This window comes from Prauserella oleivorans, assembly GCF_042685745.1.
Taxonomy (GTDB): domain Bacteria; phylum Actinomycetota; class Actinomycetes; order Mycobacteriales; family Pseudonocardiaceae; genus Prauserella_A; species Prauserella_A oleivorans.
The window spans coordinates 1-57319 of sequence record NZ_JBHUNT010000001.1; the positions used below are offsets into that span (position 1 = coordinate 1).

The 57319-nt window shown below is 69.3% G+C and carries 49 protein-coding genes, 3 rRNA genes and 1 pseudogene (1 of these 53 cut by a window edge); 16 read left to right on the forward strand and 37 right to left on the reverse strand.

What is annotated here, in order from left to right; genetic code table 11:
- The 4 genes from rrf to ACFSZT_RS00020 form a co-directional block, all read right to left on the reverse strand.
- A 5S ribosomal RNA gene (gene rrf / locus ACFSZT_RS00005) occupies positions 1-105 on the reverse strand; the annotation flags it as partial.
- A 93-nt stretch (positions 106-198) separates the two neighbouring features.
- A 23S ribosomal RNA gene (locus ACFSZT_RS00010) occupies positions 199-3331 on the reverse strand.
- Between the two features lie 227 nt (positions 3332-3558).
- Positions 3559-5082: ribosomal RNA gene (locus ACFSZT_RS00015) — 16S ribosomal RNA — on the reverse strand.
- Between the two features lie 377 nt (positions 5083-5459).
- Positions 5460-5855, reverse strand: coding sequence for a MerR family transcriptional regulator (locus ACFSZT_RS00020; protein WP_377393845.1), 396 nt, complete (start codon positions 5853-5855; stop codon positions 5460-5462).
- A 92-nt stretch (positions 5856-5947) separates the two neighbouring features.
- Between ACFSZT_RS00020 and ACFSZT_RS00025 the strand changes: the two genes are divergently transcribed.
- Complete coding sequence (locus ACFSZT_RS00025) at positions 5948-6538, forward strand: TetR/AcrR family transcriptional regulator (protein WP_377393843.1); 591 nt, start codon at positions 5948-5950, stop codon at positions 6536-6538.
- A 4-nt stretch (positions 6539-6542) separates the two neighbouring features.
- Here ACFSZT_RS00025 and upp read toward each other — a convergent pair whose 3' ends face one another.
- A complete protein-coding gene (gene upp, locus ACFSZT_RS00030; RefSeq protein WP_377393841.1) occupies positions 6543-7166 on the reverse strand; it encodes a uracil phosphoribosyltransferase in 624 nt (207 codons plus the stop codon).
- Positions 7167-7245: 79 nt separating this feature from the next.
- Here upp and ACFSZT_RS00035 point away from each other — a divergent pair, with 79 nt between their 5' ends.
- From ACFSZT_RS00035 to ACFSZT_RS00050, 4 genes are all read left to right on the forward strand, one after another.
- Positions 7246-7905, forward strand: coding sequence for a DUF1707 SHOCT-like domain-containing protein (locus ACFSZT_RS00035; protein ID WP_377393839.1), 660 nt, complete (start codon positions 7246-7248; stop codon positions 7903-7905).
- Between the two features lie 67 nt (positions 7906-7972).
- Complete coding sequence (gene deoC / locus ACFSZT_RS00040; RefSeq protein ID WP_377393837.1) at positions 7973-8926, forward strand: deoxyribose-phosphate aldolase; 954 nt, start codon at positions 7973-7975, stop codon at positions 8924-8926.
- Between the two features lies 1 nt (position 8927).
- Complete coding sequence (locus ACFSZT_RS00045; protein WP_377393835.1) at positions 8928-10361, forward strand: aldehyde dehydrogenase family protein; 1434 nt, start codon at positions 8928-8930, stop codon at positions 10359-10361.
- Positions 10354-11220 carry an aldehyde dehydrogenase family protein gene (locus tag ACFSZT_RS00050; protein WP_377393833.1) on the forward strand — a complete coding sequence of 289 codons (867 nt, stop codon included), beginning with the start codon at positions 10354-10356 and terminating at the stop codon, positions 11218-11220. Before ACFSZT_RS00045 ends, ACFSZT_RS00050 begins: the two co-directional genes overlap by 8 nt.
- A 50-nt stretch (positions 11221-11270) precedes the next feature.
- Here ACFSZT_RS00050 and ACFSZT_RS00055 read toward each other — a convergent pair whose 3' ends face one another.
- Entirely contained in the window at positions 11271-12452 is a 1182-nt protein-coding gene (locus ACFSZT_RS00055) for a Cmx/CmrA family chloramphenicol efflux MFS transporter (RefSeq protein WP_377393831.1), read from the reverse strand.
- 343 nt (positions 12453-12795) lie between these two features.
- A complete protein-coding gene (locus ACFSZT_RS00060; RefSeq protein ID WP_377393829.1) occupies positions 12796-15315 on the reverse strand; it encodes a DEAD/DEAH box helicase in 2520 nt (839 codons plus the stop codon).
- Positions 15316-15456: 141 nt separating this feature from the next.
- On the opposite strand from ACFSZT_RS00060, the gene ACFSZT_RS00065 reads away from it, so the two are divergent.
- Complete coding sequence (locus ACFSZT_RS00065) at positions 15457-16716, forward strand: primosomal protein (protein WP_377393827.1); 1260 nt, start codon at positions 15457-15459, stop codon at positions 16714-16716.
- A 9-nt stretch (positions 16717-16725) separates the two neighbouring features.
- On the opposite strand, the gene ACFSZT_RS00070 is transcribed toward ACFSZT_RS00065, so the two are convergent.
- Together ACFSZT_RS00070 and ACFSZT_RS00075 are read right to left on the reverse strand one after the other, a co-directional pair.
- Positions 16726-17913 (reverse strand): MFS transporter, encoded by a 1188-nt coding sequence (locus tag ACFSZT_RS00070; protein WP_377393825.1) that lies wholly within the window; start codon positions 17911-17913, stop codon positions 16726-16728.
- An 88-nt stretch (positions 17914-18001) separates the two neighbouring features.
- Positions 18002-19093, reverse strand: coding sequence for an adenosine deaminase (locus tag ACFSZT_RS00075; RefSeq protein WP_377393823.1), 1092 nt, complete (start codon positions 19091-19093; stop codon positions 18002-18004).
- A 220-nt stretch (positions 19094-19313) separates the two neighbouring features.
- Between ACFSZT_RS00075 and ACFSZT_RS00080 the strand changes: the two genes are divergently transcribed.
- Positions 19314-20360, forward strand: a complete 1047-nt coding sequence (locus ACFSZT_RS00080; protein ID WP_377393821.1) for a PA containing protein — start codon at positions 19314-19316, stop codon at positions 20358-20360.
- A gap of 4 nt (positions 20361-20364) precedes the next feature.
- On the opposite strand, the gene ACFSZT_RS00085 is transcribed toward ACFSZT_RS00080, so the two are convergent.
- From ACFSZT_RS00085 to ACFSZT_RS00110, 6 genes are all read right to left on the reverse strand, one after another.
- Positions 20365-21669, reverse strand: coding sequence for a thymidine phosphorylase (locus ACFSZT_RS00085; RefSeq protein ID WP_377393819.1), 1305 nt, complete (start codon positions 21667-21669; stop codon positions 20365-20367).
- A gap of 61 nt (positions 21670-21730) precedes the next feature.
- Entirely contained in the window at positions 21731-22129 is a 399-nt protein-coding gene (locus ACFSZT_RS00090) for a cytidine deaminase (protein ID WP_377393817.1), read from the reverse strand.
- A complete protein-coding gene (locus ACFSZT_RS00095; protein WP_377393815.1) occupies positions 22126-23382 on the reverse strand; it encodes an ABC transporter permease in 1257 nt (418 codons plus the stop codon). Before ACFSZT_RS00095 ends, ACFSZT_RS00090 begins: the two co-directional genes overlap by 4 nt.
- Positions 23379-24497 carry an ABC transporter permease gene (locus ACFSZT_RS00100; RefSeq protein WP_377393813.1) on the reverse strand — a complete coding sequence of 373 codons (1119 nt, stop codon included), beginning with the start codon at positions 24495-24497 and terminating at the stop codon, positions 23379-23381. The genes ACFSZT_RS00095 and ACFSZT_RS00100 overlap by 4 nt, the downstream gene beginning before the upstream one ends.
- A gap of 69 nt (positions 24498-24566) precedes the next feature.
- Complete coding sequence (locus tag ACFSZT_RS00105; RefSeq protein WP_377393851.1) at positions 24567-26105, reverse strand: ABC transporter ATP-binding protein; 1539 nt, start codon at positions 26103-26105, stop codon at positions 24567-24569.
- An 84-nt stretch (positions 26106-26189) separates the two neighbouring features.
- Positions 26190-27245 carry a BMP family lipoprotein gene (locus tag ACFSZT_RS00110; RefSeq protein ID WP_377393811.1) on the reverse strand — a complete coding sequence of 352 codons (1056 nt, stop codon included), beginning with the start codon at positions 27243-27245 and terminating at the stop codon, positions 26190-26192.
- 412 nt (positions 27246-27657) lie between these two features.
- Here ACFSZT_RS00110 and sdhC point away from each other — a divergent pair, with 412 nt between their 5' ends.
- Genes sdhC through ACFSZT_RS00130 form a run of 4 tightly spaced genes read left to right on the forward strand, consistent with a single transcriptional unit; the run spans position 27658 to position 31143 of the window.
- Positions 27658-28101 carry a succinate dehydrogenase, cytochrome b556 subunit gene (sdhC, locus tag ACFSZT_RS00115; protein WP_377393809.1) on the forward strand — a complete coding sequence of 148 codons (444 nt, stop codon included), beginning with the start codon at positions 27658-27660 and terminating at the stop codon, positions 28099-28101.
- On the forward strand, positions 28101-28517 hold the full coding sequence (locus ACFSZT_RS00120; RefSeq protein WP_377393807.1) for a succinate dehydrogenase hydrophobic membrane anchor subunit: 417 nt from the start codon (positions 28101-28103) through the stop codon (positions 28515-28517). Before sdhC ends, ACFSZT_RS00120 begins: the two co-directional genes overlap by 1 nt.
- Positions 28518-28541: 24 nt before the next feature.
- Positions 28542-30329 carry a succinate dehydrogenase flavoprotein subunit gene (sdhA, locus tag ACFSZT_RS00125; protein WP_377393805.1) on the forward strand — a complete coding sequence of 596 codons (1788 nt, stop codon included), beginning with the start codon at positions 28542-28544 and terminating at the stop codon, positions 30327-30329.
- Positions 30330-30366: 37 nt separating this feature from the next.
- Positions 30367-31143, forward strand: a complete 777-nt coding sequence (locus tag ACFSZT_RS00130) for a succinate dehydrogenase iron-sulfur subunit (protein ID WP_377393803.1) — start codon at positions 30367-30369, stop codon at positions 31141-31143.
- A 255-nt stretch (positions 31144-31398) separates the two neighbouring features.
- On the opposite strand, the gene ACFSZT_RS00135 is transcribed toward ACFSZT_RS00130, so the two are convergent.
- Positions 31399-31749, reverse strand: coding sequence for a hypothetical protein (locus ACFSZT_RS00135; protein ID WP_377393801.1), 351 nt, complete (start codon positions 31747-31749; stop codon positions 31399-31401).
- A gap of 171 nt (positions 31750-31920) precedes the next feature.
- Positions 31921-32184 (reverse strand): SCO4848 family membrane protein, encoded by a 264-nt coding sequence (locus ACFSZT_RS00140; protein WP_377393799.1) that lies wholly within the window; start codon positions 32182-32184, stop codon positions 31921-31923.
- A gap of 99 nt (positions 32185-32283) precedes the next feature.
- Between ACFSZT_RS00140 and ACFSZT_RS00145 the strand changes: the two genes are divergently transcribed.
- Entirely contained in the window at positions 32284-33456 is a 1173-nt protein-coding gene (locus ACFSZT_RS00145) for a D-alanyl-D-alanine carboxypeptidase family protein (protein WP_377393849.1), read from the forward strand.
- Here the strand turns inward: ACFSZT_RS00145 and ACFSZT_RS00150 are convergent, their stop codons facing one another.
- The 14 genes and pseudogenes from ACFSZT_RS00150 to ACFSZT_RS00215 all read right to left on the reverse strand — a co-directional run bounded on the left by ACFSZT_RS00150 (position 33457) and on the right by ACFSZT_RS00215 (position 48214).
- Entirely contained in the window at positions 33457-34716 is a 1260-nt protein-coding gene (locus tag ACFSZT_RS00150; RefSeq protein ID WP_377393797.1) for an MFS transporter, read from the reverse strand.
- A 28-nt stretch (positions 34717-34744) separates the two neighbouring features.
- Complete coding sequence (gene yhjD, locus ACFSZT_RS00155) at positions 34745-35758, reverse strand: inner membrane protein YhjD (RefSeq protein ID WP_377393795.1); 1014 nt, start codon at positions 35756-35758, stop codon at positions 34745-34747.
- Positions 35759-35767: 9 nt separating this feature from the next.
- The gene (locus ACFSZT_RS00160; RefSeq protein ID WP_377393793.1) at positions 35768-36529 is read right to left on the reverse strand and encodes a L,D-transpeptidase family protein; all 762 of its coding nucleotides are present in this window, start codon (positions 36527-36529) and stop codon (positions 35768-35770) included.
- A 2-nt stretch (positions 36530-36531) separates the two neighbouring features.
- A complete protein-coding gene (locus ACFSZT_RS00165) occupies positions 36532-39084 on the reverse strand; it encodes a bifunctional FO biosynthesis protein CofGH (protein ID WP_377393791.1) in 2553 nt (850 codons plus the stop codon).
- A 55-nt stretch (positions 39085-39139) separates the two neighbouring features.
- A complete protein-coding gene (locus ACFSZT_RS00170) occupies positions 39140-39457 on the reverse strand; it encodes a hypothetical protein (protein ID WP_377478127.1) in 318 nt (105 codons plus the stop codon).
- A gap of 734 nt (positions 39458-40191) precedes the next feature.
- Positions 40192-40989 carry an exodeoxyribonuclease III gene (locus tag ACFSZT_RS00175; protein WP_377393787.1) on the reverse strand — a complete coding sequence of 266 codons (798 nt, stop codon included), beginning with the start codon at positions 40987-40989 and terminating at the stop codon, positions 40192-40194.
- Between the two features lie 63 nt (positions 40990-41052).
- Positions 41053-41373, reverse strand: a complete 321-nt coding sequence (locus ACFSZT_RS00180; protein ID WP_377393785.1) for an SH3 domain-containing protein — start codon at positions 41371-41373, stop codon at positions 41053-41055.
- 110 nt (positions 41374-41483) lie between these two features.
- A complete protein-coding gene (locus ACFSZT_RS00185) occupies positions 41484-42614 on the reverse strand; it encodes a vWA domain-containing protein (protein ID WP_377393783.1) in 1131 nt (376 codons plus the stop codon).
- The gene (locus tag ACFSZT_RS00190) at positions 42614-43507 is read right to left on the reverse strand and encodes an AAA family ATPase (RefSeq protein WP_377393781.1); all 894 of its coding nucleotides are present in this window, start codon (positions 43505-43507) and stop codon (positions 42614-42616) included. Before ACFSZT_RS00190 ends, ACFSZT_RS00185 begins: the two co-directional genes overlap by 1 nt.
- Positions 43500-44213 carry an XdhC family protein gene (locus ACFSZT_RS00195; RefSeq protein WP_377478129.1) on the reverse strand — a complete coding sequence of 238 codons (714 nt, stop codon included), beginning with the start codon at positions 44211-44213 and terminating at the stop codon, positions 43500-43502. Before ACFSZT_RS00195 ends, ACFSZT_RS00190 begins: the two co-directional genes overlap by 8 nt.
- Before the next feature lie 40 nt (positions 44214-44253).
- Positions 44254-44400, reverse strand: a pseudogene (locus ACFSZT_RS00200) (XdhC family protein); the annotation flags it as partial.
- Positions 44397-46775, reverse strand: coding sequence for an aerobic carbon-monoxide dehydrogenase large subunit (locus ACFSZT_RS00205; RefSeq protein WP_377393777.1), 2379 nt, complete (start codon positions 46773-46775; stop codon positions 44397-44399). The gene ACFSZT_RS00205 and the pseudogene ACFSZT_RS00200, both read right to left, overlap by 4 nt.
- Positions 46772-47293 (reverse strand): (2Fe-2S)-binding protein, encoded by a 522-nt coding sequence (locus ACFSZT_RS00210; RefSeq protein ID WP_377393775.1) that lies wholly within the window; start codon positions 47291-47293, stop codon positions 46772-46774. The genes ACFSZT_RS00205 and ACFSZT_RS00210 overlap by 4 nt, the downstream gene beginning before the upstream one ends.
- Before the next feature lie 3 nt (positions 47294-47296).
- A complete protein-coding gene (locus tag ACFSZT_RS00215; RefSeq protein WP_377393773.1) occupies positions 47297-48214 on the reverse strand; it encodes an FAD binding domain-containing protein in 918 nt (305 codons plus the stop codon).
- Positions 48215-48317: 103 nt separating this feature from the next.
- Between ACFSZT_RS00215 and ACFSZT_RS00220 the strand changes: the two genes are divergently transcribed.
- Positions 48318-49256: a LysR family transcriptional regulator gene (locus tag ACFSZT_RS00220; RefSeq protein ID WP_377393771.1), complete on the forward strand. Its 939-nt coding sequence runs from the start codon at positions 48318-48320 to the stop codon at positions 49254-49256.
- Here the strand turns inward: ACFSZT_RS00220 and ACFSZT_RS00225 are convergent.
- From ACFSZT_RS00225 to ACFSZT_RS00235, 3 genes are all read right to left on the reverse strand, one after another.
- Positions 49251-49775 (reverse strand): hypothetical protein, encoded by a 525-nt coding sequence (locus ACFSZT_RS00225; protein WP_377393769.1) that lies wholly within the window; start codon positions 49773-49775, stop codon positions 49251-49253. The genes ACFSZT_RS00220 and ACFSZT_RS00225 overlap by 6 nt on opposite strands.
- Before the next feature lie 53 nt (positions 49776-49828).
- Positions 49829-50302 (reverse strand): hypothetical protein, encoded by a 474-nt coding sequence (locus tag ACFSZT_RS00230; protein ID WP_377393767.1) that lies wholly within the window; start codon positions 50300-50302, stop codon positions 49829-49831.
- Between the two features lie 81 nt (positions 50303-50383).
- Positions 50384-51607 (reverse strand): NADP-dependent isocitrate dehydrogenase, encoded by a 1224-nt coding sequence (locus ACFSZT_RS00235; protein WP_377393765.1) that lies wholly within the window; start codon positions 51605-51607, stop codon positions 50384-50386.
- Between the two features lie 231 nt (positions 51608-51838).
- On the opposite strand from ACFSZT_RS00235, the gene ACFSZT_RS00240 reads away from it, so the two are divergent.
- Entirely contained in the window at positions 51839-52681 is an 843-nt protein-coding gene (locus ACFSZT_RS00240) for an LLM class F420-dependent oxidoreductase (protein WP_377393763.1), read from the forward strand.
- A 22-nt stretch (positions 52682-52703) separates the two neighbouring features.
- Here the strand turns inward: ACFSZT_RS00240 and asnB are convergent, their stop codons facing one another.
- On the reverse strand, positions 52704-54224 hold the full coding sequence (gene asnB / locus ACFSZT_RS00245) for an asparagine synthase (glutamine-hydrolyzing) (protein ID WP_377393761.1): 1521 nt from the start codon (positions 54222-54224) through the stop codon (positions 52704-52706).
- Between the two features lie 122 nt (positions 54225-54346).
- Between asnB and ACFSZT_RS00250 the strand changes: the two genes are divergently transcribed.
- Together ACFSZT_RS00250 and ACFSZT_RS00255 are read left to right on the forward strand one after the other, a co-directional pair.
- Positions 54347-54535, forward strand: a complete 189-nt coding sequence (locus ACFSZT_RS00250; protein WP_377393759.1) for a DUF1918 domain-containing protein — start codon at positions 54347-54349, stop codon at positions 54533-54535.
- Positions 54536-55199: 664 nt separating this feature from the next.
- Positions 55200-56450, forward strand: a complete 1251-nt coding sequence (locus ACFSZT_RS00255) for an MFS transporter (protein ID WP_377393757.1) — start codon at positions 55200-55202, stop codon at positions 56448-56450.
- A 219-nt stretch (positions 56451-56669) separates the two neighbouring features.
- Here the strand turns inward: ACFSZT_RS00255 and ACFSZT_RS00260 are convergent, their stop codons facing one another.
- On the reverse strand, positions 56670-56966 hold the full coding sequence (locus ACFSZT_RS00260) for a DUF3017 domain-containing protein (protein ID WP_377393755.1): 297 nt from the start codon (positions 56964-56966) through the stop codon (positions 56670-56672).
- Positions 56967-56968: 2 nt separating this feature from the next.
- Positions 56969-57319, reverse strand: the end of a protein-coding gene (locus ACFSZT_RS00265; protein ID WP_377393753.1) for a bifunctional methylenetetrahydrofolate dehydrogenase/methenyltetrahydrofolate cyclohydrolase. It continues 504 nt past the right edge of the window; the window shows 351 of its 855 coding nt (coding positions 505-855); its start codon lies beyond the right edge, outside the window — the gene reads right to left on this strand; the stop codon is at positions 56969-56971.

The following is a 57319-nucleotide window of genomic DNA, read 5'->3' on the forward strand; positions in this document are numbered from 1 at the left end:
CCTACTCTCCCACACCCCTTCGGGTGCAGTACCATCGGCGCTGGTGGGCTTAGCTTCCGGGTTCGGAATGGGACCGGGCGTGTCCCCACCGCTATCACCACCGAAACACTACGAAACAACACACCGACTGTTGTTGCTGCCCCTAGGCGGGGCTCGGTGTGGTGTTTCAGAATCGTAGAGTGGGTGCGCAGCATCTTCGTGGGCAAGTCCTCGGCCGATTAGTACCAGTCCACTCAAAAACACGTTACCGTGCGTCCATGTCTGGCCTATCAACCCAGTGGTCTACTGGGGGCCTTAACCCACAACAAGGGGTGGGAGACCTCATCTTGGAACAGGCTTCCCGCTTAGATGCCTTCAGCGGTTATCCCTTCCGAACGTAGCCAACCAGCCATGCCCCTGGCGGAACAACTGGCATACCAGAGGTTCGTCCGTCCCGGTCCTCTCGTACTAGGGACAGCCTTCCTCAAGTCTCCTACGCGCGCGGCGGATAGGGACCGAACTGTCTCACGACGTTCTAAACCCAGCTCGCGTGCCGCTTTAATGGGCGAACAGCCCAACCCTTGGGACCTACTCCGGCCCCAGGATGCGACGAGCCGACATCGAGGTGCCAAACCATGCCGTCGATATGGACTCTTGGGCAAGATCAGCCTGTTATCCCCGGGGTACCTTTTATCCGTTGAGCGACACCCCTTCCACCAGGAGGTGCCGGATCACTAGTCCCTGCTTTCGCACCTGCTCGACCCGTCAGTCTCACAGTCAAGCTCCCTTGTGCACTTACACTCAACACCTGATTGCCAACCAGGCTGAGGGAACCTTTGGGCGCCTCCGTTACCCTTTAGGAGGCAACCGCCCCAGTTAAACTACCCACCAGGCACTGTCCCTGAACCGGATCACGGTCCGAAGTTAGATTCCCAGCACGACCAGAGTGGTATTTCAACAACGACTCCACAACCACTGGCGTGGCCGCTTCACAGTCTCCCACCTATCCTACACAAGCCGAACCGAAAACCAATACCAAGCTGTAGTAAAGGTCCCGGGGTCTTTCCGTCCTGCCGCGCGAAACGAGCATCTTTACTCGTAGTGCAATTTCGCCGGGCCTGTGGTTGAGACAGCCGGAAAGTCGTTACGCCATTCGTGCAGGTCGGAACTTACCCGACAAGGAATTTCGCTACCTTAGGATGGTTATAGTTACCACCGCCGTTTACTGGCGCTTAAATTCTCAGCTTCACCCCCCGAAAGGGGTTAACCGGTCCTCTTAACGTTCCAGCACCGGGCAGGCGTCAGTCCATATACCTCGACTTGCGTCTTCGCATGGACCTGTGTTTTTAGTAAACAGTCGCTTTCCGCTGGTCTCTGCGGCCAACCCACCCTAGCCCGCGCAGGGCTTCAGGTGCTTTGGCCCCCCTTCTCCCGAAGTTACGGGGGCAATTTGCCGAGTTCCTTAACCACAGTTCACCCGATCGCCTTGGTATTCTCTACCTGACCACCTGTGTCGGTTTGGGGTACGGGCCACGCGCGCACTCGCTAGAGGCTTTTCTCGGCAGCAGAGGATCACCCTACTTCGCCACAACGGCTATGCATCACGCCTCACCCTCGACCTCAAAGGTCAGTCCGACGGATTTACCTATCGAACGGGCCACACGCTTACACCAGTATCACCACTGACTGGCGGGGCTACCTTCCTGCGTCACCCCATCGCTTGACTACTACAGGATCAGGTCCCACGCTCCACCACACCACAACCCCCGAAAGGGCCGTCAGTGTGGCTTCGGGTGGTTAGTCTCCCCTGCCTCGCCAGGGACGCACACACGCGGGTACGGGAATATCAACCCGTTGTCCATCGACTACGCCTGACGGCCTCGCCTTAGGTCCCGACTTACCCTGGGCGGAACAACCTGGCCCAGGAACCCTTGGTCATCCGGCGGCAGAGATTCTCACTCTGCATTCGCTACTCATGCCTGCATTCTCACTCCCACACCCTCCACGACTGAGTCACCTCGCCGCTTCCCTGGATGCAGGACGCTCCCCTACCCACCCACACCACTAGACACCAGAGACAAAACCCTGGAGCCGATGTTATGTGTGGACGACACAGCTTCGGCGGTGTGCTTAAGCCCCGCTACATTGTCGGCGCAGAACCACTTGACCAGTGAGCTATTACGCACTCTTTCAAGGATGGCTGCTTCTAAGCCAACCTCCTGGTTGTCTCAGCGACTCCACATCCTTTCCCACTGAGCACACACTTAGGGGCCTTAGCTGGTGTTCTGGGCTGTTTCCCTCTCGACGACGAAGCTTATCCCCCGCCGTCTCACTGCCGCGCTCTCACATCACAGTATTCGGAGTTTGGTTGACTTCGGTAACCCGGTAAGGCCCCTAGGCCATCCAGTAGCTCTACCCCCATGATGAAACACGCGACGCTGCACCTAAATGCATTTCGGGGAGAACCAGCTATCACGGAGTTTGATTGGCCTTTCACCCCTACCCACAACTCATCCCCCAGGTTTTCAACCCTGGTGGGTTCGGGCCTCCACACCGTCTTACCGGCGCTTCACCCTGGCCATGGGTAGATCACCCCGCTTCGGGTCTCGACCACGCAACTACACGCCCTCTTCAGACTCGCTTTCGCTACGGCTACCCCCCACGGGTTAACCTCGCCACGCAGCACGAACTCGCAGGCTCATTCTTCAAAAGGCACGCCATCACCCAAAGGCTCTGACGGCTTGCAGGCACACGGTTTCAGGTACTCTTTCACTCCCCTCCCGGGGTACTTTTCATCTTTCCCTCACGGTACTCGTCCGCTATCGGTCACCAGGAAGTATTTAGGCTTACCGGGTGGTCCCGGCAGATTCACAGCAAATTCCACGAGCTCGCTGCTACTCGAGAACACCACCAAGACACACCACCACAGCTTTCGCGTACGGGACTCTCACCCACTCCGGCCAGCCATCCCAGACTGTTCCGCTAACCATGGCGCGCATCCGAGAGAGTGTCAGCTCCCTCCAGGCAGGTCTCACAACCCCGCACACACAACACCTGACAGCTTGACATGCGCACGGTTTAGCCTCCTCCGCTTTCGCTCGCCACTACTCACGGAATCACAATTGTTTTCTCTTCCTACGGGTACTGAGATGTTTCACTTCCCCGCGTTCCCTCCACACGCCCTATACATTCAGGCGCGGGTGACACCCCATCACGGGTGCCGGGTTACCCCATTCGGACACCCTCGGATCACAGCTCGGTTGACAGCTCCCCGAGGCTTATCGCAGCCTCCCACGTCCTTCATCGGCCCCTGGTGCCCAGACATCCACCATGTGCCCTACACAACTTGACCACAAAGATGCTCGCACCCACTCTACAATTCTCAAACACCACACCGAAACAACACCACGTGCTGCCTCAGGACCCAACAGTGTGTTCACAGCTCTCAACGCAGTCTTGTCGGTCCACAAATTCCTCGAGCAACCGGACAACACCACACACGGGCATTCCATCCGGCCACCCCCACACCAACACCAGACCACAACCCAGCGCCGGCATGAGACGTGAAAAGCTCCTTAGAAAGGAGGTGATCCAGCCGCACCTTCCGGTACGGCTACCTTGTTACGACTTCGTCCCAATCGCCAGTCCCACCTTCGACCACTCCCTCCCACAAGGGGTTGGGCCGTGGGCTTCGGGTGTTACCGACTTTCGTGACGTGACGGGCGGTGTGTACAAGGCCCGGGAACGTATTCACCGCAGCGTTGCTGATCTGCGATTACTAGCGACTCCGACTTCACGTAGTCGAGTTGCAGACTACGATCCGAACTGAGACCAGCTTTAAGGGATTCGCTCCACCTCACGGTATCGCAGCCCTCTGTACCGGCCATTGTAGCATGTGTGAAGCCCTGGACATAAGGGGCATGATGACTTGACGTCATCCCCACCTTCCTCCGAGTTGACCCCGGCAGTCTCCCACGAGTCCCCGGCATTACCCGCTGGCAACATAGGACAAGGGTTGCGCTCGTTGCGGGACTTAACCCAACATCTCACGACACGAGCTGACGACAGCCATGCACCACCTGTACACCAGCCACAAGGGAACACCCATCTCTGGATGCGTCCAGTGCATGTCAAGCCCAGGTAAGGTTCTTCGCGTTGCATCGAATTAATCCACATGCTCCGCCGCTTGTGCGGGCCCCCGTCAATTCCTTTGAGTTTTAGCCTTGCGGCCGTACTCCCCAGGCGGGGCGCTTAATGCGTTAGCTACGGCACGGGATACGTGGACAGCACCCCACACCTAGCGCCCAACGTTTACAGCGTGGACTACCAGGGTATCTAATCCTGTTCGCTCCCCACGCTTTCGCTCCTCAGCGTCAGTATCGGCCCAGAGACCCGCCTTCGCCACCGGTGTTCCTCCTGATATCTGCGCATTCCACCGCTACACCAGGAATTCCAGTCTCCCCTACCGAACTCAAGTGATGCCCGTATCGACCGCAAGCCCCAAGTTAAGCCTGAGGTTTTCACGGCCGACGTGACACACCGCCTACGAGCTCTTTACGCCCAATAATTCCGGACAACGCTCGCACCCTACGTATTACCGCGGCTGCTGGCACGTAGTTAGCCGGTGCTTCTTCTCCAGGTACCGTCACTTACGCTTCGTCCCTGGCGAAAGAGGTTTACAACCCGAAGGCCGTCATCCCTCACGCGGCGTCGCTGCATCAGGCTTCCGCCCATTGTGCAATATTCCCCACTGCTGCCTCCCGTAGGAGTCTGGGCCGTGTCTCAGTCCCAGTGTGGCCGGTCGCCCTCTCAGGCCGGCTACCCGTCACCGCCTTGGTAGGCCATCACCCCACCAACAAGCTGATAGGCCGCGGGCTCAACCTGTACCGCCAAAACTTTCCACCACACCACATGCGTGACATGGTCCTATCCGGTATTAGACCCAGTTTCCCAGGCTTATCCCAGAGTACAGGGCAGATTACCCACGTGTTACTCACCCGTTCGCCACTCATCCACCCAGCAAGCTGAGCTTCAGCGTTCGACTTGCATGTGTTAAGCACGCCGCCAGCGTTCGTCCTGAGCCAGGATCAAACTCTCCAACAATGCATCAAAGAGAAAACCCAGCTACAAAAATAGCCTCAAAGAAACCCAAAACAGGGTCACACAAACAACAAGACTACAAGCTCACAAACACACTGTTGAGTTCTCAAACAACACGCAACTGTTGTCTCCGTCGCCCGACCAGGGCGCTAACCATCCTAACACCAATCTCTCGACTCGAGTCAGGGGGCAGCACTCTGGCCCAGGGGATTTCTCCCCCGCCTGGTTTCCCTTGCCTCGGTTCCCCTTTCGGTTTCCCGCGGCCCGGTCTCCCTGGCGACGAAGAAAAGATTACACACCCTTGATCACCCCCTGAACAGGGGGGTCCCCTTAACCTGAAACCCCAGGTCAGTCGCGGTTTTCGGGGCGAGGCGCGGGGATCAGGCTCCGAGCCGGCCTGCGCCCTGGCGGTACCCGGTTCCCGACACCTCGTCGTGGGCGCCGATCTCGTGGTCGAGGACCTCCAGACAGTCCCGCAGCTCCGCGATCCGCCGGGTGACGACACCGCGTTGTTCCACGAGCATCGCCTTCCGCCGCGGCGCGCTCGCCGGGCCGCGCCCGCGCAGGCGTGCGTACTCGCGCATGCGCCGGATCGGCATGCCGGCGGTACGCAGCCTGGTGAGGAAGCGGAGCCACGCGAGATCGGCGTCCGAATAGACACGTCTACCCGCCTGGTCCCGCGCGGGCGGGTCGAGCAACCGGATGCGCTCGTAGTACCGCAGGGTGTCGACGGACAGCCCGGTGCGGCGGGCGACTTGCGCTATCGAATAGCTCATGAGCCGAACGTAGGACGTGGAGCGCGCTCCAGGTCAACGGCGAGAACGGCCGTGCTCGGGTTTTGTAACGACGTCCCGCTAGGGTGCCCGCCATGCCACGGCCGAAGACCCACGACGAGACCCTGCGCCTGCGGCTGCTCCACCGCGCGGGCGAGCTCCTTGCGACCGAGGGGGTGCGGGCGCTGAGCCTGCGCAGGCTGGCCGCCGACGTGGGGACGTCGACCACGGCGGTGTACTCGCTGTTCGGCGGCAAGTCCGACCTCGTCAACGCCCTTTACGGCGAGGGGTTCCGACGCTTCGCGGCGCGGCTGCGGGCGGTGCGGCGCACGGGTGAGGTGGTTGCCGACATCGTCGGGCTCTGCCTGGCCTACCGCGAGGCGGCGCTGGAGGACCCGCACCGCTACTCGGCGATGTTCGCGGCAGCCGTGCCCGGGTTCGAACCGGACGACGACACCCGCAAGCAGGCCATGAGCGCGCTCGAACCGCTGTGGGACGTCGTGGCCGACGGCATCTCGCGCGGGGTGCTGGTGGACGTGCCGGCCGACGTGATCGCCGTCAGCTGCTGGGGCTGCGCGCACGGCCTGGTGTCGCTCGAACTGAATCCGACCGTGCCGCAGGGCGTTGACTTCTGCCGGACCTTCGAGCCGTCGGTGCGGGCGACCGCGTCCGGCTGGCTCCGGTGACCGCTCAGACGGCTCCGTACTGGCGGTCGCCCGCGTCACCGAGCCCCGGCACGATGAACCCGGAGTCGTTGAGCCGCTCGTCGACGCTCGCGGTGACCACGCGCACGGGCAGCCCGGCGTCCTCGAGGTGCTTCAGCCCTTCCGGCGCGGCGAGCGCGCACACGGCGGTCACGTCGGTGGCGCCCCGGCCCGTGAGCAGGCGGATCGTGTACTCCATCGAACCGCCGGTGGCGAGCATCGGGTCGAGCACGAACACGGGACGGTCGGCCAGCGACGGCGGCAGCGACTCCATGTAAGGAGTGGGCCGCAGCGTCTCCTCGTCGCGGGCGAGTCCGACGAAGCCCATCTGGGCGTCCGGGATGAGCTTGTGGGCCTGGTCGGCCATCCCGAGACCGGCCCGCAGCACCGGCACCAACAGCGGCGGCTCGGCCAGCCGATAGCCGTCGGTGCGGGCGACGGGCGTGTGGATCCGTTCGGTCACCAGCGGCGCCCCGCGCATGGCCTCGTAGACCAGCATGACGGTCAGCTCGTGCAACGCCGCCCGGAACGCCGCACTGTCGGTGCGGGCGTCCCGCATGGTGGAGAGCCGGGCTCGCGCGAGCGGGTGATCGACGACGAGGACGTCCATGGTCGGACACCCTAACGACTCGGTCTCCCGGCCGGTCGAAGGTGAGGAAAAAGGGAGGCCCTCTCGCTAGGGTGGATGCGTGACGGAACAGCCTGGGGTGCCCGATCCGAAGCAGCTGCGAGCGTCCGACGCCGACCGCGAGCGGGTGGCACAGCTGCTGCACAGCGCCATGGGCGAAGGCCGGATCACGATGTCCGAGCTCGAGGAGCGGCTGAGCACCGTCTACGCCGCCAAGACCCTCGGTGAGCTCGACCCGGTGGTCGCCGACCTGCCCGGCACCCTCACCCTGCCGACGGCCCAGCACCTGCCCGTCCAGCAGCCGCAGCCGAACCTGCCCGAGACCCGGATCGGCGGCACGCCCGGGTCGGCGACGTCGGTCGCGATCATGTCGGGCGTGACGCGCAAGGGCCGCTGGGTGGTGCCCAGGCAGCACAACAGCGTCGCGTTCTGGGGCGGGGTCGAGCTCGACCTGCGGGACGCGCGGTTCGCCGAGAAGCACTGCACGATCACCGCGGTGGCCATCATGGGCGGGATCGACATCACCGTGCCGGACGACATCCACGTCGAGGTGACCGGCATCGGCGTGATGGGGGCGTTCGAGACCAAGACCAAGAAGAGCGCCGCCGATGAGGACGCCGTGCCGCCGGGCGCGCCGGTGCTGCGGGTGAACGGACTCGCCTTCTGGGGCGGCGTCGAGGTGCGCCGGGTCCCGCGCACCACGAAGAAGCAGATCGAGTAGCACCTGCCCGCCGCGGGACGTGCCGCGACGCGGCCACCGGCCGGCACCGCCCGGCTACGCTCACCCCATGGCAACAGCTACCTTGCCGGCCGAGCTCTCCGACGCCACCCGCGACGAGACGAGCCTGCGCCGGTTCCTCCACGGCCTGCCGGGGGTGGATCAGGTCGGCGTCGAACAACGGGCGGCGAGCCTGGGCACCCGCAGCATCAAGAAGGCCTCGAAACTGTGGGCGATCGACACCGCGATCTCCATGGTCGACCTGACGACGCTCGAGGGCGCCGACACGCACGGGAAGGTGCGGGCGCTGGCCGCCAAGGCCCGCCGCCCCGACCCGGAACGCCCCGACACCCCACAGGTCGCGGCCGTGTGCGTCTACCCGGATCTCGCCGCCACCGCGGTCGAGGCGTTGGCGGGCACGGGCGTCGGCGTGGCCAGCGTGGCGACGGCGTTCCCGTCCGGCCGGTCGAGCCGGGAGGTCAAGCTGGCCGACGTACAGCTCGCGGTGAACGCTGGCGCCACCGAGGTCGACATGGTGATCGACCGCGGGGCGTTCCTGGAAGGCCGCTACGGGCAGGTGTTCGAGGAGATCCAGGCGGTCAAGGCGGCGTGCGGAGACGCGCACCTCAAGGTCATCCTGGAGACCGGCGAACTGGCCACCTACGACAACGTGCGGCGGGCGTCGTGGCTCGCCCTGCTGGCGGGCGGGGACTTCATCAAGACCTCGACCGGCAAGATCTCGCCCGCGGCGACGTTGCCCGTGACCCACGTGATGCTGCAGGCCGTGCGCGACTGGTACACCACCACCGGGGAGCTGCGCGGCGTCAAACCCGCGGGCGGTATCCGGACCACGAAGGACGCGATCCGCTACCTCGTCGCCGTGCACGAGGTCGCCGGGCCCGAATGGCTCACGCCCGCGTTGTTCCGGTTCGGCGCCTCCAGCCTGCTCGGCGACCTGCTGCTGCAGCGGCGCACCCAGCTCGACGGCCACTACAGCGGCCCCGACTACGTGGCGGTGGACTGACATGAGTGTGTGGGAATACGCCCCCGCGCCCGAATCGCGCGACCTCGCGAACCTCAAACCAAGCTACCGGCCGTTCATCGGCGGCGAGTTCGTCGACGGCTCCGGCGAGCCGCTGAAGACGATCAACCCGGCCACCGAGGAGGTGCTGGCGGAGGTCGGTACGGCGTCCGCCTCCGATGTGGACACCGCGGTGAAGGCCGCGCGGCGCGCCTACGAGAAGACCTGGCGCCCGATGCCCGGCTCCGAGCGGGCCAAGTACCTGTTCCGCATCGCACGGCTGATCCAGGAGCGCTCGCGGGAGCTCGCGGTGCTGGAGACGCTGGACAACGGCAAGCCGATCAAGGAGTCGCGCGACTCCGACCTGCCGACCGTGGCCGCGCACTTCTTCTATCACGCGGGCTGGGCGGACAAGCTCGACTACGCCGGCTATGGCCCTGACCCGCAGCCGCTGGGCGTCGCCGGGCAGATCATCCCGTGGAACTTCCCGCTGCTGATGCTGGCGTGGAAGATCGCGCCAGCGCTGGCGACGGGCAACACCGTGGTGCTCAAACCCGCCGAGACCACGCCGCTGACGGCGCTGGTGTTCGCCGAGATCTGCCAGCAGGCCGACCTGCCACCGGGCGTGGTGAACATCGTGCCGGGCGCCGGGGACATCGGCGCCGAGATCGTGAACCACCCGGGCGTGGACAAGATCGCGTTCACCGGCTCCACGGAGGTCGGCAAGGAGATCCAGCGCGCGGTGGCGGGCACCCGCAAGCGGCTCACGCTGGAGCTGGGCGGCAAGGCGGCGAACATCGTCTTCGACGACGCGCCGCTGGACCAGGCCGTCGAGGGCATCGTCAACGGCATCTTTTACAACCAGGGCCACGTGTGCTGCGCCGGTTCGCGGCTGCTCGCGCAGGAGTCCGTTGTGGACGAACTGCTGGAGAAGCTGCGGTACCGGGTGTCGACGCTGCGACTGGGCGACCCGCTGGACAAGAACACCGACATCGGAGCCATCAACTCCGCCGAGCAGCTCGCGAAGATCCAGGAACTCGCCGACTCCGGCGAGGCCGAGGGCGCCACCCGATGGACGAGCCCGTGCCCGCTGCCGGACCGGGGGTTCTTCTTCGCGCCGACGGTGTTCTCCGGTGTCGAGCAGTCCATGCGGATCGCGCGCGAGGAGATCTTCGGCCCGGTGCTGTCCGTGCTGACCTTCCGCACGCCTGCCGAAGCCGTGGCGAAGGCCAACAACACGCCGTACGGCCTGTCCGCGGGCATCTGGACCGAGAAGGGCTCGCGGATCCTGTGGATGGCCAACCAGCTGCGCTCGGGCGTGGTGTGGGCCAACACGTTCAACCGCTTCGATCCCGCCGCTCCGTTCGGCGGCTACCAGGAATCAGGCTTCGGACGCGAAGGCGGCCGGGCCGGTCTGGAGGCCTACCTTCATGTCTGACAGGGTCACCGTCGCCAAGACGTACAAGCTCTACATCGGAGGGAAGTTCCCGCGTTCGGAGTCCGGTCGCACGTATCCGGTGACCGACGCCAAGGGAGGGTTCCTCGCGAACGCCGCGCACGCCTCCCGCAAGGATGTCCGCGACGCCGTGGTGGCGGCGCGGAAGGCCTTCGGCGGCTGGTCCGGTGCCACGGCGTACAACCGCGGCCAGGTGCTCTACCGCGTCGCGGAGATGATGGAGGGCAGGCGCGAGCAGTTCGCCGCCGAGGTGGCCGCATCCGAGGGCATCCCCGCGCGCAAGGCGCAGTCTCTTGTGGACACCGCCGTCGACCGGTGGGTGTGGTACGCCGGGTGGACCGACAAGATCGCGACCGTGCTCGGCGCGGCCAACCCCGTGGCGGGTCCGTACTTCTCGTTCACCGTGCCCGAACCGACCGGCGTCGTGGGCGTGCTGGCGCCGCAGTCGTCGTCACTGCTCGGACTGGTGAGCGTTCTCGCGCCGGTGCTCGCGACCGGGTGCACGGCCGTGGTGGTGAGCAGCGCGGAGCGCCCGCTGCCCGCGATCACCTTGTCGGAGGTGCTGGCGACCTCCGACCTCCCCGCCGGCGTGGCGAACGTGCTGACCGGCCGGGCGGCCGAGCTCGGTCCGTGGCTGGCCTCGCACGGCGACGTCAACGCCCTCGACCCGACGGGCGCGAGCGCCGAGACGCGGGTGGACATCGAGCGCGCGGCGGCAGGCACCGTCAAGCGGGTGCTGGCCGTGCCCGACGACGAGCCCGACTGGACCCGGCGGCCCGACATCACCCGGCTGCGCCGGTATCTGGAGCCCAAGACGGTCTGGCATCCGATGGGTGTGTAGGGCCGTGCGCCGGCCGCCGATGCTTTTGGGCGGGCCGGGCGTCGGGCGAGTCAGCCGGCGACCTCGGGAGAGCGGGCAACGATCGTGCGGATCACCAGCAGCGCCATCGCCAGTGCGATCGCCGTCAGCACGACGGCGACCCACACCGGGCCCTGGTTGCCGGCCGCGGTGGTCAGGGCCGATGCACCCAGAGCGGGGCCGACGGTCGCTCCGATGTTGAGTGCCGCGGTCGCGTACGAACCACCCATGGTCGGGGCACCGGCAGCCGCGTAGAGCACCAGGGCGATCAAGGTGCTTCCCACGGCGAAGGCCAGGGCGCCCTGGCTGAACACCGGGCCGAGCAGCGCCACGGGATGCTCGGCGAGCAGCGCCAGGGCAGCCCACCCGAGCAGCAGGAGGGGCCCACCCACCGCGATGGTGGCGCCGGGCCGCTGGTCGGAGAGGCGTCCCGCGGTGGTGACGCCGATGAAAGATCCGACCCCGAAGAGCACCAGCGCCGGCGGCACCCACCATTGGCTCAGACCGGCCGTGCCGGTGACGATCGGTGCCAGGAAGGTGAAGACGGCGAACGTTCCGGCATTGACCAGGGCGGCGAGCAGCATGACCACGAGCGCCCGGGGCGAGGCGAGCTGAGCGAGTTCCGATCGCAAGGACGGCTCGGCGCCCACGTCCGGCGAGGTCCGCTCGGCTCGGCGCGGAATGCCTCGCACGATGCCGAGCGCGGCGGGAACGCACAGCAGCGCAATCGCCCAGAACGTGGCGCGCCAGCCGAGTGCGGTGCCCAGGAGTGCGCCGGCCGGCACGCCGGCAACCGTGGCGATCGTCGTGCCCGAGAGCAGGATCGCCAATGCCCGGCCCTTCTGGTCGGGCGCGACAAGGCCGGTCGCCGTGCTCAGCGCGACCGCCAGGAACCCGGCGTTGGCCAGCGCCGCGATCACTCGGGCTCCGAAGAGGACGGCGAACGTCGGGGTGATCGCTCCGGCGACGTGGGAGAAGGTGAAGACGAGCACACAGCCGACGAGGACTGGCCGCGGCGGCCACCGCCGGGATAGTGCGGCCATGGTCGGCGCACCGACGACCATCCCGACCGCGAAGGCCGAGGTCAGCATCCCGGCGGTGCCGACCGTGACGTCGAGGCCGGCGGCGATGTCCGGCACCAGGCCGGCGAGCATGAATTCCGAGGTGCCCATGGCGAAGACGGCCAGGGCGAGCAGGTAGAGCGCACGAGGCATCGAGAACTCCGAGGCGAGGGAACGAGCAACGGACGTCTCGTCACCGCGGTCAGCGCCCCGGGGATGTCTGAGCGAACGCCCGCGCGGCCGGCGACGGGCGGAGAGGTGAGGAACTCAGCGGTTCAGGGGGCTGACGGCGGGACCGAAAGCCCCCACCGTGTCCGCTTCCGGGCTCGACATGTGTTGCACCGTACCCATACCGAGCCGGCAGCGCGCAACAGGTTTGCTCGGGCAGGGTCGGCACGAGCCCGCGCCGCGACACCGGACGAGCGCCGCCGTGGCACAGCTACGGGAACAGCAGACACGGTGACCGGAACAGCAGACACGGCTCCCCGGGCGGGCGTCAGAGCTGGTTGACGTCCGTGATGCGGATGACGGCGTAGCCGGCTTCGTCGGAGGCGGCGAGGTCGACCTCGGCGCTGATGCCCCAGTCGCGGTCGCCCGCCGGGTCGTCGAAGATCTGCCGCACCCGCCACAGCTCCGGCTCCTGCTCGATGATGAGCATCGCCGGGCCGCGGGCGTCGGCGCCGGTGCGGATCTCGTCGTACTCCGCGAAGTAGCCCTCCAGCGCGTCCTCCCACGCCTCGGCGTCCCACCCGGAGGCGGCGTCGAGCTCGCCGAGCTCCTCGTAGGCCTCGCGGGCGGCCAGCTCGACCCGCCGGAACATCTCGTTGCGCACGAGCACCCGGAACGCGCGCTCGTTGCGGGTCACCGGCGGCGGTCCCTCGGGCACACCGTGCGGCCGCTCGCCGGCCTCCTCCGGATGCCGCAGCGCCTCCCACTCGTCCAGCAGACTCGAGTCGACCTGGCGCACCAGCTCGCCGAGCCACTCGATGAGATCCTGCAGCGGCTCGGTCTTGGCGTCATCGGGCACCGTGCGACGCAGGGTGTCGTAGGTGTCGGCGAGGTAGCGCAACAGCACACCCTCGGAGCGGGCGAGGCCGTAGTGGCCGATGTACTCGACGAAGTTCATCGCGCGCTCGTACATGTCGCGCACCACCGACTTCGGCGACAGCTGGTAGTCGGCCACCCACGGATGCCCCTGCCGGTAGCGCGAGTACGCCGCCTCGAGCAGATCCTCCAGCGGCTTGGGGTAGGTGACGTCCTCGAGCAGCGCCATCCGCTCGTCGTACTCGATGCCCTCGGCCTTCATCTCGGCGATGGCCTCGTTGCGCGCCTTGAACTGCTGCTGTGCGAGCACCTGCTTCGGATCGTCCACTGTGGATTCCACAATGGACACCACGTCGAGGGCGTAGGTCGGCGAGTCCGGGTCGAGGAGTTCGATGGCCGCCAGTGCCAGCGGCGACAGTGGCTGGTTGAGCGCGAAGTCGAACTGGAGGTCCACCGTGAGCCGGACAATGCGACCCTGCTCGTCGGGTTCGCCGAGCTGCTCCACCACACCGGCCGCCAGCAGGGCGCGGTAGATCGCGATCGCGCGCAGGATGTGCTTGCGCTGCGCGGGCCGGTCCTCGTGGTTGTCCTCCAGCAGGTGGCGCATGTGCTCGAAGGCGTTGCCCGGCCGCGAGATCACGTTGAGCAGCATCGAATGCGTGACCTTGAAGCTCGACGTCAGCGGCTCCGGTTCGGCCGCGACGAGCTTGTCGAACGTGCTCTCGGTCCAGTTGACGAAACCCTCGGGCGCCTTCTTGCGGACGATCTTGCGCTTCTTCTTCGGATCGTCGCCCGCCTTCTCCAGCGCCTTGGCGTTCTCGATGACGTGGTCGGGCGCCTGCACCACCACGTAGCCGTCGGTGTCGTAGCCCGCGCGTCCCGCCCGGCCGGCGATCTGGTGGAACTCGCGCGCCTTGAGGTGCCGCTGGCGGGTGCCGTCGAACTTCGTCAGCGCCGACAGCACGACCGTGCGGATGGGCACGTTGATGCCGACGCCGAGCGTGTCCGTCCCGCAGATCAGCTTCAGCAACCCGGCCTGGGCGAGCTGTTCCACCAGCCGCCGGTACTTCGGCAGCATCCCGGCGTGGTGCACCCCGATGCCGTGCCGCACCAGCCGCGACAGTGTCTTGCCGAACCCCGCGGAGAACCGGAAGTCGCCGATCGCCTCGGCGATCGCCTCCTTCTCCGCGCGGGTGGTGACGTTGATGCTCATCAGCGCCTGCGCGCGTTCCACCGCGGCGGCCTGCGAGAAGTGCACGACATACACCGGTGCCTGGCCGCCAGCGAGGAGCTCGGACACCGTCTCGTGCATCGGCGTGAGCGCGTACCGGAACGTCAGCGGCACCGGTCGTTGCGCGGAGGTGACCACGGCGGTCGGCCGTCCGGTGCGGCGCGTGAGGTCCTTCTCGAAGAACGTGACGTCACCGAGCGTGGCCGACATCAGCACGAACTGGGCGTTCGGCAGCTCGATGAGCGGCACCTGCCACGCCCAGCCGCGGTCGGGTTCGGAGTAGAAGTGGAACTCGTCGGCGACGACCTGCCCGACGATGTCCGGACCGGCCTCGGCACCGGATCGCAATGCGATGTTCGCCAGGATTTCCGCCGTGCAGCAGATGATCGGCGCGTCCGGGTTGACGCTGGAGTCGCCGGTCATCATGCCGACGTTGTCCGCGCCGAAGATGTCGACGAGCGAGAAGAACTTCTCCGACACCAGCGCCTTGATCGGCGCTGTGTAGTAGCTCTTGCGGCCGTGGGCAAGCGCGGCGAAGTGGGCGCCGACCGCGACGAGGCTCTTGCCCGAGCCGGTGGGCGTCGAGAGGATCACGTTGGCGCCCGAGACGACCTCGATCAGCGCCTCCTCCTGAGCCGGGTACAGCTCGAGTCCCCGCTGCGTGGTCCAGCTGGTGAACGCGTCGAACAGCGCGTCCGGGTCGGGGTCGGCGGGCAGGAGGTCGGTGAGCAAGTCAGTCATCGTGGCCTAGATCGTGTCATCCCGGCTCCGGGTGGTGAGGGGTGATCGCGGCGCGCGGCCGGAACCCGTAGGCTTCGCGTATCGCGTCCGCCCCGGCACCACGCCGGGACGGCATGCGCACAGGTGTTTCCGGAGGGCGGAATGGCACAGGATATCATCCCGATCGAGCTCGGGCTGCCACAAGGCGATCTGGTGACCCTGTGGGCGCCACGATGGCGAGAGGACGGCGAGGAGTGGGAAGCCTTCCTCGGTGACGAGGACGATCTCTACGCCTTCCCCGACGCGGCTCACCTGGCCGCCTACGTCCGGACCGCCGAGAGCCACGACCTCGTCGACCATCCGGCGTGGGACACGGTTCCCCAGCTCAACGTCCCCGAGCTCATCCCGGACGACGACCATTCCTACGACCTGGTCGGCGTTCCGGAGATGGTGGCCGAGGACCCGGACTCGTGGACTCTGTCCGAACTGGCCGAGATCGTCGGCATCGTGCGGTCGCTGGCGGACGTGTGCGAACTGGACGAGGTGCACGAGATCCTCGACAGCTGCGAGGGATTCTCGCTGCTGGACCAGGGTCAGCTGCCGTTCAGCGGCCGGGAGGGTGCCCGCCTCTGGAACGATCTGTCCACCACGGTCTCCGAGAAGTGGGACGTCGTCCTCGACACCATCGACGAGCTGGTGACGGTGCCCGAGGTGGACGCCGCGATGCTCGAGGAGACGGCCGAGGAGCTCGCCGCGTTCCACGAGGAGTCCGCGGAGGCGGAAGCCGGTGTGGACACCGAGGGTGAGGACCTGGACACCGTGGACGGTGACTCCGAGGACACCGACGACGGCGACGACGAGCCCGTCGGCTTCTGGGGTGAGGTCGGGATCGACCCGATCAAGATCGTGGTGCCGGGCAACGAGTACTACACGCTCCGCTGCTACCTCGACGACGAACCGATCTTCCTCGGCAGCAACGGAACCATCGAGGTGTTCGGCTCGGAGAAGGCGCTGGCCCGCAAGCTGGCCGATCCGGGCGAGCTCGCCGACACCGATCTCGCCGACGTGTCCACTTGGGACGAGGTGCTCACCAAGGCCACGGCGGGCGAGCTGGAGATCGACGTGGACCCGGACAACACCTACGTCCTCGCCGGGCTCGACGCCGACATCGCCGACGGCCTCGACGCCATCGACCCCACCCAACTCGAGCTGGCGGTGGAGCTGCTCACCGACGCGGCCGACTGGGCCGGTGACGACTCCGTGAGCGCCGCGCTGGCGACCTCGGAGAGCCTGGGCTGGCTGGTGTCGTTCGTCATCAAGCCGGACCCCAACCGGCTCGCGCCGAGCCCGCCGTTCGACGCCGAGCAGAAGGCGTGGCGCGGGCTGGTGGAGTCGTTCGAGGACCGGCTGCACGTCAACTGACACCGCGCGTCACCGGCTCTCGGCGCGCACCGGCGTGAGCCAGATGGCCAGCACCGGAAACACGGCGACGAGGCAGAACGCCAGGGCGTAACGCGTGTCGCCGATGACCAGGCCCAGCAGCGGCGGAGTCAGCACGGCGGCGATGTTCTGGGTGGTGTTCTGCACGCCCATGGCGCGGCCCGCCCACGCGATGCCGGCGATTTCGGCCGAGGCCGTGAAGCCGAGCCCGTTGTCGCTGACGGTGATGATGGCGGCGAGGGTCAGCGCGAGCACGGCGAGCCAGCTCCACGTCGCGTCTCCGGCCGCGAGCAGCATCATCACCGCCGCGCTCGCGACCGCCAGCATCCGCATCGGCCGGAGCCTGCTGCCCACGCGATCCGACCAGTAGCCGGAGACCAGCCTGCCCACCGCGCCCAGTCCCTGCACCACGGCGAGGAACCAGCCCGCCGCCAGCGGACTCCAGCCCTGCACGGCGACGAGGTAGACCGGCGCGAACGCCGAGACCGCGAACTGCGGCACCACCAGCAGGGCACTCGCCCCGTGCAGCCGCCACAGCACTGGCCCGCGGTACGGCGAGGCCGGTTTGGGGCCCGCCGGGTCGCGTGGCGGCCGGGGCGGGTCGACGACCAGCCAGGCGACGAGCACTGCGACGGCGAGCGCGAAGCCGGCCGGGAACAGCATGGCCGGCCGGAAGCCCGCGTGCTCGGCCAACGGAGGCAGCGCGAGCGCGGCGATCCCGACCCCGAGTGGTTGTGCGGTCTGCCGGATGCCCATGGCCATACCGCGTTCGCGAGCAGCGAACCAGCCCATCACGACGCGCCCGCTCGCCGCGTTCACCGAGGCCGTACAGGCTCCGGCGGCCACGAACAGTGCGAACAGCACGGCGAGTGAGTGGGCGCCGAGGCCGGCGACGAGCAGGAGCACGCCCGACAGGCCGAGCCCGAGGGCCATGATGAGCCGCTCGCCGTACCGGTCGGCCGCCGCTCCCCAGGCGATGAGCGTCAGCAGCAGACCGATACTCGGCGCAGCCACCACGGCCCCGGCTTCACCCAAAGTGAGTCCTTCGGCCGCGCGCATCGACGGCACAAGGAACGGGATGCCGTAGAGGAACGAACAGCTCGCCGTCTGCGCACTCAAGCCCAGCGCGAGGATCAGCCACCGCCGCCGTCCGATCGTGCCCTGCTCCACCTGAGCCATGCGCTTCCCACTATCTGAGAGCCACCTCTTAGATAGTGGACTTTACTTCGCAAGGCTAAGGACCGCAACCGCACCGGGAAGGGCAGCCTCAGACCAGCTCGGCGTACCCCGGCTTGATCACGTTATTGATCACGTCCAGCCGTTGATCGAAATCCAGGAACGCCGATTTCATCGCGTTGATCGTGAACCACTGGATGTCGGCCCAGCCGTAGCCGAACGCGTCCACCAGAGCCGCGAACTCCGATGACAGCGAGCAACCACTCATCAACCGGTTGTCGGTATTCACCGTCACGCGGAACCGCAGCTTGGCGAGCAGGCCGATGGGGTGCTCCGCGATCGACGCCGCCGCGCCCGTCTGCACGTTGGACGACGGGCAGATCTCCAGCGGGATCCGGCGGTCGCGCACATACGAGGCGAGCCGGCCGAGTTGCACCTCGCCGTCCGCCGACGTTTTCACGTCGTCGACAATGCGCACACCGTGGCCGAGCCTTTCCGCGCCACAATGCTGAATCGCCTCCCAGATGGAAGCGAGCCCGAATGCCTCTCCGGCATGAATCGTGAAATGCCCGTTGTTGCCACGCATGTATTCGAACGCGTCGAGATTGCGGGTCGGCGGATATCCCGCTTCCGGCCCGGCGATGTCGAATCCCGCGACCCCGGCGTCGCGATACCGCACGGCGAGTTCGGCGATCTCGAGCGCCCGCGCGTGCTGGCGCATCGCGCACAGCAACTGGCGCGCCTGGATCCGCTGCCCTCTCGCCGCCGCCCGGCGCTCACCGTCCGTGATGCCGTCCTGGACAGCCCTGATCACCCCATCGAGTGACAGGCCGCGGGCCACGAACAACTCCGGCGCGTACCGCAGTTCCGCGTAGACGACGCCGTCGTCGGCCAGGTCCTCGACGGCCTCGGCCGCGACCCGGGCCAGCGCCTCCTCGGTCTGCATGACCCCGCACGTGTGGGCGAACGTCTCCAGGTACTTCTCCAGCGAACCGGAATCGGCCGCCTCCAGGAACCAGCGGCCGAGCTCGTCGACGTCGGTGGTGGGCAGGCCGTCGTAGCCGGTGCTCTCGGCGAGTTCGACGACGGTGCGCGGGCGGAGGCCGCCATCGAGGTGGTCGTGGAGCAGCACCTTCGGAGCCCTGCGCAGTTCTTCCCTGGTCGGGACACTTGTGGTGACCATGAGACGACGGTACCCGGGCAAGCACCCGGCGCGGCTCGTCTCGCGCGACCCGTCTTCCGAGCGCCACCGGCAACCTGCCGTTTGTTGACCATTTCGTTATTTCAACGCGCTCGGTCGCCGGTCGCCGCCAATTTCACGGGGGCGATACCTCCCGCAATTGACCGGTGGATAGGCTGCCGATCACGTCCCATCCTTTTCCCCGCCGATGAAGGACACCGCAGTGACGACTGACAACCACCTTGCAGCCCCGTCCTTCGACCGGATGCGCAACATGCTGGTGCGCGCGGCCGAGGTCCGAGAGAGCGAACAGCAGCAGATCTTCGACGCGCTCGACGACATCTATGCCCGGCTGGCGCCGGTCGACTCGCTCGGCGCGGTGCGCAAGCGGCTGTCCGAGCTGCCCGACCGCACCGAGGTCAGCGTCCTCGCCGAGCGGCTCGACGAGACCATGACGCGGCTCGAGGCGCAGGACAACGCGCTGGCCGAGCTGGCGCGGGCGGTCGAGGCCGTGGTCGACAAGCTGGCCAAGCCGTTCGCTCAGCTGGACGGCAGGCTCGACGGGGTCGCCGCCCGGTTCGAAGGCGTCGCGGGCCGCATGGACGGCCTGGAGGACAAGCTCGAGAACATCCACCGCAGGCTCGACGAGCTCGGTGGCCACCTCGACAAGCAGGACGACCGGCTCGAGGCCATGCCTGCCGCGGTGAACGCGCCGGTGCGCGAGCGGATCGACGCCCTGGAGACCAACCTCAAGGAGCGCGTCGAGCGGCTCGAGACCGACACCAAGGAGCGCATCGGCAACACCACCGAGACGCTGCGCTCGGCGCTGTCCGAGACCGCCGCGACGGTGGACCCGGCCGAGCGCCTCGACAAGCTCGGCGAGCGGCTGGAGCAGGTCACCGGACGCCTCGACGACCTGGCCACCCGGCTGGACAAGGTGGAGGGCGACCTCGTCGGCAGGCTCGGCGATCTCGACGGCTCGCTGCGCTCGGGGCTGTCGAAGGTCGAGGGCACGCTGTCGAACCAGCCCGACAACGAGTACTTCAGCTCGGTGGTGCGCAAGAGCAACGAGGAGTCCGAGCGGCGCATCGGCGGCCAGCTCGACGAGGCCATGGCCACCTTCGCCGAGCTGATGCTGGGTGGCGGGCCCGCTCCGCAGACGGTCGCGGTGGCCCCGCCCGCACCGCGGCAGCCGCGCCGCCGCAACGGCCGCGCCCAGAAGGGCCCGGAGTCCAAGGCCAAGTCGAACTCCTCCGAATCGGAGGAGTGAGCCGCTAGGCCCGCACCCGCTCCAGCACGATGCCCTCGCCACCGGCGGGGGCATCGTCGTTTCCGGGGTCAGCGACCGCATAGGAGCCCGCGAGGGCGTCGAGCGCGTACGGAACGGCGTCCGGCGTGTCGGTGTGCAGTTCCAGCAACGGCGCACCGCGCTCCACCCGCTCGCCGGGCTTGGCCAGACACCGCACGCCCGCGGCCGCCTGAACCGGGTCCTCCTTGCGTGCCCGGCCCGCGCCGAGCCGCCACGCCGCCACGCCGACCGCGTAGGCGTCCAGGCGCGTGAGCACGCCGCTCTCCGGCGCGGGCACCACGTGGACGTGTGCCGGCCGGGGCAACGGTGCGTCCGGATCGCCGTCCTGGGCCCGGATCATCCGGCACCACGTCTCGTACGCCGCGCCGGACGCGAGCACCGGTTCCGGGTCGATGTCGGCCCGGCCCGCGATCGCGAGCATCTCGCGCGCCAGGGCCAGGGTCAGCTCGACGACGTCGGGCGGACCACCGCCGCGCAACACGTCGACGGCCTCGGCCACCTCGATCGCGTTGCCGACCGCCGAGCCCAGCGGTGTGCTCATGTCGGTGAGCAGCGCCGTGGTCGCCACGCCGTGCGCCGAGCCGATGCCCACCAGGGCACGCGCCAGCTCGCGCGCCTGGTCGAGGGACTTCATGAAGGCACCGGAGCCGACCTTGACGTCGAGCACCAGCCCGCCCGCGCCCTCGGCGATCTTCTTGCTCATGATCGAGCTGGCGATGAGCGGCACCGACTCGACGGTGGCCGTGACGTCCCGCAGCGCGTAGAGCTTGCGGTCGGCCGGAGCCAGCGTCGGCGTCGCCGCGCAGACCACGGCGCCGACGTCCTCGAGCTGCCTGCCGATCTCCTCCGGCGACAACTGCGCACGCCAGCCGGGGATCGACTCGAGCTTGTCGAGCGTGCCGCCGGTGTGGCCGAGGCCGCGGCCGGACATCTGCGGCACGGCCACCCCGCACGTCGCGACGAGCGGGGCCAGCGGCAAGGTGATCTTGTCGCCGACACCGCCCGTCGAGTGCTTGTCCACGGTCGGCCGGGAGACGTGCAGCGAGAGCCGCTCCCCCGAGTCGATCATGGCGCCGGTCCAGCGCGCCGTCTCGCCGGCGTCCATGCCACGCAGGTACACCGCCATGGCCAGCGCGGCCATCTGTTCCTCGGCGACGACGCCGCGGGTATAGGCGTCGACGACCCACTCGATCTGCTCGGCGGTGAGCCGCAGGCCGTCCCGTTTGGCCCGGATGACGTCGACCGCCGCGAACGGTTCGCGGGCACTCATGCCTCGGCTCCTTCCCGCACGGCTCCTCCGCCGCCGGCCGCCCCGGGACGCTCGCGGGTCGTCATGCCGGCAGGTCGGCCGGGCCGAACGCGTCCGGCAGCACCCGCGACATCGGCAGGATGCCGCTCGGAGTGTCCAGCAGGCAGTCGGCGCCGCCGAGCTCGAACAGGATCTGCCTGCACCGGCCGCACGGCATCAGCAGCTCCCCCGATCCCCCGCGGCAGGCGACCGCGACCAGCCGCCCGCCGCCGGAGAGCCGGAGCTGGCCCGCCATCGTGCACTCGGCACACAGACCCAGCCCGTACGAGGCGTTCTCGACGTTGCACCCGGTCACCAGCCGCCCGTCGTCGACGAGCCCGGCCACGCCGACGTGCAGCCCGGAGTACGGCGCGTACGCCAGCGCGGCCGCACGCACCGCCTCCTGCCGCAACCGCTCCCAGTCCGGTTCGGACGGACTCATCCGCCCTCTCCTCGCCGGTACGTGCGGCCGACCCACTTGGGCGCCCGCAGCCGTTGCGCCGCCAGCGAGAGCACGAGCAGCGTCACCACGTACGGAGCCGCGCTCACGAGCTCGGGCGGCACGCGGTCGGTGAACACGAACCACAGGATGAACGCGATACCGAGCACCGTCGCCACGCCCGCCACCACGTAGTTCTTCGCCCGCAGCTGAACCACCGCCAGCACGAGCAGCGCGATGCCGAGCAGCACGAGCAGCGCGTGCACGGCGCCCTCCCCGCGCAGCTGCATGGCGTCGGTGTAGCCGAACAGCCCGGCACCCGCCGCGACGCCGCCGGGCCGCCAGTTGCCGAAGATCATCGACGCGAGGCCGATGTAGCCACGGCCACCGGTCTGGCCGTCCCGGAACTGCGCCGAGGCGATCGCGAGGATCGCACCACCGAGGCCGGCGAGCGCGCCCGAGGCGGTGATCGCCGCGTATTTGTACTTGTAGACGTTCACGCCGAGCGACTCCGCGGCCTGCGGTGCCTCACCGCACGACCGCAACCGCAGGCCGAACGGTGTGCGCCACAACAGGTAGGCCGTCAGCAGGAACAGCACCACGGCCACCAGCGTCAGCAACGACACGTCGGTGGTCAGCCCGCGCAGGAGACCGGCCAGATCGGACACGAAGAACCAGCCCTGCTCCTCGAGGTCGCCGAGGACCGAGGACAACCCCGGCACGGTCACGTGCGGGACGTCCTCGATCGGCGGCGACTGCTTCTGCCCACCGCCCGGTGCGTCGGTGAAGTACAGCTTCGCCAGGAACAGCGTCAGGCCCGGAGCCGCGAGGCTGATCGCCACACCGGAGATGATGTGGTCGACGCCGAAGGTCACGGTCGCGACGGCGTGGATCAACCCGCCGAGTGCGCCGAGCAGCACGCCCGCCAGCGCACCGGCCCACGGACCCCATTGGTAGCCCGCGAAACCGGCACCGAACGTGCCCAGCACCATCATGCCCTCGAGGCCGATGTTGATGACGCCCGCGCGTTCCGACCACAGGCCGGCCAGGCCGGCCAGCGCGATCGGCACCGCCGCGGTGAGCGCGGCGGCCACCGTGCCGCTGGAGGTCAGGTTGCCCGCACCGGTGGTGACGCGCACGAGGGACACCACGGCCAGCGCCACCAGCGCCAGGACCAGATAGATACTCGGCGACATGCGCCTGCGTGGCCGCACGACGGTCGGCTCGGCGCCGACGCTCAATCCGCTCGCGGTCATGCCTGCACCTCCTCGGGAACCTTGGTGGTGCCGAGCGCACGGCCGACGTCACGCTGTTCGAGCTTGAGCTTGTACCGGCGCACGAGCTCGTAGGCGATCACGACCGACAGCACGATCACGCCCTGCATGATGACCACGATCTCCTTCGGCACGCCCGACAGATCGAGCACGTTCGACGTCTGGTCGAGCGCACCCCACAGGAAGGCCGCGAAGGCCATGCCCACCGGGTGGTTCCGGCCGAGCAGCGCGATCGCGATGCCGGTGAAGCCCAGCCCTGCCGGGAAGTCCAGCGAGTAGGAGTGCGAGGCGCCGAGCAGCTGCGGCATGCCGACCAGCCCCGCGATGCCGCCGGAGAGCAGCATGCTCGCCAACACCATCTTCTTCACGTTGACACCGCTGGCCACGGCCGCCGACTCGGACTCACCGGTGGCCTTGAGGTCGAAGCCGAACCGCGTGCGGTTGAGCATGAACCAGTAGGCGATACCCACCGCCAACGCCAGAAAGATCAGCCCGAACACGTCCGAAGAGGACCCCTCGTACGGGATGCCCGGCACCTGGCCGTCCTCGGTGATCGGCGCCGTGCCGATGTTGTTGCTGCCCGCCACCGTCACCGCGAGCCGGTCGGGGTTGAGCAGGAACGCCACCAGTGCCGTCGCGACGGAGTTGAGCATGATCGTCGAAATGACCTCGCTCACGCCACGCGTGACCTTGAGGAACCCGGCGATGCCCGCCCAGACCGCGCCGACCACCATCGCGGCGAGGATGGTCATCGCGATGCGCAGCACCGACGGCAGAGAGTCCATGAAGGACGCTCCGGCGAGCGCGGCGGCCAGCATCGCGGCGAGCCGGTACTGGCCGTCGACGCCGATGTTGAACAGGCGCATCTTGAAGCCGATCGCCACGGCGACGGCGGACAGGTAGTACGTCGTGGCGCTGTTGAGCGAGTTCGCCATGGTGCGCGGACGCTCCAGCGACCCGAGCATGTCCTCGGCCACCTCGAACGGCGGATGGCCGGTGATCGACAGGATGATGCCGCACACGATCAGCGCGAACACCAGCGCGCCGACCGGGGCCGCGAGGCCCAGCGACACCGAACGCCAGGAAATCCGTCCCATCACGCCCCCTCGGTCCCGGTCGCGCAGCGCCGCGCCCGGCCTGCCCGCGCCGTCGACTGCGCGCGCGTCTCACTCATCGGATCCTCCTGTCCCGGCACCGGTCATCGCCGAGCCGAGCTCCTCGGGCGTGACCGTCTTCGGGTCGTACGAGGCGACGAGATTGCCCCGCAGGATCACGGACAGGTTGTCGGACATGCCGATCAGCTCGTCGAGATCGGCGGAGATCAGCAGCACGGCGAGGTGCTCGGCCCGGGCCTTGCGGATCTGCTCCCAGATCGCGGCCTGCGCGCCGACGTCGACGCCGCGCGTGGGGTGCGAGGCGATGAGCAGCACGGGATCGCCGCTCATCTCCCTGCCCACGATGAGCTTCTGCTGGTTGCCGCCCGAGAGCGCCGCCGCGGCCACGTCGATGCTCGGCGTGCGGACGTCGTACTCGGCGACGATCCGCTCGGTGTCGGCCCGCGCTCCCGCGCGGTTGAGCAGCAGCCCACGCACACTCGGCGCCTTCGTCTGGTGGCCGAGGATCCGGTTCTCCCACAGCGGCGCCTCGAGCAGCACGCCCTGCCGGTGCCGGTCCTCGGGGATGTAGCCGATGCCGGCGTCCCGGCGCTTGCGGGTGGAGAGCCGGGTGATGTCCTTGCCCTTGAGCGCGATCGACCCGGCGTGCAGCGGCCGGATGCCCATCAGCGCCTCGACCAGCTCGGCCTGCCCGTTGCCCTCGACACCGGCGATGCCGAGGACCTCGCCGGCGTGGATGGTGAACGACACGTCGTCCAGCACGGTGCGGCCGTCCGGCGAGGTGACCGTCAGCCCGGACACCTCGAGCACGCGCTCCTCGGTGACGGTGGACTCGCGCAGCTCCGGCACCGGCAACGCGCTGCCCACCATCAGTTCCGCGAGCTGCCGCGCCGTGACGTCGCCGGGGCTCACGCTGGCGACCGTGGTGCCGCGGCGCATGACGGTGATGTCGTCGGCGACCGAGAGCACCTCGTCCAGTTTGTGCGAGATGAACAGCAGGGTGAGGCCCTCGGACTTGAGCTCGCGCAGGTTGCCGAACAGTTCGTCGACCTCCTGCGGCACGAGCACCGCCGTGGGCTCGTCCAGGATGAGGATCTTCGCGCCGCGGTAGAGCACCTTGAGGATCTCGACCCGCTGCCGCTCGCCCACGCCGAGCTCGTCGACGAGCCGGTCGGGCTCGACGCCGAGGCCGTAGCGCTCGGAGATGTCCTTGATCCGGGCGCGGGCGGTCTTGAAGTCGAGACCACCACCGGATCTCGGTTCGTCGCCCAGCACGACGTTCTCCAGCACCGTGAGGTTGTCGGCCAGCATGAAGTGCTGGTGAACCATGCCGATGCCCATGGCGATGGCATCGGCGGGAGTGTGAAGGTCCGCGGGCTTGCCGTCGATGGAGATCGTCCCCTCGTCGGGACGCTGCATCCCGTAGAGGATCTTCATCAGGGTCGACTTCCCCGCGCCGTTCTCCCCGACCAGGGCGTGCACGGTGCCGGTGCGCACGTCCAGGTTCACGTCGGAGTTGGCGACGACGCCCGGGAAGCGTTTGGTGATTCCCCTCAGTTGGACGGCGAGCGCTGATTCGCTGTTGCTGATGGTGCACGCTCCTTGCCAGGTGCCGAGGAAACACCGACGGGCCCGGAGGGTCTCCCCGGGCCCGTCGGGCTCAGCACGCTCCGATCACTTCTTCGCCGAGACCTTGATCTCGCCGGAGACGATCCTCTGCTTGAACTGCTCGAGCTGCGGCTTGATGTCGTCGATCTTGCCGCCGCTGGTGGAGTACTCGACGCCACCGACCTCGAGGTCGTAGACCTTGTTGCCGGCCTTGAAGTTGCCGTCGTTGACGGACTTGACGAAGTCGTAGACCGCCAGGTCGACACTCTTGACCATCGACGTGATGATGACGTCGCGCACATCGGCCAGCGAGGGCTGCTTGTACTGGTCCGAGTCGACGCCGATGCCCATCGCGCCCTTCTCCTTGGCCGCCCGGAACACACCGCTGCCCGAGCCGCCCGCCGCCGCGTAGATCACGTCGGCGCCGGAGTCGAACATGCCGTTCGCGGCGGTCTCGCCCTTGGCCGGGTCGTTGAACCCGGAGAAGTCCGGCGGCTGGGTCAGGTACTTGACCTGCACCGTCGCGTCCGGCTTCACGGCCTTGACGCCCTGGGTGTAGCCGGCTTCGAACTTCTGGATCAGCGGGGTGTTCACACCGCCGACGAACCCGACGTTGCCGGTCTTGCTCTTCAGCGCCGCGGCCGCGCCCACCAGGAACGAGCCCTGCTCCTCGGCGAAGGTCAGGTTGGCGATGTTGTCGCCGGTGTCGGTGCCGGGCGTGTAGTCGTCGACGATCGCGAACTTCACCTCCGGGTAGTCCTTCGCGACCTTGCCGAGCGGACCCGCGTAGGCGAACCCGACCGCGATGATCGGGTTGTACCCGGCCTCGGCGAGCTGGCGGAGACGGTCCTCCTTCTGGGCGTCGGTTTCGCCCTGGGCGGCCTCGAGCTCGGTCACCTCGATGCCGAACTCCTGCTTGGCCCGGTCCAGACCACGAGCGGCGGAGTCGTTGAACGACTGGTCGCCGCGGCCGCCGATGTCGTAGGCCAGCCCGATCTTGAGCTCGCCCGAGCCGCCACCCTGGGCGCCGGCGTCGCCGCCGTCCGACCCGCCACAGCCGGTCAGTGCCAGTACGCCGGCCATGGCGATTGCCGCCAGCGTTCCACCACGCTTTCGACGCACGGTGTATCTCCTTCCCCGCTGTTCCAGCGGACGAACTGAGAACGGCCCGGCTCTCCTGCCGGACCGGACTGGCGAACGGTACCGCTCTGTGAAATTCGCGGCACCTGCGTGGCACCGTGCGTAACCTAAATGTTTACTCCGTCCGTAGCTGCGCGATCGATTGCGCACGCTCGGTGACCAAATGTTTGGCCGCGACGGCTCCGGTGAAACTCCCGGTGAGACCTGGACCACGCTCCAGTGCGCTGCAGGTGTGTGCTCAGTGTTTGGTCCATCACAGGTAACAACCCGAGGCACCACCCCGGTGCCGGGGCAGGTCTAGCATTCCCGCGTATCCACGCTCGACTACCTTGACCTCGGCAAAGTCGCGGTACGCCGGGCTTAGTCCATCAGTGACGTTGGAGGCCGTACACCGATGTCCACCACTGCGAGCACCGCCACCGAGGCGGGAGCGAGTGATCGGGCGGGCGCCTCACGCCGGAGCGGAACGTTCTACCGCGGAGACCCCGGCATGTGGTCGTGGGTGCTGCACCGCATCACCGGCGTGCTCACCTTTTTCTTCCTGTTCGTCCACGTTCTCGACACCGCACTCGTCCGCGTTTCGCCGAACGCCTACGACGAGGTCATCGAGACCTACAAGAACCCGATCGTCAACCTCCTCGAGGTCGGCCTCGTCGGGGCCGTGCTGTTCCACGCGCTCAACGGCATCAGAATCGTCCTCGTCGACTTCTGGGCCAAGGGACCGAAGTACCAGCGCCCGATGCTGTGGGCGATCCTCGGCATCTGGATCGTCGTCATGATCCCCGGCACGTACTTCATGCTCGAGCGCACCGTGAGCGACCTGTTCGGAGGCAACTGATGGCTGAGACGCTCACTCTGGACAAGCCTCGCTCCCCGCGCCGGCCCGCCGCGCGCCGGAACAACTTCGAGCTCTACAGCTGGGCCTTCATGCGCATCTCGGGCCTGCTGCTCGTGGTGCTCGTGCTCGGCCACCTGTTCATCATGAACATCCTCGACGGCGGCGTGCACCGCATCAACTTCGCCTTCGTCGCAGGCCGCTGGTCCTCGCCGTTCTGGCAGTTCTGGGACCTCATGATGCTGTGGCTGGCCCAGCTGCACGGCGGCAACGGGCTGCGCACGATCATCGACGACTACGCGCGCAAGGACTCCACGCGCTTCTGGCTGAAGATGCTCCTCTACGTCGCGATGGCCGTCATCCTCGTGCTCGGCACGCTGGTGATCTTCACCTTCGATCCCGACATCCCGGCCAGCTGACCCCCCACCACAGGGAGACTTCCCATGCAGTTTCACAAGTACGACGTGGTGATCGTCGGAGCTGGTGGCGCCGGCATGCGCGCGGCGATCGAGGCCGGCCAGCGCGCACGCACGGCTGTGCTCACCAAGCTCTACCCGACGCGCTCCCACACCGGCGCGGCACAGGGCGGCATGTGCGCCGCGCTGTCCAACGTCGAAGAGGACAACTGGGAGTGGCACACCTTCGACACCGTCAAGGGTGGCGACTACCTCACCGACCAGGACGCCGCGGAGATCATGGCCAAGGAGGCCATCGACGCGGTGCTCGACCTCGAGAAGATGGGGCTCCCGTTCAACCGGACCCCCGAGGGCAAGATCGACCAGCGGCGCTTCGGCGGTCACACGCGTGACCACGGCAAGGCCGCGGTGCGCCGGGCCTGCTACGCGGCCGACCGCACCGGTCACATGATCCTGCAGACGCTGTACCAGAACTGCGTCAAGCACGGCATCGAGTTCTTCAACGAGTTCTACGTCCTGGACATCACGCTCACCGACACCGCCGACGGGCCCGTGGCCTCCGGTGCCATCGCCTACGAGCTGGCCACCGGCGAGATCCACGTGTTCCAGGCGAAGTCGATCGTGTTCGCCACCGGCGGCTTCGGCAAGGTCTTCAAGACCACGTCCAACGCGCACACCCTGACCGGCGACGGCATGGGCATCTACGCGCGCAAGGGCCTGCCGCTGGAGGACATGGAGTTCTACCAGTTCCACCCGACCGGCCTCGCCGGCCTCGGCATCCTGCTCACCGAGGGTGCTCGCGGTGAGGGTGCGATCCTGCGCAACGCCTCGGGCGAGCGGTTCATGGAGCGCTACGCCCCGACGATCAAGGACCTCGCGCCGCGCGACATCGTCGCCCGCTCGATGGTGCTCGAGGTGCTCGAGGGCCGCGGCGCCGGCCCGAACAAGGACTACGTGCTCCTGGACTGCACGCACCTCGGCGAGGAGGTCCTCGAGACCAAACTGCCGGACATCACCGAGTTCGCGCGCACCTACCTCGGCGTGGACCCGGTGAAGGAGCCGGTGCCGGTGTACCCGACCGCGCACTACGCCATGGGCGGCATCCCCACCAACGTGCACGGCGAGGCGCTGCGGGACAACGAGAACATCATCCCGGGCCTCTACGCCGCCGGCGAGTGCGCGTGCGTGTCGGTGCACGGCGCGAACCGCCTGGGCACCAACTCGCTGCTGGACATCAACGTGTTCGGCCGGCGGGCGGGCATCGCCGCGGCGGAGTACGCCAACAGCCGCGACTACGTCGAGCTCCCCGAGAACCCGGCCGCGATGGTCGAGGGCATGGTGAACCACCTGCGGACCGCCACCGGCGGTGAGCGCGTGGCGGACATCCGCACCGAGCTGCAGGCCACGATGGACACCAACGCGGCCGTGTACCGCACCGAGGACACCCTGAAGCAGGCGCTCACCGACGTGCAGGCGCTCAAGGAGCGCTACGGCCGGATCTCGGTGATGGACAAGGGCAAGCGGTACAACACCGACCTGCTCGAGGCCATCGAGCTGGGCTTCCTGCTCGACCTCGCCGAGTTCCTCGTCAACGCGGCGCTGGCGCGCAAGGAGTCCCGCGGCGGGCACGCCCGCGAGGACTACCCGAACCGCGACGACGTCAACTTCATGCGGCACTCGATGTCGTACAAGATCCTGCCGGACAAGCCGGACCCGGACGCGCCCCTCGGCCTCACCGGGTTCATGGCGGACATCCGGCTGGACTACAAGCCGGTGACCTTCACCCGGTACGAGCCGATGGAGCGGAAGTACTGATGCCTTCCGACGTAATCCCTCCCGCGGAGGAAGCGAAATGACCGCTGTAGCCGAACCCAAGCACGACACCTCGCAGATCCCCGCGCCGGAAGGCTCCGTCACCATCACGGTGAAGATTCTCCGGTTCAACCCCGAGGTGGACTCGGAGCCGCACTGGGAGTCCTACGACGTCCCAGCGCTGCCGACCGACCGCGTGCTGAACCTGCTGTTCAACATCAAGAACTACGTCGACGGCACGCTGGCGTTCCGGCGCTCGTGCGCGCACGGCATCTGCGGCTCGGACGCGATGCAGATCAACGGCATCAACCGGCTGGCCTGCAAGGTGTTGGTGAAGGACCTGCTGAACAAGAAGGGCAAGCAGACCACCGTCACCGTCGCGCCGATCAAGGGCCTGCCCACGATGAAGGACCTCTATGTCGACATGGAGCCCTTCTTCGAGGCCTACCGGGCCGTGAAGCCGTACCTGATCGCCTACGGCAACGAGCCAACGCGTGAGCGGATCCAGTCGCAGGCCGACCGGGAGCGCTTCGACGACACCACCAAGTGCATCCTGTGCGCGGCGTGCACGTCGTCCTGCCCGGTGTACTGGGCCGACGGGTCGTACTTCGGCCCGGCGGCGATCGTCAACGCCCACCGGTTCATCTTCGACTCCCGCGACGAGGGTTCGGAGGAGCGGCTGGACATCCTCAACGACGCCGAGGGCGTGTGGCGCTGCCGCACGACGTTCAACTGCACCGACGCCTGCCCCCGTGGCATCCAGGTGACGAAGGCGATCCAGGAGGTCAAGCGGGCGCTGCTGTTCAAGCGCACCTGACCTTCCGGCGACCTCGAAGGCCACCGGCCCGACGCGCGCGGACCGGTGGCCTTCGTCGTGTCTGTGGTCTGCGTAGCCGTGTCGGCCATCCGCGTAGCCGTGTCGGCCATCCGCGTAGCCGTGTCGGCCATCCGCGTAGCCGTGTCGGCCATCCGCGTAGCCGTGTCGGCCATCCGCGTAGCCGTGTCGGCCATCCGCGTAGCCGTGTCGGCCGTCCGCGTAGGCCGGTGCACGTGTGCGGAGTGCTGACCCCGGTCAGAAATCCGCACACGCCTCCCGGGCGGCGGCCATCGCCTCGGAGAACTCCGTGCTCTCGGTGTCGAAGCTCGCCTGAGCGATCCGCAAGGGTTTGCCCAGGGTCTCGGCGATCGAGCTGTAGCGAGGGTCGAGTTCGCCAGCAGCAGCGGCGAGCTCGGCCGCCGCACCCCACCGGCGGTAGGAGGCGTAGTTGTTGCCTTCCAGGTCGATGGTCGGCGTGCGGGCGACCACCTCGCACGCGGCTGCCACGTCGGCCTCGGCGCCCTCCGGACCGCCCCCGACGGTGAGGGCCCACACCAGGCCGACCCCGCCCCCGCCCAGCACGAGCCCCGCCGCCAGGGCCGCCACGACGGACCGGCGGCGCGGAGGCCTGACCAGTGGCGCAGGGACGCCCGGGCCCGGCGGCGGGTACGCGCCGGACGGCACAGACGGGGCGGATGGCACAGGAGTGCCCGCGGGCGACGCGGGTCGATACGGGTCGGTCACATCCTCTTCGACGCACCACGACCCACGACGTTCCTAGGACTGGCCGGGCTTGGCCGATTCGTGATCGCGGCGGCGGCCGGCGAGCAGCCCGAGCAGCCCGAGGACGCCGATGATCGTGCCCAGCACCAGCGACACGATGGCCAGCACGAGATGCACGATGAAGTACGAGGTCGGTGAGCCGTCGGCGGTCCACGCGTCGTCGCTGTCCCAGAGATTGCCGACGAAGGTCGTCCAGATGATCCACGACCACACGCCGAAGGCCAGCAGGAAGAGGGAAATACCGCGAGACATTCGCATACTTGGCAGTATCACCCCGGCTCAGCGGGCTAATCTGCACGGGTGCGCCGCACCGTTCCGCTCCGCGTTCTCCTCATCACACTGCTCACCGGCCTGCTCATGGTCACCGGGCAGCCCGCGCTCGCGCAGCGGACGACGGAACCACCCGCGCCACCGTGCCCGAACCGGGTGCTGCCCCCGCCGCCGGTCGACACGTCGGAGGAGCCGCCGCCCGGCCGGCCGTCACCCGCGCCGTTGCCGGTCGCGGACGAGCCGGCGGGCGGCGACCGCATGGCCGAGTGCGGCCTGGTGCTGCCCGAGGGCGCGCCCCCGCCGCCGCGTCCGCTCACGGCGGCGGCCTGGCTGGTGCAGGATCTCGACACCGGCGCGGTCCTCGCGGCCCGCGACCCGCACGGCAGGCACCGCCCCGCCTCGCTCATCAAGACGTTGCTGGCTCTGGTGGTGATCGACGAACTGGAGCCGGACCAGATAGTGGTGCCCACGCCCGAGGACGCCCACCAGGAGTGCACCTGCGTCGGCATCGTCTCCGGTTCCGAGTACACAGTGGACGAGCTACTGCACGCCCTGCTGATGCGCTCGGGCAACGACGTGGCCCACGCCCTCGCCACGGCGCTCGGCGGGGTGCCGACGGCGGTCCGCAAGATGAACGCGCTCGCCGCCAGCCTCGGCGCGACGGACACCCGCGCGGCAACACCATCCGGTTTGGACGGTCCGGGGATGACCACGTCGGCCTACGACATGAGCCTGCTGTTCCGCCACGCTATGAAGCAGCCCGACTACGCCGCGGCCGTCCGCACGCCGGTGATGCGGTTCCCCGGCGGCACCGGGCAGCCCGACTACCCCGTCTACAACGACAACCGGCTCCTGCAGGACTACGCCGGCTTCCTCGGCGGGAAGACCGGCTTCACCGACGACGCCCGGCACACCTATGCCGGGGCGGCCGAGCGTGACGGCATGCGCATCGGCGTCGTGCTATTGCGGGCCGAGCAGCGGCCGGTCCGCGTCTCCGAGCAGGCCGCGCGCCTGCTCGACTACGGCTTCGCGCTGGCCGCGTCGGGAACCGAGCCGGTCGGTGAGGTGGTGATCGGGCCGCGGAGCGACTCCGTCGACGCAACCACCACCGGCGGCAGCGATGACGCGGAGGCCACGGGCTCCACGCCTGCCGACCCGTTCGGCGCCACCGGCTGGATCATCACGGTGGTGGTGACGGTGCTCGTCGCGCTGGGCCTGATCGTCGCGCACCGGCGCGGGTTCCTGCAGCGGCCGGAGTAGTCAGCCGCCGCGAGCCTCTCCGGGCACGTCGGTGGTCACGTCCTGGGCGGTGTCGCCGACGTCGCGGGGAGGCAGCGTCTCCCGCGCGAACAGCCACAGCACGAACGCCAGCGCCGACACCCCGCCCGTGACGGCGAACGCGCCCGCGAAGGACCACTGTTCGGCGATGGCACCGGCCGCGAGCGGACCGACCACGGCGCCGACGTCGGCGGCCATCTGGAAGCCCGCCAGCACCGAGCCGCCGCGCGCCTTGGCGCCCAGCACGTCCGCCACAGCGGCGTTCTGCGCCGGGTTCATCGCGCCGGAGCCGACACCCGCGACGAGCGAGGCGGCGAGAAACACCCATTCGTTGTCGGTGAGCCCGAGGAACACCATGCCCACCGCGAGCAGCGCCGATCCGGCCACGGCGGGCAGCTTGCGTCCGTGCTCGTCGGCGAACCGGCCGGCGCCGAGCATCACGGCCGCGTTGGCGGCGGCGAACACCGCCAGCGCGATGCCGGTGAAGGACTCGCCCTTGGCCAGCACGGCCGTGACGAACAGCGGCATGAGCGACATCCGCACGCCCAGCACCACCCAGCCGTTGGCCAGGTTGGACAGCAGCGCCGCGCGGTAGGTCGGATGCCGCAGTGCCTCGCGGAACGTCATCGTCGGCTCGGTGTCGTCGGCCTGCCGGGCCGCAAGCTCGGAGTGCCGCAGCTGCCACCACACGAACAGCGTCGTCAGCACCAGCGCGAGCCCGTAGGCCAGGAACGGGGCTCGCAGCGAGACGGCCACCAGCGCACTGCCGAACACGGGCCCGGCGATGCCGCCGAGCAGGAAGCTCGTGCCCCACAGTCCGGACGCGCGGCCACGCAGGTGCACCGGCGAGATCCGGATGAGCAGGCCGATCGCGGACACGGTGAACATCGTCGAGCCGACCCCGCCGGCCGAGCGAAACAGCAGCAGCTGCCAGTACTCCGTGGCGAACGCGCAGGCGATGGTGCTGACGGCGACGATCGACACGCCCCACAGGTAGATCGGCCGCTCGCCGAACCGGGTCACCAGCCGGCCGCTCGCCGGGGCGAACGCCAACCGCACCAGTGCGAAGGCGCTCACCACGAACGACGCGGCCGTGAGCCCGACGTCGAAGCTCGCGGCGAAGTTCGGCAGCGCGGGCCCGATCAGCCCGTACCCGATGGCGATGAGGAAGCTGGCCCCCACCAGGACGTAGACCTCACGCGGCAGCTTGCCTCTGTCCGCCTCCGTCACCGTGTCGCTCACACTCACCCCTCCCAGGGGCGAGCTTAGTTCAGCGGCGTTTGCGCCCGAGCCAGGCGAGCAGCGCCCCGGCACCGAACGCGCCCGCGGCCACGCCCGCGCCCGGCCCGCGCTGCACGGTGACGTTCGGCCTGATCACGGCGGGTGGCGGCGGCTCGACGGTGCGCACGACGTTCTCCCGCGCCGTGGCCGTCCACGCGGTCACGAACAGCAGGAACCGCGACACGAGGTTGGCGAACACGAGCAGACCGATGATGGGACCGAACAGCGCCCCGCTCGGCGAACTGGTGACGCTCGCGAGGTAGTACGACCCGACGACCTTGAGCAGTTCGAACCCGAGCGCGGCGAGCACCGCCCCCTTCACCGCGCTGCGGGCGGTCACCTTCTCGCGCGGCAGCTGGGAGATGACCCAGATGAACACGAGCACGTTCGCCAGCAGCGACAGCACCACGGTGGCCATGCGCAGCCCGAACTGCGCCCAGCCCTGGTCCTCCAGGCCGACCAGCTCGAGTAGGAAACCGCCCGCGGCGCCGCCGATGGCGGTGAGCCCGAACGAGACACCCAGCGCGAGACCGAGACCGAGCAGCGCGAGCAGATCCTTGATCTTCGTGGACAGGAACGGCAGCTGTTTCTTCTCCTGGCCCCACTGCGCGGTGAGGGCGTCGCGGAGGTTGCTCATCCAGCCGAGCCCGGAGTAGGCCGCCAGCAGCAGCCCGAGCACGCCGATGCCCGCCCTCGACCTGATGGCCGCGTTGACGATCTCGGTGAGGAATCCACGGATGCCCTCCGGGGCGGAGGTGACGATGCCGTCGCGAATGCGCTCGAGTGCGGCGGCGTCGTTGCTGAGCACGAACCCCGCCACCGAGAAGCCGACCATGAGCAAGGGGAACAGCGACAGCACCGAGAAGTAGGTGATCGCGGCGGCGTAGTGGTTGCCGTACCGCTCGGTGAAGGCCTCGTTGGATCTGAACACGTGGTCCAGCCAGGGATGCCTGCGACGCAGTCGCGGCAGCAGTTTCTCCTGGTCCGCCTTCTGTTCTGCCACGCGCAGACGCTAACCGCGAGTGACGGACCTCGCAAACCGAGTGTGATCGCGATACACCACCACGAGGGTGCCGGGTCGCAGCCGGTCGAACAGCTCGTCCACGGACGGGTCGGTCATCCGCACGCACCCGTTGCTCGCCGGGTACGGCAGGACCGGCTCGCCGCCGTGGAAGGCGATGCCGTCGTAGGTGAAGTAGCTGGGCCGGTACAGCGGGCCGAGCGGCGCGTACCGCATGCCGTCGATCTGGCGCAGGATGTGGAACCGCCCGACCGGTGTCGCCTTCTCCGGCTCCGCGCCGGTGGACACGTCGTAGATCCTGCCGACCTCGCCGTCCACGACGGTGTAGGCGACCTGACGGGTCAGATCGACCTCCATGTGGAAGCCGGGCGAGCGGTCCCGAACAGCCGGCGTCACCGGATCGTCCAACGCGCCGGCGGTCGCGCGGCCAACCCGGCCGGTGGGCCGCAGCCCGTGCATCTTCTGGAACGCGACGACGGCGTGCCTGCCCTCGTCGTCCCACGTTCCGGTGACCTCCCGGATCTGGTATCCGAGGGCGCGCAGCCGGTGCTGCACTTCCCCGGTGCCAGGCAGGGGTGGTTCGAGTCGCGTGGTGGCGGCCCGTTCCAGCGATGCCTCGCCGACCGTCCGGGTGGCGCTCTCCGCCTCGACCTCCGGAGTGGACGGCGAGATCGCGACCCCGGCGAGCACAGCGGCCACGACGAGGCCCGATCCCAGGACCAGGCCCCGTCGCATCCCCCAGTGTGCCGCCATCGCTACTCGGCGAGCACCGGAGCCGGACGCAGCGTGCGACCGTACGTGGTGGTCCGCTGCCGCGACGGGCGTCCGGCGAGCTGCGCCAGATGATCGAGCTCCGCAATCGTGCGCGACGACCCGTGCTCAGAGCCTGCCATCCGCGAGATCGTCTCCTCCATGAGCGTTCCGCCGATATCGTTGGCGCCGCCATTCAGCACGCGGGCGGTGCCCTCGTCGCCGAGCTTCACCCAAGAACATTGCACGTTGTCGATGGCACCGTGCAAGGCCAATCGCGCGAAAGCATGCACCGCGCGGTTGTCCCGGACGGTCGGGCCGGGCCTCGCGACGCCCGCCAGATAGATCGGCGCGTTGTGGTGGACGAACGGCAGCGCGACGAACTCGGTGAACCCGCCGGTCTCCCGAGCGATCCCGGCCAGCACCCGGAAGTGCCCCAGCCAGTGCCCGGGATGGTCGACGTGGCCGTACATCATCGTGCTCGACGACGGGATGCCCAGCCGGTGTGCGGTGGTCACGACGTCGATCCACGTCCGCGCGGGCAGCTTGCCCTTGGTGAGTACCCAGCGGACGTCGTCGTCGAGGATCTCGGCGGCCGTGCCGGGAATCGAGCCGAGGCCGGCGTCGCGCAGTTCGGTGAGCCACTCCTCCACGCTGACACCCGCCTTCGACGCGGCCGACACGATCTCCATGGGCGAGAACGCGTGGACGTGCATGTCGGGCACCGCGGCCTTGATGGCGCGCACGATGTCGGCGTAGTAGCTGACGGGCAGCTTCGGGTCGATGCCGCCCTGCATGCACACCTCGGTCGCGCCCGCCTCGGCCGCCTCGACGGCCCGGGCCGCGACCTCCTCGGTGGACAGCCGGAACGCGTCCGCGTCGCGTTCCCGCTGCGCGAAGGCGCAGAACCGGCATCCGACGTAGCAGACGTTGGAGAAGTTGATGTTGCGGTTGACGACGTAGGTGATGTCGTCACCGACCACGTCGGCCCGCAGCTCGTCGGCCAGTCGCGTCATGGTCTCCAGCGCCTCGCCGTCGGCGGTCAGCAACGCCATCGCGGCGTCGGTGTTGGCCTCGTCCAGCAGCGCGGAGGGGTTTTCGGCGGCCAACCGCAGGCCCTCGCGCACGTCGGTGTCGAGCCGCTCGATCGGGGCCTGCCCTCCGTACGCGCGCTCGCGCAGCACGTCCCAGTCGCCGTAGACACTGTCGAAGTCACCGCGGCGGTCGGAGGTCCGGCCCTCGGTGTCGATGGCGGAGTTCAGGTCGGCACGACCGAAGGTGTCGAGGCCGCCGTCGGGCTCCTGCCAGCCGCGTCCCGTGACCGCCGCCCGCTCGTCGGCGAGACCGTCCTCTGTGGCCAGTGCCGACACGTGCGCGTGGAGCCGCACATCGATCCACTTCTCCGCGCTCCGCACGTACTTCGGGTAGACGGTGAGCCGTTCACGCAGGGTGAACCCGTTCTCGGCGGTCCAGCGGGCGAGCTCGTCGATCGCGGGCCACGGGCGTTCGGGGTTGACGTGGTCCGGCGTCACCGGGGACACGCCACCCCAGTCGTCGATGCCCGCGCGCAGCAGCAACGCGTGCTCCTCGCCCACGAGATTCGGCGGCGCCTGCACGCTCACCCCCGGCGGCATCAGCAGCCGGGCCACGGCCACGGTCGCGGCGAGGTCGGCGAGGTCGGCGTCCGGTGTGGACCGCATCGCGGTGTCCGGTTTGGACCGGAAGTTCTGGACGATGACCTCTTGGACATTGCGGTACTGCCGGGCGCGGGCGCGGATGGCGTGCAGCGACTCGGCGCGCTCGGTGAGCGTCTCACCGATGCCGACCAGGATTCCCGTCGTGAACGGGACTCCCACGCGGCCGGCGTCGTCGAGGACGCGCAGCCGGACGGCGGGCTCCTTGTCGGGGCTGCCGTAGTGCGGCCCGCCCTTCTCCGACCACAGCCGCTCCGCCGTAGTCTCCAGCATCATGCCCATGCTCGGCGCGACGGGCTTGAGCCGCTGCAGCTCCTCCCAGCTCAGGACGCCGGGGTTGAGGTGTGGCAGAAGCCCGGTCTCCTCCAGCACGGCGATGGCACAGGAGCGCACGTAGTCCACTGTGGAGTCGTAACCGCGTTCGTCGAGCCACTGCCGCGCCTGCGGCCACCGGTCCTCGGGCCGGTCGCCGAGCGTGAACAGCGCTTCCTTGCACCCGGCGGCCGCACCGGCACGGGCGATCTCGAGCACCTCGTCACGTTCGAGGTAGAGCGAGTGCAGCTTGCCGGGCACACTGACGAACGTGCAGTAGTGGCAACGGTCGCGGCACAGGCGGGTGAGCGGGATGAAAACCTTGCGGCTGTAGGTCACGATGCCCGGGCGGCCCTGGTCGGCGAGATGGGCGTCGCGGACCCTGCTCGCCGCGGCCAGCAGCCGGTCGAGGTCCTCGCCGCGGGCGTGCAGCAACACCGCGGATTCGGTGACGTCGAGTGGCACCCCGTCGGCGGCACGCTTGAGTGCCCGGCGCAGAGCGGAAGGCGAAGGTGTCGGTTCGGCCGGCGCGATCGAGACAGGATCAACCATATCCCGAGACTAGGCGCGTGCCGTCGTGCCCGCTAACGGCCGGAACTGTGACAGATCACTCCGCCAGCGTGGAGACCGGGACGCTCTCGGCGGCGACCTCGACCCGCGAATCGGCCTGCGTGGCCACCGCCTCGGCGCGGGCCTTGCGCCGCTGCCGCAGGACACCCGCCGTCATGCCGAGCACACCCAGCACGATGGCGATGAGGCCGACCGGGCCCAGCAGTCCGAAGGTCATCGCGTTCGGTTCGGGTTGCGCGGCGAACGCGGTACCCGCGCCGACGGTGATCATGCTCACCGGCACGCTCACGGCAACAGCCACCGCTCGCAACGCACGCGCCGCCGGATGAGCCGGCTCCTGGACAGAGTTGTCCACCGGGGTGCCTCCCGAATCGAGACCGTTCCTCGCAGCACTCACCCGGAAGGATGAGTACCGTCGCGAAGAGGCTACAGACAGTGTCAATGCCGGCAGCCTCCGTCACGACCCGGCAGAGACTAGCGACCCTGCCGGGCTAACCCGTGCATGGGGTCCGGGTTGCCGGTGTCCTCCCAGCTCACCGGGGCTGTCCGCGTGGCGGCTCCCGGCCGGCCGCAACGGTCACCGGAGCGCGACCGGACCGGTGCGAGGAGTGACCGAAATACCGGGGCCGCGTACGTGCGGGGTGGGAGGCCGACGATGCCGCCGAGATGCGCGCTCGATCGGCATCGGCTGCCGCCTCGTCGAAGCAGACGGCGCAGTCACCTCCACCAGGGCAGGCACACGGTCGCCGAGCACTGCCACACGAGCGCGTCGTCGGCTGCCGCCTGGCCGCGGACGAGGATGGTTGCGGAAGGCCACGATCCGACGAAAATCAGGCACCTGCGCGGAACCGCCACCCCGCCCGGGCGTACCTACCCGAAGCGGACGACCTTGGCCCGGCCCCGAGCTCGGCACCGGCGGCGTAGGCGATCGCCCAGCGGCTGCCTTCCGGATCGGCGAAGCAGGCCGACCTGCCGCCCCACACACAGCCGCTCCTGCGGCGCGGCGACGGCGCGCCCGCCTGCCGGGCACCGACACAACGGGCCCGTCCGGCGACCGTCACCGCGTTCGGCAAGCCGGCCGGGTCGCGCTCAGACGTCGTAGGTCACCGTGAGCGGCGCATGATCCGACCAGCGCTGGTCGTAGGACGGGGCGCGCTCCACCCGCGCCTCCGTCGCGCGGTCGGCCAAGCCGGGCGTGGCCACCTGGTAGTCGATGCGCCAGCCGGAGTCGTTGTCGAACGCCTTGCCGCGGTAGGACCACCACGTGTACGGCCCCGGGCCCTCCGGGTCGAGCCTGCGCTGGACGTCGACGTAACCCGCCTCGCCGAACACCCGGTCCAGCCACGCGCGCTCCTCGGGCAGGAAGCCGGAGTTCTTGCGGTTGCCCTTCCAGTTCTTGAGGTCGATCTCGGCGTGCGCGATGTTCCAGTCGCCCACGACGAGCACCTCGCGTCCCGCGGCCCCGGCCTTGTCCCGCAGCTCGATCAGGTACGGCAGGAACGCGGCCATGAACCGTTCCTTCTCCTCCTGGCGGGGTGTGCCGACGTCGCCGCTCGGCAGGTACAGACTCGCGACGACCAGGCCAGGCAGCTGCATCTCGACGTAGCGCCCGCTGTCCTCGAACTCGGCCTCGCCGAAGCCCACGCGGACCGCCTCGGGCTCGATCCGGCTGTAGAGGCAGACGCCGTTGCGGCCCTTGAGCGAGCACGCGGCGTGGGCGGCGTGCCAGCCTTCCGGCTCGGCCAGGTGCGCGGGCAGGCTGTCGGCGTCGGCGCGTACCTCCTGGCAGGCGACGATGTCGGCGCTGGTCGCCGCGAGCCACTCGGTGAAGCCCTTCTTGGCCGCGGCGCGCAGTCCGTTGACGTTGACGGTCGAGACAGTCAGCACGCCGGGCAGGCTACCCGCCGGCGCCGACGTCATCACCGCACCGGCCCGCTCGGCAGACCCCCGCTAGCCGCAGGAGGCGCCGTCCACCGGTTCGAGGAACTCGTCGGCGGCCCACCGGTTCTCGTCGATCCGACGGAAACCGTTCTGCACGACTTTCGTCGCCTCGGTCTCGGCGTCCTGCTCGAGCTTGCCGACGATCTCGCCCTGCAACGACGGTGCCGAGCGCACGTTGAGGATGTCCGCGGTGACGGTGACCGTGCAGCCGCCGGATGCGGAGCCCTCGGCGCCGGAGGACCGCTGGTCCGAACCGATCGCGTAGATGACGACCACACCCACCAGCACGGCGAGAATGATCAGCGTCCTTTTTGGTATGCCGAGTACCACGAGTGCTCCTTGCGTGCTGCGACAGGCACTGCTGCGAGCAGGGTAAGGGCAGCCTATGTCCGGCCGACAGGGCCGGGTGGCTCAACCACTCGTGTTGGGTAACGGCCACATCACACTCGGTGAGCAGCGATGGCGGTCAACAGCGGGTCGAGTGCCTCCAGGCGATGCCCGCTGACCACCGCGTCGCAGTACGGCCACGCTGCCGCCATCCCGCCCGCCAGGGGCCGGTAACCCGGTTTCGAAGTCCTCGGATTCACCCACACGACGCGGTGGGCCAGCCGCGAGAGCCGCGCCATCTGCTCGCCCAGCTCACCTGGGTCGCCGGCCTCCCAGCCGTCGGAGATCACGACGACGACCGCGCCCCGCGCCATGCCGCGCGAGCCGAACCGGTCGAGGAACTCCCGCAGCGTCGCACCGATCCGGGTACCGCCGGACCAGTCCGGCGCGGCCTTGCCCGCCTCGCTCACCACGGTCGCCGGGTCGGTGCGCAGGACGTGGGTGACCCGCGTGAGCCGGGTGGCGAAGGTGAACACCTCGGCGTCCGCGCCGCCGGCCGCGCACACCAGCAGTTGCAGCATCGCACGCGCGTGCGCCTGCATGGACCCGGAGATGTCGCACAGCACCACGAGCCGACGCGGTCTCCACCGGCGGACCTGCCTGCGCAGCAGTACCGGTTCGGCGCCGGTGCGACGGGCACGGCGCAGGGTCTCGCGCATGTCGAACCGGGCGCCGGTGGCCGCGGTCCGTTCCCGCCGGGACCGGCGCAGCGGCGTCGCGATGCGCAACGCCCGCATGGCTTCGGCGAGCCGGGCGAGCTCGTCGGCGTCGAGGTCGGCGAAGTCGCGCGAGGCCAGTCGTTCCACGGCCGAACCCGCCGTCGGCGCCTCCACCTCGCGGCGGCCGTCCCGCTCGGCATCGCCGGAGCCGGTCTCGCCGAACCCAGACGAACCGGCGACGGACTCGGTGGCCGCCGCGGTGCGCACCCGCTGTGGTGGGGTGGGCGCCGCCTCGGGGAGGTCGTGGGCGACCCGCGCGAAGACGGTGCCGAAGACGCGGCCGAGAATCTCGGCATCCCCCGGCCCGGCGGTGAGGGTCGCCAGCGCGCACAGGTACAGCTGCCGCGTGTCGGCGGGCGACACGGTGAGCACGGCGCGCGTGAACCGGGCCGCCCGGTCGGGCCCGGCCGCGAGCCCCGCCGACCGCAGTTCCGCGCAGAACCGCGCGACCAGCTCAGCGAACATCACCCGCCGCCTCGGTGCGCATCGCCCGCCGCCTCGGCCAGTCCCGCGGCCTCCGCGGCATGCCGGTCCTCCTCGTACTTGAGCACCGCCGAGAGCGTGTGCCGCAGCGCGCCGGCGTCGAGATCGGTCACGCCCAGCACGTGCAGGGCGCTCGCCCAGTCGATCGCCTCGGCCACGCCCGGCGGCTTGTACAGGCGCAGCTCGCGCAGGCGCGACACGGCACGCGCGACCCGGTCGGCCAGCCACTCCGCGGCATCGGGCACGCGGAGCCGGATGATCGCCGCGACGCGGTCGACGTCGGGGTAGGCGATCCAGTGGTACAGACACCGCCGCTTGAGCGCGTCGTGCAGCTCGCGCGTGCGGTTGGACGTCAGCACGGCGATCGGCGGGACGACGGCGTGCCGGGTGCCGAGCTCGGGGATGGTCACGGCCGCCTCGGCGAGCAGCTCGAGCAGGAACGCCTCGAACTCGTCGTCGGCGCGGTCGACCTCGTCGATCAGCAGGACCGCCGGGCGCGGGCCGGGATGGTCGATGGCGGCCAGCAACGGCTTGCGCAGCAGGTAGTCGTCGGTGAACAGGTCGGACTCGGCGAGCGGCCCGCCCCGCGCCTCGGCGAGCCGGATCGCCAACAGCTGCCGGGGGTAGTTCCACTCGTACAGCGCGTCGGCGGCGGCGAGGCCCTCGTAGCACTGCAGCCGGATCAGCGGCGTGTCCAGCGCGCGGGCGAGCGCCTTCGCCGCCTCGGTCTTGCCGACCCCCGGCTCACCCTCCAGCAGGATCGGCTGGCGCATCCGCACGGCGAGGAACAGCGCCGTGGCCAGGGCGTCGCCGGTGAGATAACCGGCGTCGCCGAGTGCGCGGACCAGCGCGGCGACGTCGGCGGGCTCAGCCATCGGTGAGGTAGCGGGCCGGGGAGTCGGTGAACGCGTGCGCGCAGCCGGGTCCACAGAAGTGGTACGTCCGCCCGGCATGGGTCACGTGCGGTGCGCCCGCGGCGACCGCCACGCTCATGCCGCACACCGGGTCGATCGCCTCGGCGGGCGCGGCCACGGGCTCCGGCTCGCGCGCGGGCCTACGCGGGCGGCTCGCGATCAGCTCCGCGTACACCGACAGCGCGATCTCCTCGGGAGTCCGCGCGCCGATGTCGAGCCCGGCGGGTGTGTGCACTCGCTCGACGCCGGGGACGTCCAGCGCCGCGAGCACCGCCGCACCGCGGCGCGGGCTGGCGATCAGTCCGATGTAGGCGATGTCGGTGCGCAACGCCGCGCGCAGCACGTCCTCCTCGTCGTGGCCGTGCGAGGCGACGAGCACCGCCTCGGCGTCGGCCGGCGGTTCGGCCGCGGGGTCGGCCTGCCGGACGTCGTAGCCGAGTGCCTCGCCGACCGTGTGCAACGCTCTCGCGATCGGCGCGTCGCCGAGCACCTCGATCAGTGCCGGCGGCAGCTGCGGCTCGAGGAAGATGTCCACTTCCCCGCCGGACAGGCACGGATTGGCGACCGTGACCATGCCTTCTACAGTGGACTCCCCGCTGGGCTCCGGGGTGATCCGCAGCAGGGTCGATTCCCCCGTGCCGAGCAGGCGCATGCCGTGCAGCCGCACCGTCGACTCGGCGCACGTCCCCCCCGACGAACCCCTCGATGGTCCCGTCGGCCAGTACGAGCGCCCGGTCACCGGGTCTGGCGCTGGTGGGGCGCTGCGCGCGCACGACGGTCGCCAGCACGAACGGTGTGCGTTCGGCGCGCAGCGACTCGGCGTGCGCGAGCAGCCCCGGTCCGGTGGTCCTCATGTGATCGCCAGGTCCGTCCGGATAGGACTCCCCTGCGCCGCGCGCCACACGGCGGCGGGAGTCAGCGGCATGTCGGCGTGCCGGACGCCGAGCGGCCGCAACGCGTCGACGACGGCGTTGACCACGGCCGCGGGCGAGCCGACGGTGGCGGACTCGCCGACGCCCTTCGCGCCGATCGGGTGATGCGGCGAGGGCGTCACCGTCTGGCCCAGCTCCCACGACGGGCACTCCATCGAGGTCGGCAGCAGGTAGTCCATGAACGATCCGCCGAGGTGGTTGCCGTCCTCGTCGAACGGCATCACCTGCATGAGCGCCATGCCCACGCCGTCGGCGAGCCCGCCATGCACCTGGCCCTCGACGATCATCGGGTTGATGCGCACACCGCAGTCGTCGACCGCGACGAACCGGCGCACCTTCACCTGGCCTGTGTCGGCATCGACGTCCACCACACACACGTAGGCGCCGAACGGGTAGGTGAGGTTCGGCGGGTTGTAGACACACGTCGCGTCGAGATGGCCCTCGATGCCCTCGGGCAACTCCAGGTCGCCATGGGCGGCGAGCGCGATCTCCTGAATGGTCCGGCCCGCCTCCCGGTCGCCGCGCACGAACCAGCGGCCCTTCTCCCATTCCAGATCGTGCGGGCTGACCTCGAGCATGGCGGAGGCGACGATCTTCGCCCGTTCCCGCACCCTGCGCGCCACCACGGCCGCGGCCGCGCCGGACACCGGGGTGGAGCGGGAGCCGTACGTGCCCAGGCCGAACGGTGTCTGGTCGGTGTCGCCGTGCACCACGTCGATGTCCTCCGGCGAGATGCCCAGCTCCTCGGCGACGATCTGCGCGAACGTCGTCTCGTGGCCCTGTCCCTGTGACTGGCAGGACAGCCGCAGCACGGCCTTGCCGGTGGGGTGCACGCGCAGTTCGGCACCGTCGGCCATGCCCAGGCCCAGGATGTCCATGTGCTTGCGCGGGCCCGCGCCCACGGCCTCGGTGAAGAACGCGAGGCCGATGCCCATCAGCTCGCCGCGTTCCCGTTTGGCGGCCTGCTCGGCGCGCAGCTCGTCGTAGTGCGCCATCTCCAGCGCCGTCCGCAGTGTCGCGGGGTAGTCGCCGGAGTCGTACTCCCAGCCCGTCTTGCTCCGGTAGGGGAATTGCTCGGGCAAGAGCAGGTTGCGCATGCGCAGCTCGGCCGGGTCCATGCCGAGGTCGTAGGCCAGCACGTCCACGAGCCGTTCCACGAGGTAGACGGCCTCGGTGATCCGGAACGAGCACGCGTACGCGACGCCGCCGGGCGCTTTGTTGGTGTAGACGCCGGTGACCGAGCAGTAGGCGGCCTCGATGTCGTAGGAGCCGGTGAACACCCCGAAGAACCCCGCGGGGAACTTCGTCGGCTGCGCGGTGCCGTTGAACGCGCCGTGGTCGGCGAGCACCGTGACGCGCAGGCCCAGGATCTTGCCGCCGCTGGTGGCCGCGATCTCGCCGCGCATGTGGTAGTCGCGGGCGAAGGAGGTGCTCATGAGGTTCTCCGAGCGGTCCTCCATCCACTTCACCGGCTTGCCGGTGAGGGTGGAGCCGACCACCGCGCACACGTAGCCGGAGTAGATGCCCACCTTGTTGCCGAACCCGCCGCCGATGTCGGGCGAGATGATCCGGATCTTGTGCTCGGGCAGGCCCGCCACCAGCGCGTACAGCGTGCGGTGGGCGTGTGGCGCCTGGGTGGTCGTCCACACGGTGAGCTTGCCGGTGACCTTGTCCATGTCGGCGACCGCGCCGCATGTCTCCAGGGGCGCCGGGTGCACCCGCGGGTACAGCATGTCCTGTGTGGACACGACGTCGGCTCTGGCGAACACGTCGTCGGTGGCCGCCTTGTCGCCGGTGTCCCAGTCGAAGATGTGGTTGTCGGTGCGGCCTTCGAGGTCGTCCCGGATCACCGGGGCGTCCGGCTCGAGCGCGCGCCGGGCGTCGACCACGGGCGGCAGGGGCTCGTAGTCGACGTCGATGAGTTCGAGCGCGTCCCGGGCGGAGTAGCGGTCCTCGGCGACGACGAACGCCACCTCCTGCCCCTGGAAGCGCACCTTGTCGGTGGCGAGCACGGCCTGCACGTCACCGGAGAGCGTCGGCATCCACGCGAGGTCGAGGCCGGCGAGATCCTGCCCGGTGATGACGGCCCGCACCTTCGGGTGTGCCTTCGCGGCGCTGACGTCGATGCCGGTGATCCGCGCGTGCGCGTGCGGGCTGCGCAGCACGGCGCCGTGCAGCATGCCCGGCAGCACGACGTCGTCGACGTAGGTGCCCCGGCCGCGGATGAACCGCGCGTCCTCCTTGCGATGCATGCGGCCGTGTCCCATGGGGGTCGCGTGCTCCTCGACGGCGGTCATGCCTGCACCTCCATCCCGCTTTCCGTGCCCTCACCGGCGACCGGCACGGCGCTCGCGGCCGCCTCGTGCTCGGCGGCCCAGCGCACGGAGCGCACGATGTTCTCGTAGCCGGTGCACCGGCAGAGCTGACCGGAAATGGCCTCGCGAATGTCCTCTCCGGACGGATCCGGGTTGTGGTCGAGCAGCCAGCGCGAGGTCATCATCATGCCGGGCGTGCAGAACCCGCACTGCAGACCGTGGCATTCCACGAAGCCCTGCTGCACGCTGTCGAGTCCGTCGGTTCCCTCGAGCCCCTCGACGGTGCGCACGCGGTGGCCGTCGGCCATGACGGCGAGCACGGTGCACGACTTCACGGGCACCTCGTCCAGCCACACCACGCAGACGCCGCAGTTGGACGTGTCGCAGCCCCAGTGCGTGCCGGTGAGGCCGAGTTCGTCGCGCAGGAAGTGGACCAGCAGCAGGCGCGGCTCGATGTCGCGGGTGTAGGCCTGGTTGTTGACGGTGACGGTGATCTCCATGCGTCACGCCTCCTCGTCCGATGCGCCGGATGCGCCGGATGCGCCGGATGCGTTGTGCCTGCCGTGCCAGCGGGTCTTGGCGGTGCGCAACGCGCGGGTGGTCAGCGTTGCGGCGAGGTGCCGCTTGTAGTCGACGGGGCCGCGCTGGTCGGCGATCGGGTTGCAGTGCTCGGCGACGATCCGGCCGGCCTCGGCCAACCGGTCGTCGGTGGCGGGACCGCCCAGGAGGAACTCCTCGGCCTCGGGCGCGTGGAAGCCCGGGGCGCCGAGCGCGGTGAGCCCGATGCCGACCTCGTCGACCAGCTCGTCGCGCATGCGCAGCACCGCACCCACGGACGCGACCGCCCAGTCGCCGGCGCGGCGCTCCACCTTCCGGTAGGCCGACGCCGACGAGCGGATCGGCACGCGCAGCTGCACCAGCAGCTCGTCGGGTTGCACCACCGTCTGGTACGGGCCGGCGAAGAACTCCCGCACCGGCACCACCCGGCGCCCGCCCGGCCCGTGGATCACCGCGTCGGCCCGCACGGCGGCGAAGGCCGCGGCGAGGTCCTCCGACGGGTCCGCCTGGCACAGCGATCCGCCGACGGTGCCACGGTTGCGCACCACGGGGTCGGCGATCACGCGCTCGGCGTCGTGGAAAATCGGGAAGTGCTCGCCGACGACGGCCGAGGCGAGCAGGTCGGCGTGCCGGACGAGCGCGCCGATGCACAGGTCGTGCTCCTCGACGCTGATCCGGGCGAGTTCGGTGAGGTCGTTGATGTCGATGAGCGCCTCGGGCTGCGCGAGCCGCAGCTTCATCATCGGGATGAGGCTGTGCCCGCCTGCCACGACCCGGCTTTCGGGCCCATACCTGCCGAGCAGCGCGATGGCGTGCTCGACGCTGGTCGCCTTCTCGTACTGGAACTGCGCGGGAACCTGCATGCACCGACGGTCACAGCACCGGCCGAGGCCGACAATGGCGACATAAGGGTCTGGTTATGTAGCCTGCTCAAGTGACTGACGTCACACAGACTGGCGGTGTCCGGTGACCCTGGGCCAGCTGAGCGCGTTCGTGTTGGTCGCCCGCCTCGGCTCGGTGACCGATGCCGCACGCGCGCTCGGGGTCAGCGAACCGGCGGTCTCGCAAGCGCTTGCCGCCCTGCGCAGTCACCACGGCGACAAGCTGGTGGTCCGCTCCGCCGACGGCATGACACTCACCCCCGGCGGCAGGCGGTTGCTGCCCATCGCGACCCAGATGGTGGCGCTCGGCGCCGACGCCGAGGCGGCCGTGCGGGAGGCCAAGGGCGTGGCCGACGAGCTGCGCGTGGCCGTGTCGTCCACCATCGCCGAGTTCGTCGCCAACCCGCTGCTCGAGGCGTTCGGACGGCGCGCGGGCAACCCCGTCGAGTTCTCCGCCGGGCTGGCTCGTACCACCGAGATGGCCGTGCTGGTGGGCAACCGGCTCGCCGACGCCGCGCTCGGCCCCCGGCTCACCGACCCGGACCTGGACAGCATGCCGATCTTTCAGGGTTCCCTGCTCGTGGTCGGGTCACCGCGGCGGCGTGGCCAGGGCGGTCCCTGCTCCTGGCAGTGGTTCGTGGACCCCTCCGGAGCCGACCCGGACAGCGATGCGGGCAGGCTGCTGCGCGCGCTCGGCGTTCCCGACGACCACGTGGAGGTGTTCGCCAACCAGACGGCGGCGTGGTCGGCGGCGGCCAGCGGCGCGGGTGTGTCCATCGGCATGGAGCACCTGGTCGCGCCCCAGCTGCGCCGACGGGAACTCGTGGTGGTGCCGACTCCCGCGACACCGGCGCCGGTGTGCTGGCATGTGACCACCCCGGCGCGCGGACGCTGCTCGGCCGTGGCGGCGTCGTTGCGGCACTTCCTCGCCACGCCGGGCGCGATGCAGGTGATGCGCTCACCGGGCGGTGGGGTGCCGCCGTCGCGATTCCGGCCGCCGGTCAACGTCACGATCTGGTCATGACGGCTGCTTGGTGACCGAGAAGTCCCCGCAGCCGGAGCCCGCGACGCGGCCGGTCATGGTGTCGTTGCCCACAGTGGCGACGCCGAGGTCCACCATCACGTATCCCTGCGGCTGCTCGATCCACTCCTGCTGGCGGAACACGAGCGTGCCGTTCTGCTCGCTCCCGAGCATCCGGAAACTGCCCGACTCGATGGGCGGGCCACCCTCGGCGGGGAAGAACGAGAACACCGCCTCGACCTGGCCGTTCACCGGCTCGGCGATCTTGAGTTCCATGCCGGTCTCGCCCTGGGCGCAGAAGTAGGAACCACGCCACGTGCCGGGCAGCACCGACAGATCCACCGAGCTCACCGGCGCGGACGGGTCCGCCGGTGAGCTCGGAGCGGGACTTTCCGCGCTGGTCGACCCGCTCGGGCTCGCGGTGTCCGGGGCGGACACGGCCGTGCCCCCTACCTGCTCGCTGCATCCCGCGAGCACCACCATGAGGACAAGCCCTGCCAGGGCATTCCGGCCGTTTCGCACGAGGCGTGATCTTAGCCCCAGCGCCGGGGGCTCCCCACGTCCGCGGCGCCGGCTCACTCGCCGCGGATGCCTGTCGATCCTCGCAGGAGCTCGACCAGCCGGTCGGCCTCCGGTGTCGCGACCACGTAGGTGCGGCCGTAGCGTGTGCTGAGCTTCGCCGCGGGACCGGCCTGGAAGACGAACCCGACCAGGCCAGACCCCATCAACCGATAGCCGTATCCGCCGAAGTCCCGCACGGGATCGGCGTGGACGGTCTCCACCGCGACGATCCGGTCGAGCGAGATCCTCCGGCGGAACAACGGCACGACGGCCAGCGTCAGCGCGCGGTCGTCGACCGTGACCCGGCCGTGCACCCACCCGATCACGCCGCCGATCCCCACGATCAGGACCGTGGCGACCAGCCTGGCCCACAGCGGCTCCGGGGCGGCCATCCAGAGGGCCACCGACCCGGAGACGCAGAGCACGAACACCGCGCGGTTCAGCCGGTCCAGCCACGCCGGCGGACGGACGGTGCGGTCGTAGTGCATACGAACTCCCCCCGGAGACGAACCGGCCCCGACCGGATCGTGTCCGGTCGGGGCCAGTGTGTCGGGCCAAGGTAGCCGAGATCAGCCCTGGGCGACCTTCTTCGCCAGGTTCTCGTCCAGCGTCGCCAGGAACTCCTGGGTCGTCTGGTACTGCTGGTCGCCGCCGACCAGCAGCGCGAGGTCCTTGGTCATCTTGCCGCTCTCGACGGTCTCGACGACGACCTGCTCCAGCTTGTGCGCGAAGCCGATGAGCTCCTGGTTGCCGTCCAGCTTGCCGCGGTGCTCGAGGCCACGCGTCCACGCGAAGATCGAGGCGATCGGGTTGGTCGAGGTGGGCTTGCCCTGCTGGTGCTGGCGGTAGTGCCGCGTCACCGTGCCGTGCGCCGCCTCGGCCTCGACGGTCCGGCCATCCGGCGTGCGCAGCACCGACGTCATCAGGCCGAGCGAGCCGAAGCCCTGCGCCACCGTGTCGGACTGCACGTCACCGTCGTAGTTCTTGCACGCCCAGACGTAGCCGCCCTCCCACTTCAGCGAGGCCGCCACCATGTCGTCGATGAGCCGGTGCTCGTAGGTCAGGCCCTTGGCCTCGAAGTCGGCCTTGAACTCCTTCTCGTAGATCTCCGCGAAGGTGTCCTTGAACATGCCGTCGTAGGCCTTGAGGATCGTGTTCTTCGTCGACATGTACACCGGCATGCCGCGGTCGAGGCCGTACTGCAGGGACGCGCGCGCGAAGTCCTCGATCGACTTGCGGTAGTTGTACATGCCCATGGCGACACCGCCGCCCTCGGGGAACTTCGCGACCTCGAGCTCGATCGGCTCGGACCCGTCCTCCGGGGTGTAGCTGATGGTCACCGTGCCGGGGCCGGGGACCTTGAAGTCGCTGGCCTTGTACTGGTCACCGTGCGCGTGGCGACCGATGATGATCGGCTTGGTCCAGCCGGGCACGAGCCGCGGGATGTTCTGGATGATGATCGGCTCGCGGAACACGACGCCGCCGAGGATGTTGCGGATCGTGCCGTTGGGGCTGCGCCACATCTTCTTGAGGCCGAACTCCTCGACCCGCGCCTCGTCCGGCGTGATGGTCGCGCACTTCACGCCGACGCCGTGCTTCTTGATCGCGTTCGCCGCGTCGACCGTGATCTGGTCCTCGGTCCGGTCGCGCTCTTCGATGCCCAGGTCGTAGTACTCGAGGTTGATGTCGAGGTAGGGGTGGATCAGCTTTTCCTTGATGAACTGCCAGATGATGCGGGTCATCTCGTCGCCGTCGAGTTCTACGACGGTGCCCTCGACCTTGATCTTGGCCATGAGCGGCGGCGCTCCTCTCGCGGATCTTCGCGTTCGTCTTCGGCTCGTGGTAGCGGTACAAGCGTACTGCTATATCTGCGCTGGTCCCGGCGCCCCCTGGTTACTCGCCAGTACGTTCTCCCAGCTCCCGGTGCCACGGCTCTCCCCGCAATCTACGTGCCCGGAATACCCGTTCGCAGTGGCCTGACCCACGCCTCGCGCGCGGCCCGCGCGGGCGTATAGCTTCGGGCCGTGCGCCTCGCGATCAAGACCAAACCCGAGCACACGACATGGGCCGAACTGCTCGATGTCTGGCGGGCGGCCGACGACATCGAGCTGTTCTCCTCCGCGTGGAACTGGGACCACTTCTATCCGCTCTCCGGCGATGTCACCGCGCCCAACCTCGAGGCGTGGACCATGCTCGCCGCCCTCGCGCAGGCGACCACGCGCATCCGCATCGGCTGCCAGGTGACCGGCATGATCTACCGGCATCCCGCCGTCCTGGCCAACATGGCCGCGACCACCGACATCATCTCGGGCGGACGCCTCGAGATCGGGCTCGGCGCCGGGTGGATGAAGCAGGAATGCGACGCCTACGGCATCGAGCTCCCGCCACTGAAGGAGCGGTTCGACCGGTTCGACGAGGGCGTGCAGGCGATCATCGGCCTGCTCAGCCAGGAGGTCACCGATTTTCAGGGCCGCTACGTCCGGCTCACCGAGGCACGCTGCGAGCCCAAACCGATCCAGCGGCCGCATCCGCCCATCGTCATCGGCGGCCGCGGCCCCAAGCGAACCCTGCTGGCGGCCGCCCGCTGGGCCCAGCAGTGGAACGTCGTCCCCGAGTCGCCGCGGCAGTGGCTGGAGTACAAGGACATCCTGCTGGCCCACTGCCGCGACGTCGGGCGCGATCCGGCCGAGATCACGTGCTCGGTGAACGTCCGCGTGCATGCCGACACCGGCATCGGACCGGCCGTCGAGGAGGCGGCGGGCTACCGCGAGGCGGGCGTCGACCTGCTGGTGTTCAACCTGCCGCACCGCATCCCGCCCGGCTACCTCGAGCAGCTCGCCGAGGCTGCGGCGCCGCTGGTGAAGTAGCTGCGGCCGGTGAGCTGACCGGTCAGGTGGTCGCGAACAGGCCGAGGGTGGCCGAGGGCCGGATGCCGTCGAGCTCCCGCTTCCAGATCGCGTAGTAGCCAGCCTCCTCCCGGTTGCGCAGCTCGACGCCGTCGGCGGCTGCCACCTCGGGCAGGTCGCGCACGGCGTCCTCGAGCAGCTCCTTGGCGCCCGCACCGTCGCCGAACTGCTCCTTGCCGCGGTGGAGGATCTCGTTGGGCAGCCAACCGTCGAACGCCTCCCGCAGGAGCTGCTTCTCCGGCACGCCCGGGCGCACCATCTTGTACTCGGGCGGGATGGACAGCACGAACTCCACGACATCCCGGTCGAGGAAGGGTTCGCGGGCCTCCAGCCCGAAGGCCATCGACGCACGGTCGCAGCGCTGCAGGTTGAGGTGGTGCAGCTCGCGGACCGTGCGCACCAGTTCGGCCTGCAGCGCCTCGGGGCTGGTGAAGGGCTCCTGGTGGTAGTACGGGTAGCCGGCGAACAGCTCGTCCGCGCCCTCGCCGGTCAGCACGGCGTGCACGTGCTGGGAGGCGTACTCGGCGAGCAGCAGATTGGGCACGGCACTGCGCACCAGCGACGGGTCGAAGTGCTCGATCGCCCGGACCGCCCTCGGCAGCGCCTCGACGGCGTCCTGCCTGCTCATCGGAATCTCGTGGTGCTCGATGTTGTGGTGCTTGGCCTGCAGGTACTCCGCGACGTGCCGGGCGGCGAGCAGGTCGGAGCTACCCTCCGAACCCACGGCGAACGTCGGCAACGGCTGGTCCTGCCGCGCCGCGTACTCGGCGGCGACGGCGGCCACGATCGCCGAGTCGAGCCCACCGGAGAGGAAGACGCCGACGCCGACATCGCTCATCATCCGGTGCTCCACCGAGCTCACGATGGCCTCCCGGACAGCCTTGACGAGGGAGCTGTCCCACTCCGGTTCCGCCGCACGCCGGGCCGGGCGGACGTGCGCCGGGACGGCGTCGGCGAAGCGCACCAGCCCGCCCTCGGGACTCCAGCAGTGCCCCGGCGGGAAGGTCTCCACGAGCGGCCGGTCGGCGGGGTCGAAGGCGCGCAGCTCGCTCGCGAACAGCGTCACGCCGTCGCGGCGGGCCCAGTAGAGCGGCTTCACGCCCAGCGAGTCACGCGCGGCGAGGAAGTCGCCGTCCTCGGTGGCGAACGCGAGCGCGAACATCCCGCGCAGCCTGGCCAGCCCGGCTGGGCCGTCGATGACGAGTGCGTGCAGCGCGGCCTCGCTGTCGGAGCCGGTCTCGAACAGGGCGTGCCCGAGATCCTGCCGGATGTGCCGATGGTTGTAGATCTCGCCGTTGACCACCAGATACGTGCCCGTGGGGGCGTGGGTCATCGGCTGATGACCGCCCTCGACGTCCATGATGGACAGTCGCTGGTGGCCGAGCCATACGTTGTGTTTCCGGACCTCTCCGGTGTCGTCCGGGCCGCGATGCGCGATCCGGTGCAGCATGTTCCGGCACGAGCTGACATCGATGTCGCCGATGGCGGCGACGATTCCACACACTGGTGCGGTACACCTCTCTTCTGTTGACCGACCCGGCTACGCGGGTTCCCCGGCGGGACGCCGGAAAACTCGACTGCCGTTTCCGCAGCTCCTACGCTAGTTCTCGACGGAGGTGGTCGACGATGCAAGCATCCGTTGGTGACCGGATTCTCGTGCACGGGCGCACCGTGGGCGCCGGCGAGCGGCAAGGCGAGATCATCGAAGTCCGCGGCGAGCAGGGCAAGCCGCCGTACCTCGTCCGCTTCTCCGACGGCCACGAGCGGCTGGTCTTCCCTGGGCCGGACTGTGAGGTCGAGGCACACGCCGAGTAGGCCGCCGCCGGGTCGACGGGTGAGGCCGTGGCGGTCGCGGCAGTGCCGGTCGCGCCGAGCCGGTCAGGGCTGAGCCGGTCAGAGCTGGGTGAGGCCGGCGGCATAGCGGGCGCGATGCCCGAGCCGCGGCAGCCGGCGCGAGCGTGACACGTGCCGCGCTGACCACAGAGCCGGCCAGGCGGACACGGGGCGGGCTGCAGACCGACAGACGCGGCGTTGGGACGGACACAGGGCACGCCGCAGGGCGGACGGACACGGAGCACGCCGGTCCCGGCACGGAGCGGCTTCCCGACAGCCACGCCGAGCGCGCCACCGCATGCGCGTCGTGCACCGTGTGGACCCTGGATCCGTGCCGCTGCTGAAGCCCCAGTCACTCTCCGCGACCATCGCCGATGACTCGCCGACCCGGGAGACCACACCGGGGGAAGGGTGACACCGTTGTGCCACAACGGGTGTGGAGATTCCAGCGGCCCACCCGGCCCGCCTTGCCACCGGCAGTCGTCACCAGTCGTGACGACTGTCACCGTTTGTCGGGATGACACGCGGGGCCCGACTGGTTGAAACTGATACAAGACAGCACAGCAGCGTGTGTTTCCGCTGGCTGTCTTTTTTGTGTCTTCCTCTGTATCGATTAAGTGTCTCTCCATCCCCCGAAGGGAGTGCTGTGCCGGTAGCGCTGTTCGCGCTCGCCATCGGTGCCTTCGGCATCGGTACCACCGAATTCGTCATGATGGGCGTGCTCCCCGAAGCCGCCGCCGACTTCGGTATCGACATCCCGACCGCCGGCCACCTCATCTCCGCCTACGCACTGGGCGTGGTGGTCGGCGCCCCGCTCCTCACCATCGCCGCCCTGCGGCTTCCCCGAAAAACAGTCCTCCTGGCGCTGATGGGCCTGTTCATCGGCGGCAACACGCTGTTCGCCCTCGCCCCCAGCCACGACTTCGGCATGCTGTTCCGGTTCCTCGCCGGCCTGCCCCACGGCGCGTTCTTCGGAGCGGGTGCGGTGGTCGCGTCGAGCCTCGCGAAGCCGGGACAGAAGGCCAAGTCGGTCTCCATGATGTTCATGGGGCTCACGCTCGCGAACGTCATCGGCGTGCCCGTGGGCACGCTGCTGGGCCAGCAGCTCGGCTGGAGGACGACGTTCCTGCTGGTCGCGGCCATCGGCGGCGTCGCGCTGGTCTGCATCGCCAAGCTGGTGCCCCACCAGGGCCGCCCGGCGGAGACCTCCCTGCGCGGTGAACTCGGCGCCTTCCGGCGTCCCCAGGTGTGGCTGGCGCTCGCCATCGTCACGTTCGGCCTGGGTGGCGGCTTCGCGTGCCTGAGCTACGTCACGCCGATGCTGACCGACGTGGCCGGCTTCGAGGCCACCACGGTCACGATGCTGCTGTCACTGGCTGGGCTCGGCATGACCGTCGGCAACTACCTCGGCGGCAGGCTGGCCGACCGCGCACCCATGCCCGCTCTCGCCGGTGCCCTGCTCGGCCTGGCCGCGGTGCTGACGCTGTTCAGCGCCACGGTTCACAGCAAAATCGGCGCCACCATCACGATCTTCCTGGTCGGCGTGGCTGCCTTCATGGTCAGCCCGATCATGCAGGCCAGGGTGATGGAGAAGGCGGGCGGCACCCCCTCGCTCGTGTCGGCCGCCGTGCAGTCGGCGTTCAACATCGCCAACTCGATCGGCGCCTACCTCGGCGGCATGGTGATCGCCGGCGGACTCGGCCTGGTCTCCCCGAACTGGGTCGGTGCGGTGCTCACCGTGGTCGGCCTGGCGCTGGCCGGTGTGTCCGCCGTGGTCGAACGCCGGGAAACCGCGGCGGCAGCCGCCGTCGCCGACGAGGCGACCGCCCTCACCGAAGAGGCCGCGCTCCTCACCGAAGCCGCGCCGACCGAGGAGCCGGCGCTCGCCCGCCCCTAGCGGGCGCCCCGATCCCCGCCCCCCGAAAGCCCGGGCGGGCCGGCCACCCCCAGGGCAATCCCCCGTGCCCGGCCGGCCCGCTCGGACCCCACCAACACCGAACCGATCCCGGCAATCAGCACTCGTCCGCCCCTAGCGGGCGCCCGGTCCCCGCCCCCGGAAACCCGATCGGGCCGGCCACCCCCAGGGCAATCCCCCGTGCCCGGCCGGCCCGCTCGTTCAGTCGAGTGGACCTCCGATGATGGTCAGCGCGTCGAAGAGGATCAGCAGTCCGAGTCCGGAGTAGCAGAGCACGTCGATCACGCGGGCGCGAATCTTGAGCAGCCCGGCCTGCTCGTCGGCCAACGCGGCCCGGAGCACGGCCGCCGCGAGCAGGGCCCCGCCGATCAGCGCGGCGCCCTGCCGCCAGTGATACATCCCGATCCGCACAGCGCCCGCCGCCACCAGGAGCAGCACCACCGCGAACGGCAGGTGCGTCAGGAGCATGCGGCGACGATCCGGCCGGGGCGTCGTCATGGTCACCGCGCCGCAGCCCGCTCGGCGGCCTCGACGACGTTGGAGATGAGCATCGCCCGCGTCATCGGTCCCACGCCGCCGGGATTCGGTGCCAGGTAACCGGCGACCTCCTCCACGCCGGGCGCCACGTCGCCGGTCAGCTTGCCGTCGACCCTGGACACGCCCACGTCCAGCACCGCGGCACCCGGCTTGACCATGTCGGGCGTGATGAGCCCGGCCGAGCCGGCTGCCGCGATCACGATGTCGGCGCGGCGCGTCTCGGCGGCCAGGTCGCGCGTGCCCGTGTGGCAGAGGGTGACGGTGGCGTTCTCGCTGCGGCGGGTCAGCAGCAGGCCGATCGTCCGGCCGACTGT

Coding starts and splice junctions, on each gene's coding strand:
- ACFSZT_RS00020 (WP_377393845.1), bottom strand. CDS start 5,855: ATGAGCTATTCGATAGCGCAAGTCGCCCGCCGCACCGGGCTGTCCGTC.
- ACFSZT_RS00025 (WP_377393843.1), top strand. CDS start 5,948: ATGCCACGGCCGAAGACCCACGACGAGACCCTGCGCCTGCGGCTGCTC.
- upp (WP_377393841.1), bottom strand. CDS start 7,166: ATGGACGTCCTCGTCGTCGATCACCCGCTCGCGCGAGCCCGGCTCTCC.
- deoC (WP_377393837.1), top strand. CDS start 7,973: ATGGCAACAGCTACCTTGCCGGCCGAGCTCTCCGACGCCACCCGCGAC.
- ACFSZT_RS00045 (WP_377393835.1), top strand. CDS start 8,928: ATGAGTGTGTGGGAATACGCCCCCGCGCCCGAATCGCGCGACCTCGCG.
- ACFSZT_RS00050 (WP_377393833.1), top strand. CDS start 10,354: ATGTCTGACAGGGTCACCGTCGCCAAGACGTACAAGCTCTACATCGGA.
- ACFSZT_RS00055 (WP_377393831.1), bottom strand. CDS start 12,452: ATGCCTCGTGCGCTCTACCTGCTCGCCCTGGCCGTCTTCGCCATGGGC.
- ACFSZT_RS00060 (WP_377393829.1), bottom strand. CDS start 15,315: ATGACTGACTTGCTCACCGACCTCCTGCCCGCCGACCCCGACCCGGAC.
- ACFSZT_RS00065 (WP_377393827.1), top strand. CDS start 15,457: ATGGCACAGGATATCATCCCGATCGAGCTCGGGCTGCCACAAGGCGAT.
- ACFSZT_RS00070 (WP_377393825.1), bottom strand. CDS start 17,913: ATGGCTCAGGTGGAGCAGGGCACGATCGGACGGCGGCGGTGGCTGATC.
- ACFSZT_RS00075 (WP_377393823.1), bottom strand. CDS start 19,093: ATGGTCACCACAAGTGTCCCGACCAGGGAAGAACTGCGCAGGGCTCCG.
- ACFSZT_RS00085 (WP_377393819.1), bottom strand. CDS start 21,669: ATGAGTGCCCGCGAACCGTTCGCGGCGGTCGACGTCATCCGGGCCAAA.
- ACFSZT_RS00090 (WP_377393817.1), bottom strand. CDS start 22,129: ATGAGTCCGTCCGAACCGGACTGGGAGCGGTTGCGGCAGGAGGCGGTG.
- ACFSZT_RS00095 (WP_377393815.1), bottom strand. CDS start 23,382: ATGACCGCGAGCGGATTGAGCGTCGGCGCCGAGCCGACCGTCGTGCGG.
- ACFSZT_RS00100 (WP_377393813.1), bottom strand. CDS start 24,497: ATGGGACGGATTTCCTGGCGTTCGGTGTCGCTGGGCCTCGCGGCCCCG.
- sdhC (WP_377393809.1), top strand. CDS start 27,658: ATGTCCACCACTGCGAGCACCGCCACCGAGGCGGGAGCGAGTGATCGG.
- ACFSZT_RS00120 (WP_377393807.1), top strand. CDS start 28,101: ATGGCTGAGACGCTCACTCTGGACAAGCCTCGCTCCCCGCGCCGGCCC.
- sdhA (WP_377393805.1), top strand. CDS start 28,542: ATGCAGTTTCACAAGTACGACGTGGTGATCGTCGGAGCTGGTGGCGCC.
- ACFSZT_RS00130 (WP_377393803.1), top strand. CDS start 30,367: ATGACCGCTGTAGCCGAACCCAAGCACGACACCTCGCAGATCCCCGCG.
- ACFSZT_RS00140 (WP_377393799.1), bottom strand. CDS start 32,184: ATGCGAATGTCTCGCGGTATTTCCCTCTTCCTGCTGGCCTTCGGCGTG.
- ACFSZT_RS00145 (WP_377393849.1), top strand. CDS start 32,284: ATGGTCACCGGGCAGCCCGCGCTCGCGCAGCGGACGACGGAACCACCC.
- ACFSZT_RS00160 (WP_377393793.1), bottom strand. CDS start 36,529: ATGGCGGCACACTGGGGGATGCGACGGGGCCTGGTCCTGGGATCGGGC.
- ACFSZT_RS00165 (WP_377393791.1), bottom strand. CDS start 39,084: ATGGTTGATCCTGTCTCGATCGCGCCGGCCGAACCGACACCTTCGCCT.
- ACFSZT_RS00185 (WP_377393783.1), bottom strand. CDS start 42,614: ATGTTCGCTGAGCTGGTCGCGCGGTTCTGCGCGGAACTGCGGTCGGCG.
- ACFSZT_RS00190 (WP_377393781.1), bottom strand. CDS start 43,507: ATGGCTGAGCCCGCCGACGTCGCCGCGCTGGTCCGCGCACTCGGCGAC.
- ACFSZT_RS00205 (WP_377393777.1), bottom strand. CDS start 46,775: ATGACCGCCGTCGAGGAGCACGCGACCCCCATGGGACACGGCCGCATG.
- ACFSZT_RS00210 (WP_377393775.1), bottom strand. CDS start 47,293: ATGGAGATCACCGTCACCGTCAACAACCAGGCCTACACCCGCGACATC.
- ACFSZT_RS00215 (WP_377393773.1), bottom strand. CDS start 48,214: ATGCAGGTTCCCGCGCAGTTCCAGTACGAGAAGGCGACCAGCGTCGAG.
- ACFSZT_RS00230 (WP_377393767.1), bottom strand. CDS start 50,302: ATGCACTACGACCGCACCGTCCGTCCGCCGGCGTGGCTGGACCGGCTG.
- ACFSZT_RS00235 (WP_377393765.1), bottom strand. CDS start 51,607: ATGGCCAAGATCAAGGTCGAGGGCACCGTCGTAGAACTCGACGGCGAC.
- ACFSZT_RS00250 (WP_377393759.1), top strand. CDS start 54,347: ATGCAAGCATCCGTTGGTGACCGGATTCTCGTGCACGGGCGCACCGTG.
- ACFSZT_RS00260 (WP_377393755.1), bottom strand. CDS start 56,966: ATGACGACGCCCCGGCCGGATCGTCGCCGCATGCTCCTGACGCACCTG.